This window comes from Campylobacter concisus, from assembly GCF_003049085.1.
In the GTDB taxonomy this organism is placed as follows: domain Bacteria; phylum Campylobacterota; class Campylobacteria; order Campylobacterales; family Campylobacteraceae; genus Campylobacter_A; species Campylobacter_A concisus_H.
In genome coordinates this window covers 109,334-167,004 of record NZ_PIQX01000004.1, presented here as the reverse complement: position 1 = coordinate 167,004, position 57,671 = coordinate 109,334, and the positions used below count along the sequence as shown (strand labels likewise).

At 38.0% G+C, this 57,671-nt stretch carries 51 protein-coding genes, 1 other RNA gene and 1 pseudogene (2 of these 53 running past the window's edge); 38 read left to right on the top strand and 15 right to left on the bottom strand.

The annotated features are described in order from the left end of the window. A protein-coding gene (locus CVT13_RS06310) for a flagellar hook protein FlgE (RefSeq protein ID WP_107812026.1) crosses the window boundary here: on the top strand, nucleotides 1–36 show its 3' portion. It extends 1,563 nt beyond the left edge of the window; the window shows 36 of its 1,599 coding nt (coding positions 1,564–1,599); the start codon falls outside the window, past its left edge; the stop codon is at nucleotides 34–36. Between the two features lie 45 nt (nucleotides 37–81). Here CVT13_RS06310 and CVT13_RS06305 read toward each other — a convergent pair whose 3' ends face one another. Next, on the bottom strand, nucleotides 82–507 hold the full coding sequence (locus CVT13_RS06305) for a hypothetical protein (protein WP_072595304.1): 426 nt from the start codon (nucleotides 505–507) through the stop codon (nucleotides 82–84). Between the two features lie 112 nt (nucleotides 508–619). Here CVT13_RS06305 and ffs point away from each other — a divergent pair. Beyond that, an RNA gene (gene ffs / locus CVT13_RS06300) (signal recognition particle sRNA small type) lies at nucleotides 620–717 on the top strand. On the opposite strand, the gene CVT13_RS06295 is transcribed toward ffs, so the two are convergent. From CVT13_RS06295 to dnaA, 5 genes are all read right to left on the bottom strand, one after another. After that, entirely contained in the window at nucleotides 704–1,939 is a 1,236-nt protein-coding gene (locus CVT13_RS06295; protein WP_103580290.1) for an HD domain-containing protein, read from the bottom strand. The genes ffs and CVT13_RS06295 overlap by 14 nt on opposite strands. After that, nucleotides 1,939–2,556 carry a preQ(1) synthase gene (gene queF, locus CVT13_RS06290; RefSeq protein WP_234411984.1) on the bottom strand — a complete coding sequence of 206 codons (618 nt, stop codon included), beginning with the start codon at nucleotides 2,554–2,556 and terminating at the stop codon, nucleotides 1,939–1,941. Before queF ends, CVT13_RS06295 begins: the two co-directional genes overlap by 1 nt. An 18-nt stretch (nucleotides 2,557–2,574) precedes the next feature. Continuing rightward, the gene (gene gyrB, locus CVT13_RS06285; protein ID WP_107811973.1) at nucleotides 2,575–4,884 is read right to left on the bottom strand and encodes a DNA topoisomerase (ATP-hydrolyzing) subunit B; all 2,310 of its coding nucleotides are present in this window, start codon (nucleotides 4,882–4,884) and stop codon (nucleotides 2,575–2,577) included. 14 nt (nucleotides 4,885–4,898) lie between these two features. Beyond that, a complete protein-coding gene (gene dnaN, locus CVT13_RS06280) occupies nucleotides 4,899–5,972 on the bottom strand; it encodes a DNA polymerase III subunit beta (RefSeq protein WP_107788727.1) in 1,074 nt (357 codons plus the stop codon). 154 nt (nucleotides 5,973–6,126) lie between these two features. After that, the gene (gene dnaA, locus CVT13_RS06275) at nucleotides 6,127–7,437 is read right to left on the bottom strand and encodes a chromosomal replication initiator protein DnaA (RefSeq protein WP_054195855.1); all 1,311 of its coding nucleotides are present in this window, start codon (nucleotides 7,435–7,437) and stop codon (nucleotides 6,127–6,129) included. Between the two features lie 122 nt (nucleotides 7,438–7,559). Here dnaA and ruvC point away from each other — a divergent pair, with 122 nt between their 5' ends. From ruvC to CVT13_RS06255, 4 genes are all read left to right on the top strand, one after another. Then, complete coding sequence (gene ruvC / locus CVT13_RS06270) at nucleotides 7,560–8,039, top strand: crossover junction endodeoxyribonuclease RuvC (protein ID WP_180378673.1); 480 nt, start codon at nucleotides 7,560–7,562, stop codon at nucleotides 8,037–8,039. Nucleotides 8,040–8,056: 17 nt separating this feature from the next. Then, nucleotides 8,057–8,746, top strand: a complete 690-nt coding sequence (locus CVT13_RS06265) for an MOSC domain-containing protein (protein WP_107811972.1) — start codon at nucleotides 8,057–8,059, stop codon at nucleotides 8,744–8,746. A gap of 134 nt (nucleotides 8,747–8,880) precedes the next feature. After that, entirely contained in the window at nucleotides 8,881–9,396 is a 516-nt protein-coding gene (gene luxS, locus CVT13_RS06260) for an S-ribosylhomocysteine lyase (protein WP_107775668.1), read from the top strand. A 1-nt stretch (nucleotide 9,397) separates the two neighbouring features. Continuing rightward, nucleotides 9,398–10,504 carry a DNA adenine methylase gene (locus CVT13_RS06255; protein WP_107811971.1) on the top strand — a complete coding sequence of 369 codons (1,107 nt, stop codon included), beginning with the start codon at nucleotides 9,398–9,400 and terminating at the stop codon, nucleotides 10,502–10,504. 52 nt (nucleotides 10,505–10,556) lie between these two features. Here CVT13_RS06255 and thyX read toward each other — a convergent pair whose 3' ends face one another. The 3 genes from thyX to CVT13_RS06240 all read right to left on the bottom strand — a co-directional run bounded on the left by thyX (nucleotide 10,557) and on the right by CVT13_RS06240 (nucleotide 15,253). Then, on the bottom strand, nucleotides 10,557–11,186 hold the full coding sequence (gene thyX, locus CVT13_RS06250) for an FAD-dependent thymidylate synthase (protein WP_107811970.1): 630 nt from the start codon (nucleotides 11,184–11,186) through the stop codon (nucleotides 10,557–10,559). A 118-nt stretch (nucleotides 11,187–11,304) separates the two neighbouring features. Continuing rightward, nucleotides 11,305–13,764 carry a flagellar hook protein FlgE gene (gene flgE, locus CVT13_RS06245; RefSeq protein WP_107811969.1) on the bottom strand — a complete coding sequence of 820 codons (2,460 nt, stop codon included), beginning with the start codon at nucleotides 13,762–13,764 and terminating at the stop codon, nucleotides 11,305–11,307. Between the two features lie 121 nt (nucleotides 13,765–13,885). Beyond that, on the bottom strand, nucleotides 13,886–15,253 hold the full coding sequence (locus CVT13_RS06240) for a Na+/H+ antiporter NhaC family protein (RefSeq protein WP_107811968.1): 1,368 nt from the start codon (nucleotides 15,251–15,253) through the stop codon (nucleotides 13,886–13,888). 119 nt (nucleotides 15,254–15,372) lie between these two features. On the opposite strand from CVT13_RS06240, the gene pyrE reads away from it, so the two are divergent. The 15 genes from pyrE to CVT13_RS06165 all read left to right on the top strand — a co-directional run bounded on the left by pyrE (nucleotide 15,373) and on the right by CVT13_RS06165 (nucleotide 31,019). After that, nucleotides 15,373–15,981: an orotate phosphoribosyltransferase gene (gene pyrE, locus CVT13_RS06235; protein WP_107811967.1), complete on the top strand. Its 609-nt coding sequence runs from the start codon at nucleotides 15,373–15,375 to the stop codon at nucleotides 15,979–15,981. Between the two features lie 243 nt (nucleotides 15,982–16,224). Then, a complete protein-coding gene (locus CVT13_RS06230; RefSeq protein ID WP_054197345.1) occupies nucleotides 16,225–16,914 on the top strand; it encodes a response regulator transcription factor in 690 nt (229 codons plus the stop codon). Next, nucleotides 16,904–18,331 carry a DUF3365 domain-containing protein gene (locus CVT13_RS06225; protein WP_107811966.1) on the top strand — a complete coding sequence of 476 codons (1,428 nt, stop codon included), beginning with the start codon at nucleotides 16,904–16,906 and terminating at the stop codon, nucleotides 18,329–18,331. Before CVT13_RS06230 ends, CVT13_RS06225 begins: the two co-directional genes overlap by 11 nt. Nucleotides 18,332–18,426: 95 nt before the next feature. Then, a complete protein-coding gene (locus CVT13_RS06220; protein WP_107811965.1) occupies nucleotides 18,427–20,493 on the top strand; it encodes a cytochrome C in 2,067 nt (688 codons plus the stop codon). Between the two features lie 44 nt (nucleotides 20,494–20,537). Next, entirely contained in the window at nucleotides 20,538–21,296 is a 759-nt protein-coding gene (locus tag CVT13_RS06215; RefSeq protein ID WP_107811964.1) for an FKBP-type peptidyl-prolyl cis-trans isomerase, read from the top strand. Between the two features lie 20 nt (nucleotides 21,297–21,316). Continuing rightward, entirely contained in the window at nucleotides 21,317–21,988 is a 672-nt protein-coding gene (locus tag CVT13_RS06210; RefSeq protein WP_199907280.1) for a 4Fe-4S dicluster domain-containing protein, read from the top strand. A gap of 1 nt (nucleotide 21,989) precedes the next feature. Then, nucleotides 21,990–22,955 carry an NrfD/PsrC family molybdoenzyme membrane anchor subunit gene (gene nrfD, locus CVT13_RS06205; RefSeq protein WP_084109952.1) on the top strand — a complete coding sequence of 322 codons (966 nt, stop codon included), beginning with the start codon at nucleotides 21,990–21,992 and terminating at the stop codon, nucleotides 22,953–22,955. Nucleotides 22,956–22,969: 14 nt separating this feature from the next. Further along, nucleotides 22,970–25,585 carry a cytochrome c biogenesis protein gene (gene ccsA / locus CVT13_RS06200; RefSeq protein WP_107811962.1) on the top strand — a complete coding sequence of 872 codons (2,616 nt, stop codon included), beginning with the start codon at nucleotides 22,970–22,972 and terminating at the stop codon, nucleotides 25,583–25,585. An 8-nt stretch (nucleotides 25,586–25,593) separates the two neighbouring features. Further along, nucleotides 25,594–26,418: an SEL1-like repeat protein gene (locus tag CVT13_RS06195; RefSeq protein WP_107811961.1), complete on the top strand. Its 825-nt coding sequence runs from the start codon at nucleotides 25,594–25,596 to the stop codon at nucleotides 26,416–26,418. A 72-nt stretch (nucleotides 26,419–26,490) separates the two neighbouring features. After that, nucleotides 26,491–27,612, top strand: coding sequence for a nitrous oxide reductase accessory protein NosL (locus CVT13_RS06190; protein ID WP_107812024.1), 1,122 nt, complete (start codon nucleotides 26,491–26,493; stop codon nucleotides 27,610–27,612). Between the two features lies 1 nt (nucleotide 27,613). Continuing rightward, nucleotides 27,614–27,799 (top strand): hypothetical protein, encoded by a 186-nt coding sequence (locus CVT13_RS06185; protein WP_054197437.1) that lies wholly within the window; start codon nucleotides 27,614–27,616, stop codon nucleotides 27,797–27,799. Next, a complete protein-coding gene (locus CVT13_RS06180; protein WP_107811960.1) occupies nucleotides 27,789–28,898 on the top strand; it encodes an ABC transporter permease in 1,110 nt (369 codons plus the stop codon). The genes CVT13_RS06185 and CVT13_RS06180 overlap by 11 nt, the downstream gene beginning before the upstream one ends. Next, nucleotides 28,895–29,563 (top strand): ABC transporter ATP-binding protein, encoded by a 669-nt coding sequence (locus tag CVT13_RS06175; RefSeq protein ID WP_107811959.1) that lies wholly within the window; start codon nucleotides 28,895–28,897, stop codon nucleotides 29,561–29,563. Before CVT13_RS06180 ends, CVT13_RS06175 begins: the two co-directional genes overlap by 4 nt. After that, nucleotides 29,560–30,513, top strand: a complete 954-nt coding sequence (locus tag CVT13_RS06170) for a hypothetical protein (protein ID WP_107811958.1) — start codon at nucleotides 29,560–29,562, stop codon at nucleotides 30,511–30,513. The genes CVT13_RS06175 and CVT13_RS06170 overlap by 4 nt, the downstream gene beginning before the upstream one ends. Continuing rightward, entirely contained in the window at nucleotides 30,510–31,019 is a 510-nt protein-coding gene (locus CVT13_RS06165) for a hypothetical protein (protein WP_021090284.1), read from the top strand. The genes CVT13_RS06170 and CVT13_RS06165 overlap by 4 nt, the downstream gene beginning before the upstream one ends. A gap of 421 nt (nucleotides 31,020–31,440) precedes the next feature. On the opposite strand, the gene CVT13_RS06155 is transcribed toward CVT13_RS06165, so the two are convergent. Genes CVT13_RS06155 through rsmA form a run of 4 tightly spaced genes read right to left on the bottom strand, consistent with a single transcriptional unit; the run spans nucleotide 31,441 to nucleotide 36,117 of the window. Continuing rightward, the gene (locus tag CVT13_RS06155) at nucleotides 31,441–32,214 is read right to left on the bottom strand and encodes a pseudouridine synthase (RefSeq protein ID WP_107811957.1); all 774 of its coding nucleotides are present in this window, start codon (nucleotides 32,212–32,214) and stop codon (nucleotides 31,441–31,443) included. 2 nt (nucleotides 32,215–32,216) lie between these two features. Then, on the bottom strand, nucleotides 32,217–33,170 hold the full coding sequence (locus CVT13_RS06150; RefSeq protein WP_107811956.1) for a KpsF/GutQ family sugar-phosphate isomerase: 954 nt from the start codon (nucleotides 33,168–33,170) through the stop codon (nucleotides 32,217–32,219). A 9-nt stretch (nucleotides 33,171–33,179) separates the two neighbouring features. Beyond that, on the bottom strand, nucleotides 33,180–35,309 hold the full coding sequence (locus tag CVT13_RS06145) for a ribonuclease J (RefSeq protein ID WP_199907279.1): 2,130 nt from the start codon (nucleotides 35,307–35,309) through the stop codon (nucleotides 33,180–33,182). Then, the gene (gene rsmA, locus CVT13_RS06140) at nucleotides 35,275–36,117 is read right to left on the bottom strand and encodes a 16S rRNA (adenine(1518)-N(6)/adenine(1519)-N(6))-dimethyltransferase RsmA (protein WP_107812023.1); all 843 of its coding nucleotides are present in this window, start codon (nucleotides 36,115–36,117) and stop codon (nucleotides 35,275–35,277) included. The genes CVT13_RS06145 and rsmA overlap by 35 nt, the downstream gene beginning before the upstream one ends. A 106-nt stretch (nucleotides 36,118–36,223) precedes the next feature. On the opposite strand from rsmA, the gene CVT13_RS06135 reads away from it, so the two are divergent. The 4 genes from CVT13_RS06135 to rlmN are packed head-to-tail and all read left to right on the top strand — an operon-like array spanning nucleotide 36,224 to nucleotide 42,073. After that, nucleotides 36,224–39,508 (top strand): AAA domain-containing protein, encoded by a 3,285-nt coding sequence (locus tag CVT13_RS06135; protein WP_107811955.1) that lies wholly within the window; start codon nucleotides 36,224–36,226, stop codon nucleotides 39,506–39,508. Next, entirely contained in the window at nucleotides 39,505–40,260 is a 756-nt protein-coding gene (hisF, locus tag CVT13_RS06130) for an imidazole glycerol phosphate synthase subunit HisF (RefSeq protein WP_107811954.1), read from the top strand. Before CVT13_RS06135 ends, hisF begins: the two co-directional genes overlap by 4 nt. Continuing rightward, nucleotides 40,260–40,940, top strand: a complete 681-nt coding sequence (locus tag CVT13_RS06125) for a purine-nucleoside phosphorylase (protein WP_107811953.1) — start codon at nucleotides 40,260–40,262, stop codon at nucleotides 40,938–40,940. Before hisF ends, CVT13_RS06125 begins: the two co-directional genes overlap by 1 nt. Beyond that, nucleotides 40,937–42,073: a 23S rRNA (adenine(2503)-C(2))-methyltransferase RlmN gene (gene rlmN, locus CVT13_RS06120; protein ID WP_107811952.1), complete on the top strand. Its 1,137-nt coding sequence runs from the start codon at nucleotides 40,937–40,939 to the stop codon at nucleotides 42,071–42,073. Before CVT13_RS06125 ends, rlmN begins: the two co-directional genes overlap by 4 nt. Nucleotides 42,074–42,344: 271 nt before the next feature. Here the strand turns inward: rlmN and CVT13_RS06110 are convergent, their stop codons facing one another. Next, on the bottom strand, nucleotides 42,345–43,259 hold the full coding sequence (locus tag CVT13_RS06110) for a pseudouridine synthase family protein (protein WP_107811951.1): 915 nt from the start codon (nucleotides 43,257–43,259) through the stop codon (nucleotides 42,345–42,347). A gap of 187 nt (nucleotides 43,260–43,446) precedes the next feature. Here CVT13_RS06110 and purB point away from each other — a divergent pair, with 187 nt between their 5' ends. Together purB and CVT13_RS06100 are read left to right on the top strand one after the other, a co-directional pair. Continuing rightward, nucleotides 43,447–44,778, top strand: coding sequence for an adenylosuccinate lyase (gene purB, locus CVT13_RS06105; protein WP_107811950.1), 1,332 nt, complete (start codon nucleotides 43,447–43,449; stop codon nucleotides 44,776–44,778). Between the two features lie 424 nt (nucleotides 44,779–45,202). Further along, on the top strand, nucleotides 45,203–47,578 hold the full coding sequence (locus CVT13_RS06100; RefSeq protein WP_107811949.1) for a ribonucleoside-diphosphate reductase subunit alpha: 2,376 nt from the start codon (nucleotides 45,203–45,205) through the stop codon (nucleotides 47,576–47,578). A 68-nt stretch (nucleotides 47,579–47,646) separates the two neighbouring features. On the opposite strand, the gene CVT13_RS06095 is transcribed toward CVT13_RS06100, so the two are convergent. After that, a complete protein-coding gene (locus CVT13_RS06095) occupies nucleotides 47,647–48,006 on the bottom strand; it encodes a hypothetical protein (protein ID WP_107811948.1) in 360 nt (119 codons plus the stop codon). 382 nt (nucleotides 48,007–48,388) lie between these two features. Here CVT13_RS06095 and CVT13_RS06090 point away from each other — a divergent pair. The 11 genes and pseudogenes from CVT13_RS06090 to CVT13_RS06035 all read left to right on the top strand — a co-directional run. Then, nucleotides 48,389–50,671: pseudogene (locus CVT13_RS06090) on the top strand (ribonucleoside triphosphate reductase). Between the two features lie 84 nt (nucleotides 50,672–50,755). Then, complete coding sequence (locus CVT13_RS06080; RefSeq protein WP_107811947.1) at nucleotides 50,756–51,430, top strand: anaerobic ribonucleoside-triphosphate reductase activating protein; 675 nt, start codon at nucleotides 50,756–50,758, stop codon at nucleotides 51,428–51,430. A 74-nt stretch (nucleotides 51,431–51,504) separates the two neighbouring features. Beyond that, nucleotides 51,505–52,650 carry an iron-containing alcohol dehydrogenase gene (locus CVT13_RS06075; RefSeq protein WP_087578062.1) on the top strand — a complete coding sequence of 382 codons (1,146 nt, stop codon included), beginning with the start codon at nucleotides 51,505–51,507 and terminating at the stop codon, nucleotides 52,648–52,650. Nucleotides 52,651–52,679: 29 nt separating this feature from the next. Beyond that, a complete protein-coding gene (locus tag CVT13_RS06070; RefSeq protein WP_107811946.1) occupies nucleotides 52,680–53,321 on the top strand; it encodes an NAD(P)H-binding protein in 642 nt (213 codons plus the stop codon). Further along, nucleotides 53,318–54,088 carry an SDR family NAD(P)-dependent oxidoreductase gene (locus tag CVT13_RS06065; protein ID WP_107811945.1) on the top strand — a complete coding sequence of 257 codons (771 nt, stop codon included), beginning with the start codon at nucleotides 53,318–53,320 and terminating at the stop codon, nucleotides 54,086–54,088. Before CVT13_RS06070 ends, CVT13_RS06065 begins: the two co-directional genes overlap by 4 nt. A gap of 70 nt (nucleotides 54,089–54,158) precedes the next feature. Next, nucleotides 54,159–55,595: a subtype B tannase gene (locus tag CVT13_RS06060; protein WP_107811944.1), complete on the top strand. Its 1,437-nt coding sequence runs from the start codon at nucleotides 54,159–54,161 to the stop codon at nucleotides 55,593–55,595. Nucleotides 55,596–55,610: 15 nt separating this feature from the next. After that, nucleotides 55,611–56,291, top strand: coding sequence for a putative quinol monooxygenase (locus tag CVT13_RS06055; RefSeq protein ID WP_107775642.1), 681 nt, complete (start codon nucleotides 55,611–55,613; stop codon nucleotides 56,289–56,291). An 8-nt stretch (nucleotides 56,292–56,299) separates the two neighbouring features. Continuing rightward, nucleotides 56,300–56,572 carry a hypothetical protein gene (locus CVT13_RS10280; RefSeq protein ID WP_199907284.1) on the top strand — a complete coding sequence of 91 codons (273 nt, stop codon included), beginning with the start codon at nucleotides 56,300–56,302 and terminating at the stop codon, nucleotides 56,570–56,572. Between the two features lie 15 nt (nucleotides 56,573–56,587). Beyond that, complete coding sequence (locus CVT13_RS06045; RefSeq protein ID WP_107811943.1) at nucleotides 56,588–57,148, top strand: NAD(P)H-dependent oxidoreductase; 561 nt, start codon at nucleotides 56,588–56,590, stop codon at nucleotides 57,146–57,148. Next, the gene (locus CVT13_RS06040; protein WP_103577173.1) at nucleotides 57,145–57,369 is read left to right on the top strand and encodes a DUF2798 domain-containing protein; all 225 of its coding nucleotides are present in this window, start codon (nucleotides 57,145–57,147) and stop codon (nucleotides 57,367–57,369) included. The genes CVT13_RS06045 and CVT13_RS06040 overlap by 4 nt, the downstream gene beginning before the upstream one ends. Before the next feature lie 93 nt (nucleotides 57,370–57,462). Then, a protein-coding gene (locus CVT13_RS06035; RefSeq protein ID WP_021091887.1) for a ferritin family protein crosses the window boundary here: on the top strand, nucleotides 57,463–57,671 show its start. 436 nt of this gene lie beyond the right edge of the window; 209 of the gene's 645 nt are visible here — the first part of the coding sequence; it begins with the start codon at nucleotides 57,463–57,465; its stop codon lies off the right edge, out of view.

Genomic DNA, 57,671 nt, shown 5'->3' with positions numbered 1-57,671 from the left:
GAGATGATCCAAACTGCTATTCAGATGAAGAAATAATTTTTATGCTAGTTGATGATTAAAAATTTAAAATGAATGATAATTTTAAGAATAGAGTTTGACTTCGTTTATTAAAAACTCATAAACTCTTTGCTGAACTAAAATCTCTTCCTCACAGCCACTCATCAAGCGACGAAGGTGAGAAAAATCTATCTTTTTGGCGTATCTTTTGTGATCTTTTAGGTCTTTATCAATGCTTAAAAGTAGTGCATCAAGTGTGATTCTATCGTTTCTTTTAACTCTTGCTACATACTCTTTAACAGTTTGGATCAAAAAGTCTTTTCTGGTTTGGTCATTTTCATAAATTTCATTTGTAATGTCATTTAAAACAAAAAAATCATCTTCGTCTGGGTCAAATTTAGCAGAGATCATAGCGGCAAAAATTTTGGCACGAAATTCTAAAGATTTGTGATGATAGATAAAAAAATCTCTAAAAGCTGATAAAAAACGAAGTTTAAACTTTCCAGACATTACTCTACTTTTTGTGAAATTTTGGCTGATTATATACTTTTAAAGCTAAATTTTTAAAAATGTAACTATAAAACTAAATTTAAGTATAGTTTTTGTATGATTGCGAAGCTCCTTCTTAGACCTGTGCAATGCTTTTTATGAGCACCGCTTCAGGGTGGGAACACAGCAGAGCACTTGTATTAAGTGTGTGCCGCAGTTATCTGAGAGGGGGTCTTTCTAAACCAAAATGCTCATTAAAATCATCACAAATTTCTAAAAAATCCACTCCATCAATCTTAGGTTTTTCACTAAAAAATTTATACATATTATTAAAGCCATCAGTTAGCTCTTTTGACTTGACGCCGTAGCTTATAGAAATTCCAGCTTCGATGTAGGCTGAGAGTTTGTCACAGTATTTTAGCGCTTTGCCATCGATTGGGTTAAATTTATCCTCATTTACGTTTTCCATCGTCCCTTCGTGGCAGATGATTTTACGCTCGTAAGTTCTATTTTCAAACTCATCTTTTATAAATTTTTCACCATCTTTTCTGATGCCAAGGATGTAGCTAAACTCATCTTTGATCTTTTCCGGTACAAATGGCAAAATCCTCTCATCAATAAGCCTCATCTCATACTCACTAATGATCTCATTTAGCCCCTTTACACCGTATTTTACAGGGCTTATGATGTCCCTTGTAAGACTCTCTGGTAGGTCGTGAAATAGCGCGCAAAAGAAGTTATTTTCTAGGCGTTTTTTGCAAGCTTTTGCTTTTAGTGAATAAAAATAGCTAAGTATCGCAACTACTAGCATATGTCCTAAGACCGCAGTTTCAGGGATACGAGGAGTTTGCGCCCAGCGTTTTTGAAACCTTAGCCTGCCACTTAGATCAACAAGGCGGGCTAATTTTTGATTCATAGCAATCTTTCTAACGCCAATTAGCTCGTAATAATCCTCCATCTCCTCCTCAACCTTCGCCTTAAGCTCGTCGATATCGCTTAAAAACTGGCTCGTTTGATAGACGATAGAAAATTCCCACCTAGTGGCAAGATAGCTAGCTGCTTTTAGGATAAGGCGTTCTTTTTCATGCTTTTTATCACTTTTAAAATAACTTTTAAATCTCTCTAAAAACTCCCCATCTTCAATATCTGAAATAAGGCTATCAAGATTACTTAAAACCCAGCTATTTATCTGCTCTTTTTTTGTCTTTTGTATATGATGAAAGACATCTGGTCGTATGTCTGTGACTACGACCCTACTTAAAAACTCAAAAATTCCAGCCTCAATGATATAGTTCATATCGGCGTCTTGTTCTTGTTTTGCTATGAAATAAGCGATGATAAATTTATGAGCTTGCTTATCAAGCTCGACTAAATTTGTCATCTTTGGATAGTCGTTCCAACGTGATATAGATGCTGCTTTAAAGATATGTTCTATAAGCTTAGCACTTATCATTATTTATCCTTTTTGACTACTTTTGGCTTCTTATCATCGGCATAGCTTATCTTTCTAAAGCCCTCTTTGTTTGAGCTTCTTCTTGGCTTGTCATCTTTTTTAAATTTATCATCTCTGCTGCCCCTGCTGCTGCCACGATCACTTGTACTTCGTCTCTCACGTGGCTTATCGCTAAAACTTCTCTCCCTACTTTTTGGAGCAAATTCTTTCTCTTCAGCTGGCTTTTTTACAACTAGATCAGAGCTTATTTCAATAACCGTATGAACATTTCCACGTGGGTTAAAGTCACCAACTATCTTCATAAATTTAGGCTCAAGTTTTTTTTCTAAAACAGAGTAAATTTCATTTATACTATCTTCGTGGCTGATATTGCGATTCATAAAGCTATTTATATAAAGCTTTATCGCTTTTAGCTCGACAACTAGCTTATTTGGGATGTATTCAAGATATATCGTCGCAAAGTCAGGATAACCAGAGCGAGGGCAAAGGCAGCAAAACTCAGGCAGAGTGATCTTTATGACATAGTCTCTTGTTTGCTTATTTTCCCAGACCTCAAGGTCACTCTCTACGTCAAATTCTTTCAAAATTTTCTCACCATACTTCATCTCTTCGCTCATCTTTTATCCTTTTTTCTTTTAAATATCCAAGTGTTTAACGTCTTTTGCGTGGTCTTGGATGTAGTTTCTTCTTGGCTCGACCTCATCGCCCATGAAGAGATTAAACGTATCAGAAGCGCTTATAGCGTCGTTTATATCGATCTTTAAAAGTCTTCTGTTCTCAGGGTTCATCGTAGTCTCCCAAAGCTGTTCAGGGTTCATCTCACCAAGACCTTTGTAGCGCTGGATATATGCACCTTTTTTCGCATTTTTCTCTACTTCATCAAGCACGTCTATAACATCACTATGCAAGTCTAGGCCGCGCTCTTTTATCTTTTGGCTAATATAAAGCGCCTCTTCATAAAGTGGATTTGTGAATAAATTTTCATTTACCACAAGCTCTTCTAAGCCGCTTTCAGTTTGCACATAAATTCTAACCTCATCTTCGCTAACGTAGTGGTTTAGGATGTTATGACCTTCAGCTTTTAAGAAGTCTCTTAAAATTTCAAAAATTTCATTGTAGCTTTTTGAGACGATGTCTGGATTTTCTATCATATAGCGGATCGCTGAAAGGACGTTAAAGCGTTTTTCAAGCTCTTTTAAGACGCTTCTATAAGCTGCAACGATCTTTAAAAAATCAATCAAATCAGCACTACCGATACCCTCTATATCAACACCTTCGATACCAGTTTCGATAAGAAATTCATTTAATGCCTTTTCATCTTTTAGATAAATTTCTTTCTTACCTTTTTTATAGCGGTAAAGTGGCGGCTGAGCTAGGTAGATGTGACCATTTTCTACAACTTTATTTAAAAATCTAAAGAAGAAGGTTAAAAGTAGTGTCTGGATGTGGCTACCATCGACGTCAGCATCGGTCATGATGATGATCTTATGATATCTAAGCTTCTCAGCGTCAAATTCATCTCCGATGCCACATCCTAGCGCTGTTATCATATTTTTTATCTCGTCAGACTTTAAAATTTTATCCAGTCTTGCCTTTTCAACGTTTAGAATTTTACCCTTAAGCGGCAATATCGCTTGAAAAACCCTATCACGCCCCTGCTTTGCTGAACCGCCCGCAGAGTCGCCCTCCACTAGGTATAGCTCGCTTATGACTGGATCTTTACTCTGACAATCAGCTAGTTTGCCAGGGAGCGTGCCTACGCTCATGCTCTCTTTTTTGCGAGTTAGATCCCTAGCTTTTTTAGCGGCCTCGCGACCACGAGCTGCCATTAGAGCTTTATCCATTATCGCTCTTGCTTCGATAGGATTTTCTTCAAAATACTTTGTAAGCACGTCAAAAACCATCTTTTGAACGATAGGTTTTACGTAGCTTGAGCCTAGTTTGCCCTTTGTTTGTCCCTCAAACTGCGGCTCTGGCACCTTTACGCTCACAACTGCGATAAGCCCCTCGCGGATATCTTCGCCAGTTATCTTTGTATCTTTTTCACGTGCAGCAGCATTTGCTTGAACGTAGTTTGTGATAACTCTTGTAAGGCCTGCTCTAAATCCAGCCTCGTGTGTACCACCATCTGGAGTTTTGATGTTATTTACAAAGCTTAATAAATTTTCACTATAAGTGTCGTTGTAAAGTAGTGCAAAATCAACAAGCACGTCATCTTCGCCGCCACTAAATGATACTGCTTTACTGACAGCATTTGCCTTGTTCATATCAGTTACAAAGCTCTCAAGTCCACCCTCAAAATGAAAGCTCTCGCTTCTGCCATTTCTTTGATCTTTAAAATTTATAGTTATCTTTGGGTTTAGATAGGCTAGCTCGCGAAATCTTTTTACTAAAATTTCATCATCAAATTCAGTCACTTCAAATATGCTATCATCTGGCCAAAACTCGACTTGTGTGCCTGTGCGATTTGTAGTTTTTATCACTTCAAGATCGCTTTGTGGGATACCTTTTGCAAATTCTTGTCTATGAAGCTTGCCGTCACGTTTAATATTTACGACTAGTTTTTTAGAAAGGGCATTTACGACAGATACACCAACGCCGTGAAGACCGCCAGAGACTTTATAAGTGTCCTTGTCAAATTTACCACCAGCGTGAAGCACTGTCAAAACAACAGTCGCAGCTGAAATTTTTTCAGTTGGGTGCATATCCACTGGGATACCACGGCCATTATCGCTGATGATCGCTGAGCCCTCACGTGTAAGCTCAACATCTATCGTATCGCAGTATCCGGCCATCGCTTCGTCAATAGAGTTATCAACGACTTCGTAGATCATATGGTGAAGACCGCTTATATTAGTATCACCTATATACATGCCTGGGCGTTTCCTGACCGCCTCAAGCCCTTTTAGTACTTTGATATTTTCTGCGCCGTAATTATTTTCCATAATCTTGCCTTATCTTATAAATTTATCGGCATTATTACTGTTGTTAATTCTTTTGAATTTACAACAAATGCTAGTGAGCTTTCATTAAATCCAAGCTCAAAATTTTCATCCTCTATGCTACTTAAAAAGTCAAGTAGATATCTATTTTTTATACCTATGAAAAATTCATCTCCAAGCTCTAAACCAGTTTGATAATCTATCGTAGTTTTTGCTTCAGAGTTATCTTCTATAACACTTTCAAATGTTATATTGTCTTTTGCAAAAGATATTTTCATTGTATCACTTAGCATTGAGATAGTTTTTATACCCTCTATCATCTTATCTCTACTTAGCTGAAGCCTTTTTCTTACCTCTTTTGGTATTACACGCTCGTAATCTGGAAATTTGCCATTTATAAGTTTTGTGAAAAATTCAAAATTTTGACTTTGAGCGATTAGGATATTTTCATCATAGTAAATTTCTATCTTGTCAAAAAATAGTTTTTGTATTTCATTGATAGCTTTTTTAGGGATTATTAGTGAAAATTCTTTTTCTGTTGGTGTTTGAAATCTAAATACACTAAGTCTTCTTGTATCAGTACCAACGATATTTATAAAGTCTTGTTTAATATCAAGGAAAGCACCATTTAGTTCAAATTTTGGGTTATTACTATCAATACTTGGTAAAATTTTCTTTAAACTTCTTCCTAACATAACAGCGTCAACGTCAAATTTTGATTTACCTTCAATCGTTGGAAATTCAGGAAAATCTTCAAATTTATACATTGGAAGTTTATATTTTGAGTTTTTTTGTTTTATGTAAAGATAGTTATTTACAGTTTCTAACATTACTTCTTCATCTTTTAGACTTTTTATAATGTCAAGTAGTTTTTTGCCATTTGCAGTTGCGTAACCTTCATCAACGATTTTTACATTACTTAGCTTGTATGCTAAACCTATTTCATGATCAGTTGCTTTTATGTTTAAAACACCATCTTTTGCTGAGATATAAATGTGAGAAGTTATAGCACTAAGATCTCTTTTTTCAAGATATGGATTTGTATTTGTTACTATGCTTTCAAGCATATTTTTGTTTATTAAAACCTTCATTAAAAACTTCCTTCTATTTTTAAATTTAATTTTTTTGTTTTAGTAGGTGATGTTAAAAAGTGAAAAGTACTTTTAAACATCGAAATACAGCTATTTGAAATGTGAAAAATTATATTTTCTTTTTCACATTTATTCACAAATTTCATATTGTATTTTATCCTTTTGTCAAAATTTTGTTTTTTAATTCAGTAACTTTTAGACTAAAAATTTCATTAGTTTGTATTAGCTCATTTATCTTTTTAATATTATGACTAACGGCACTATGATCTTTCATACCAAAATAGTTTGCAATTTGTGGCATTGAGTTTGTTGTAAGCATCTTTGCAAGATATATGATGATTCGTCTTGCTTCTACGATATTTGTAACTCTTGATTTGCTTTTTATATCACTTTGTTTAATATTTAGTTCTTTACTAACTATTTCAACGATAGTATCGAAATTTATATTTTCACGTTTTTCTTTGATCAGATCTTTTAATATACTTTTTGCAAGATCAAGTGTGATCTCTTCTTTCATAAGAGTTTTAAATACGTTTAAATTTATTATAGCTCCCTCGATCTCACGGATATTATCCCCCATGTTTGTAGCTATGTAGTTTATGACCTCTTTATTTAGATCGATTTTATCAAATTCACATTTTTTGATGATGATGGCTATTTTTGTATCAAGTTCAGGTGGCGTAATATCAGCCATAAAAGCCTTATCAAATCTTGAAATCATCCTATCTTCAAAGCCTTTTAGTGTCTTTGGAGGTCGATCTGAAGTCATAACTATTTGACCATTTTTTGCTAAAAGTTCATTATATGTGTTGAAAAATTCCTCTTGGATTTTATCAGTTTTACCAAGAAACTGCACATCGTCTATTAGTAAAACATCGCAGTTTCTATATTTTTCACGAAATTTTGGCATTGAGTGGTTATTTATGTGACTGGTAAAATCTATCATAAATTGTTCACTAGTTACGCAAATAACGGTTTTTCCTTTATTTAGGCAATGATTTCCGACTGACTGGAGTAAGTGAGTCTTGCCAAGTCCCGTCGTGCCATATATAAAAAGTGGATTATAAAGTACACCAGGTTTTTCAGCGGCTGCTTTTGCGCTTAAAAATGCGTATTGATTTGACGCTCCACAGACAAAATTTTCAAATGTGTAGCTTGGATTTAAAATACTACTTTGTGTTTTTATCTGCTTAACATTTATTTGATTTTGTTTTGATACTTTGCTACTTTTAGTAGATGAAATTTCTATATTTGGTTTTATGCCTGTTCTAACTTCATATAGATGAGCGATTTTATCAGCATATCTTGTATTTATAAATTTAGCCATCAATTCATTTGGTGCAGTAAATACGATAATATGATCGTCTGAAGCCTTTTCGTTAAATTTTAATTGCTTGATATAACTTTGGTATTCTTCAGGTGAAATTTGTGTTGAAAGATTTTCTAAAATTTCGTCTGCTATCAAATTTTTATGCCTTAAATTTCGAGAATTTTTATAGTGATACTATCTTAATTTTAATAAAACCTTTGTTAAACTCCGACAAACTTTTTCACATCGTGAAAAAGTCGTGAAAAAGTATTGAAAAGATAGTGATGAAAATTTTAGGAATTGACCCAGGTACGAAGAATTGCGGTTATGCAATACTTGAAAAAAATAAATTGAAAACTACTCTTCTTGAAGCAGGACTCATAAAAATAAAACCAAACACACTTCAATATCAGATTACCGAGCTTTGCGAGGGGCTTGATCTCATCTTTAAAAACCATAAATTTGACGAGGTCGCGATCGAAGATATATTTTTTGCTTACAACCCAAAAACGGTTTTAAAGCTTGCTCAGTTTCGCGGAGCACTTAGCCTTAAAATTTTACAGCTTCATGGTGATTTTGCTGAATACACACCACTTCAGGTAAAAAAAACTGTCACTGGCAAGGCCAAAGCTGATAAAGAGCAAGTGGCATTTATGGTGAAGAAAATTTTAGGTATAAACAAAGAGATAAAACCACTTGATATCACCGATGCGATCGCGATCGCACTAACTCACGCAAATAATTTAAGAATAAGCTAAATTTTGATAGGAAAAAGATGGCAACATTAAAAGCTTTACTAATCGGTGAGGTAAAAAACTATGGCTCGCAAAGTGCTACTAATAAGCTAAATACACCATGGAGTTCAGCTATATTTAAAGTAGCTCAAAATGGTGAAATTTTTGCAAATGAACTTGGCTTTGTGGGCGATAGCGTCGCTGATACAAAGCACCATGGAGGTCCAGAAAAAGCTATATTTGCAAATTCGTTTTCAAACTATGCCCAGTGGGAGAGTTTTTTAGGATTAAAAAATATGGCTTATGGAGCTATGGGTGAGAATTTATGCATTGATGGACTCGATGAGAGTAGTGTCTGTATAGGTGATATACATAAAATCGGCTCACTAATCCTTCAAGTCTCACAGCCTAGAAAGCCATGCTTTAAGCTCTCAAAAAGATGGGGCAATGAAAATATGGCTACTCACATCTTTGAAACCGGCTTAACTGGCTGGTACTACCGCGTCATCACTCCAGGATCATGCAAAGCAGGTGACACCATAGAGATCATCAAAAAGGATGAAGTTGGCATGAGCATTTTGGAGATAAATAGGCTCTTTTTCGCACCAAATAAAAATTTAAATTTACTAGAGAAATTTAACTCTCTTACTACTCTTCCAAAAAGTTGGTATAGTGACATGGAAAGACGTATTCAAGCTATTTATAGCACAGAATATATGAGAAATTTATAATAGTAAGTAAAATTTTTATTATTTTAATACCCACAAACATTCAGATATTACAAGGCTTATGTGAAATTTTGCATGAGCCTTTAAATTTTAAACATTTTTTACGCTAGAATTACCAAAAATTTAAAGGAGAAGATATGCCATTACTTGATAGTTTTTGTGTAGATCATGTGAAGATGAAAGCCCCAGGAGTAAGACTAGCAAAAAGTATGAAAACGCCAAAGGGTGATGATATAAGTGTTTTTGACTTGAGATTTTGCAAGCCAAATGAAGAAATTTTACCAGAGAAAGGTACTCACACTTTAGAACATTTATTTGCTGGCTTTATGAGAAACCATCTAAATGGCAACGGCGTAGAGATCATCGACATCTCGCCGATGGGCTGTAGAACTGGCTTTTATATGAGTGTGATCGGCACACCTAGCGAAGAAGCTGTAAAAAAGGCATGGTTAGCCTCTATGAAAGATATTTTAGAAGTCAAAGATCAAGATAAAATCCCAGAGCTAAATAAATTTCAATGCGGTACTTACAAGATGCACTCACTTGATGAAGCACACGCCATAGCAAAGAAAATTCTTGATCTTGGCTTAGTCATCATAAATAACGATGAGATCAAGCTTGACGTTGATGCTATGGGACTAAAAAAGCACTGATTTGAAGCCAGCTAAACAAGAAAATCAAGCCTATCTAAAAGAGCAAATTTTAACCTATCTTGGCAATAAACGCTCTCTTTTAGGCTTTATAGATCTAGGCGTAAAATACGCAAAAGACGAGCTTAAAAAAGAAAAGCTTAGCTGCTGCGACCTCTTTAGTGGAAGTGGTGTGGTGGCTAGGTTTTTAAAGCAAAATAGCGAATTTCTAGTCGCAAACGACTTAGAGCTTTACAGCTTCATCACAAACTCATGCTACCTGCAAAACGCCACAAATGAACTAAAAAATGAGATAAATTTCTGGCAAAAAAGACTTGAAAAAGAGATAGAAGATAATCTTTCTGAAGGCTTTATAACAAAACTTTACGCTCCAAAAGATGATGAAAATATCGCTTTTGGCGAGCGGGTCTTTTACACAAGAAAAAATGCCATATTCATTGACACTGCAAGAAGGCTCATAGATGAGCTAGTGCCGGCTGAGATGAGAAAATTTTTCATAGCTCCACTACTTTATAGTGCAAGTGTGCATGCAAATACAAGTGGAATTTTTAAAGGTTTTCATAAAAATAAAGATGGTATCGGTCAGTTTGGTGGCAGGGGACAAAATGCCATATCAAGGATCACTTCTGATATAAATTTGACTAAGCCAATTTTCTCAAATTTTAACGTGCCATTTGAGGTCTATCAAAAGGACGCAAATTTACTGGCAAAAGAGCTTGATGGGCTTGATCTAGTCTATCTTGACCCGCCTTATAACCAGCATCCATACGGCTCAAACTACTTCATGCTAAATCTCATCGCAAGCTATGAAGAGCCAAGTAAAATTTCAAAAGTTTCAGGCATAGCAAAGGACTGGAATAGATCAGTTTTTAATAAAAAATCATCAGCAAGCGAGGCATTTTTCGAGCTCATAGCAAATTTAAAGGCGAAATTTGTGCTTATCTCGTTTAACTCAGAGGGCTTTATCAATCAAGATGAATTTGATAAAAATTTAAAGCAGATGGGCAAGGTTCATCTGCTTCGTCAAAAATACAATGCCTACCGCGGTAGCAGAAATTTAAAAGCCAGAAACATCCACGTAGACGAGCTTCTTTACGTTTTACAAAAGTAAATTTAGCGCTCATTTCATCACTTCTAAATCACAAATCACACTAACATAAATGTTAGTTTTGCTCATCCTCTGGCAAGCACTTTTCAAAGATAAATTTATGCTCTTCAGGCAAGGCATCGTAGATAGCATTTGCTAAATTTCTTATCTCCCAAAGGGCTGATTTTGAGCTTCTTAGTGAGATGAAATTTTGCAAGCTTCTAGCATTTATGCTCCATGTAAGCTCAGTTTTATAGCACTCTGGCAAGCAGTATTTGATGATGTCAAGGCTTTTTGTGGTTGAGGCTAAAATTTCACGCAAATTTTCAAGCGCTTTTATGCTTGCGTTATCGACTAGTTCGTCATTTGTTAGTACGATAAATTTAGCCGCGCGCTCAAACTGTCCTACTTCAAATTTCTCCTCTTTTTTTAGCTCTTTTAGTGTGTAGCGAGTTGATTTGACGCTTAGACTTGCCAAGCGGTGGCGGGCTAGCTCTTGAAGTAGTGCGCGAGAGATGCCTTGGATGTAGAAGTTATAGTATAGGTGCTCTAGCGTTGAAGCGTGTTTAAATTTATTGCCTACTCTATCTATTAGCTCAACATCTTTTTCGCCGCCGTTGTCGCCTTTTTCAAAGCTTTGCCAGCATGTGCGGATCGCGTGTGAGCAGATATTTAGTGGAGTGTGATTTAGTAGTGTTACTTGCATTTTTTCTCTTTTGTAAAATTTTTTAACATTTTACAAAAAGAAGGCTGATTTTATTTGTAAATTTAAAGCATAAATTTCAAAGGGAGACAAACGCTCCCTTTTGTAAAAGTCTTAGTTATTATTGTTTTAATTGAAGAAGTGTGTTTAGCATCTCATCACTTGTTGTGATCGTTTTTGAGTTTGCTTGGAAACCTCTTTGGATAACAATAAGATCTGTTAGCGCACGGCTTAGATCGACGTTACTAGCTTCAAGTTTTGAAGCTGCGATCGTTCCCTTATCGCCTGTACCAGCTGCACCGATGACTGCTTCACCTGAGTTTGCGGTTTGTGAAAAGACATTTCCGCCCTCGCTTTGAAGACCTTCGTTGTTTGTAAAGGTAGCAAGTGCTACTTTAGCCAGGCCAAAGCTTTGACCATTTGAAAATGAGCCTATTATCGTTCCAGTCTCATCTATTTTTATGCCATTTAGAGTGCCACCTGTGTAGCCATCTTGTGAGATAGAGTCAGTTGATGAGTCTTTATCAAAGCTTGTTAGTCCGTTAAAATCAGTTCCCAAACCAAAATTTAGATTGACACTTTGTCCGCCTTGTGAGCCGTTGTTAGCTGAAAAAGTTATCGTTGATGGGTGAAAACTTGCAAGTGAGCCATTTGCGTTAAATCTAGCTGTTCCAGTTATAACGTTATCTGGGCCCTCGCCTGAATAGTTTATCTTAGCAGGCTCTGGTACTTGGATCACCATGTTCCACTCAGTTCCACCATCTTTTGTAGTGCCTGTCTTTGCCCATTTGATACTAACTGTGTGTTTTGAGCCAAGTGAGTCAAAGATTTCAGCTGTTGAGCCGTGGCTAGACATCATCATCTTGCCGCTCGCTCTTAGTGCTTGACCTGGGCTTAGTGCGCCATCAAGTGCTTTTATCATAGTTGTAAGTCTAACATTTTCATTTACGGCAGCAGTACTAGCATCTTTTGCTGGCTCTGTTAGTCCAGTAACTGTCATATAAAGAGCTTGGTCGGCTACGTCATCTGCTGGATTTTCTAGTTGAAATTGACCAGATTTATTTACTGTTATCTTAACTCCATCATTTAGGTTTCCAGCTGCTGCTTTAAGGCCAGCTTTTATTTTATCGTCTTCACTTGCAGTAGGGTTTTGAGCTACTAGAGCTGCTACAGCTGCGTCATATTTGGCTTTATAAGGTGGGTTGATCTCACCAGAAACAGCAGCACTTGTACGTAATCCAAGTGCTTTTACCCTTTTTATTTCGACTGGAGCACCAGTATCGGCTGGTATTGTTCCATTGCCATCTCCATTATAATCAACATATTCTCTAGCATCTTTTTGCATAGCAGCACGAAGATCTTCTGTGGTGGTTACTTGTCTTGGCATCGCATCAGTATTTTGGTGAATAGCTGTTGTTTGTGAGCTTGTATAGACATATTGGTAAGCTGTGATAATGGTTGTATTTGCTAAACCACCACCTGGAGCTGCTGCCAGTGTGTCGCCAGCTTCTACTGTTAAGTGTATGTTTTTTGTCTCTTTTGTAGTACCAGAGTTATTTCTATTTATAAGTGTTAGTTTGTTGCCCTCTGAAATTTCAGCACTAACGCCAGTTTTGTTATACTGGGCATTTATAGCAGCTGCAATATCACTGATACTTTTTACAGTTTTTGGACCTATTTTTTCGCCGTTTAAAGTTATGTTCAAGGTTTGATCCCCACGAAGTGAACCAACATCGTGTGGATCACCGCTACCAATAATAAATTTATGTGTTTTAGCATTTGCATAGCTTACCCATATGCCTTGTTTGTCTCTTAGAGCAAGACCATTTCCAAGCTCGTCAAATGTAACACCAAGATCGACACCACGCTCTGTTAAAATTTGCTCGTTTCTTGAGTTTGTATAAAATTTATTGTTATTTACATCGTTTTCATTATGCGCTTCATTTGGACCCACTCTGCCATCATTGTCATAGTCTATGCCGCCAGCTACTGAGTCCAGTGAATATATAGGCGTACTTCTTTGACCGATAGTGTTGCCTGAGTCAAGGTTGCCTTTTATCTTTACTTCTGTTGTCGCTCTTGCTGGAGTAGTAAGGCCCTCTTTGATCACAATATTTTTTATCGGTCCAGTTGAGTCAATAGTGCCAGTCTCTTCATCTCTTGTCCAGCCTTGAACGATATAGCCACTATTGTTTACAAAATTTCCAGCTTTATCACGGACAAAGTCACCATTTCTTGTATAGTATCTTGTTGTTCCGCCATCTGGAGATACGACGAAGAAACCATTTCCTTGAAGTGCAAGGTCTGTTTGCTTATCAGTAGATGTTAGTGTGCCTTGAGAGAAAATTCTTGTAGTTGAGTTTATAGTCGTTCCTAGACCTATTTGCATAGCGTTTTGACCGCCTAGCTGACCTTGTGGAGCAGTAGCAACTCTTGGAGTTTGGCTTAGTATATCAGCAAAGTTTGCACGGTTGTATTTATAACCATAAGTATTGACGTTTGCGATGTTGTTGCCCTCTACGTCCATGGCTATCTGGTGGGCTTGTAGGCCTGAAACACCAGACCAAAGTGATCTCATCATTGACTTATCCTTTTTGCATTTTAAATTTTTATATTTTTCAAAAGCAAAAGATGTTCCAAAAATTTATATTGATAAAAAGCAGAAGAAATAAAAAGAAATTTGGCGTAATTAACGCCAAATTTTATCCAAGTATCATTGCACCTACGATGCCACCGATGATAAGTGGGATATTGAAAAATACAAATGTAGGCACACAAGTATCATATATGTGATTGTGCTCATTATCGGCATTTAGACCGCTTGTCGGCCCAAGTGTGCTATCGCTTGCAGGACTTCCAGCATCCCCTAGAGCTGCAGCTATGCCAACTAACAAAATGATGGCTGGTACGCCAAAACCAAGACTAACGCATAGTGGCACATAGATAGAAGCTAAGATAGGTATCGTACCAAAGCTAGTGCCTATGCCCATCGTGACTAAAAGACCGATAAGTAGCATCAAAAATGCTCCGCCTATCTTGCCGCCAGATACCAAGCTAGCATATTTTACAAGCTCGTCTATGCCACCGCTCTCTCTTAAGATAGTGCCATAACCTGCAGCAACTAGCATGATAAAAGCGATAAATCCCATCATAGCAAGGCCGTTATCCATGATCTTATCTACTTTTTTGTATTCGATGCCGCCAAAAACAACCATGACTAAAAGTCCAAGTAGTGCGCCAAGTGGCAAGAGTGATGTGTAAATTTGTACGACAAAAGCCACTACCGCACCAGCTAGAACCGCCCACTCCTTTTTAGTCATCTCAAGGCTTTTTGCACGCTCGATCTCATCAAGCTCTTCTTTTTCAAATTTTGAAGTTTTATAAACTCTTTTTTTACCATAAAAAAGTATGGCAAGGATAAGTCCGATAAGCATAGAAGCGCCACCTATCCACATAACAGAAGAGATATCGGAAATAGATGTGGTTATGCCGTTATTTGCTAGCTCTTTTTTTAAGATATTGTGAAAAAGCAGACCAAAGCCAACGCTAAGGCTTACATAAGGTGCTTGAAGACCAAATGTCAAAGCACAAGCCACGGCACGTCTATCTATTCCCATTTTGTTCATAATAGCAAGAAGTGGCGGGATTAAAATAGGTATAAAAGCTATGTGAACTGGGATTAAATTTTGAGATAAGCACGCTATAAATGCAATAGTTAGTATAAAAATCACTTTATTTGAGCTAAGGAATTTACTCAAAGCATTTATCAAGATAGCAGTTAAATTTGTATTTGCGATGGCGGCTGCTAAAGCACCAAGCAAAATATAACTAAGCGATGTTTCAAGATTGCCTTGCATACCGCTTATGAGGCTTTGTGTAGTCTCTTTTAGGGCTGTAAAGAGGCTATCTATCCCACCTGCAATGCCACTTTCAAATCCACTAAATCCATGCTTATACATTACTCCCGCAACAAGAGCAGAGATAAGGATAGAAAGCAAAATGTTAAAACGCAATAGACAAAGTATCGTCATTACCAAAATGCTAAAAACAACAGGGTTAAATATAAGCATGAGCGTCCTTTTTGTGAGTGTTGAGAGATTATACAAATGTGTGGCTTATTAAATTTTAAAAAGAGTGGCTTAAGTGGGCTTGTGTTAAGATTTTGAGTAAATTTTAAAAGGAAAAAACGATGGATTTAGAGAAAATTTATAAAGAGGCTGGGGCGTATTTAGAGGGGCATTTTTTACTAAGCAGTGGCAATCACTCGCAGTTTTATCTCCAAAGTGCAAAGGTGCTTGAAGATCCAGCTTTGGCTGGAAAGCTAGCTGATGAGCTTGCCCGTGTGATAGAGAAATTTGGCATTAAATTTGATAGCGTTTGCTCGCCTGCACTTGGAGGAATTTTAGCTGGGTATGAGCTAGCTCGCGCAGCAAAGAAGCGATTTATATTTACAGAGCGAGTTGAAAAGATAATGAGTCTTAGACGTGGTTTTGAGGTGAAAAAAGGCGAGAAATTTATCGTTTGTGAGGACATTATCACGACTGGCGGCTCGGCACTTGAAGCAGCACACGTGATAGAGAGCCTTGGCGGCGAGGTAGTTGGCTTTGCAGCACTTGCGAATCGTGGCTTTTGTAAGGTTACAAATTTAGACAATGAAGCTAAGCCAAATGCAAAACTGCCAAGCGATAAGCCGTTTTTTGCTTTAGGAAATTTTGAGTTTGAAATTTATGAGCCTGAGAATTGCCCACTTTGTAAAAATGGAAGCAAAGCGATCAAACCTGGAAGCAGAGGCAACTAAAATTTAATACCATAAATATAGCTATCTTTCTTTTTTAAATTGATCGATAGCTAAAATTTTTAGAAAATCCAAAATAGTACTCATAGAAAAATTTTAATCAAGACTTCAAATCACTTCAACAAAAATTTATAGTTTAGTTTTTAAAAGTAATCTGTCTTTTATATTGGTATGAATTATTTTTTAGATAATCTTATTTTTTAAGCTACCAAGTGATAATATCTGCTCAAAAAGCGAGATGAAGCTATGCAAGAATATGATATTTTAGACGTTTTATCAAACAAAAAGGTCCTTTGCCTTGAAGATGAAGAGGCGATTTTAAAAAATATTTGTGCTTCTTTGGAGCTATTTTTTGCCGAAGTAAATGGCGTAACAGATGGCTATGATGCACTTGAGCTAGCGATGAGCGATGCTTATGATGTTTTGGTGCTTGATATAAGCGTGCCAAATATCGATGGTCTAGAGATCGCTAAAAAAGTAAGAACTATAAATCAAAAAATTCCTATCGTGATCTTATCAAGCCACATCGAGCAAGAGTATTTGTGGAGAGCAGTTGAGCTAAAGATCACAAGATATCTTGCAAAGCCATATGATAAAAAATCATTTATAAAAGCCCTAGAAGACGTTGCTTTAGAGCTTGTTGGACGTAAGCCGACTCTTAGGCTAAATGATGAATTAGAATACGATTTTGGCAAAAAAGTACTTTATATAAATGGTGAAATTTCTCATCTAAGTAAGAGTGAAAGTAGGCTTTTAGAGTATTTTTTAAACAACAAAAATCAAACTATAACTTATGAACAAATTTTTGATTATATTTGGGAGTATGAGCAGCCAAGCAAAGAGGCGATAAAGACGATCGTAAAAGAGCTTAGAAGGAAGCTTGGCAAAGATGTGATTAAAAATTTATACGGTGTAGGTTATCTTTGTGAAATATAAATTTCAGCTAATCGTTAGTGTTTTTATCTTTGTTTATCTCTTAATATCCGCACTTGTTTTAAATTTTTATAATAATCTTGCAATGAAAGATGCCAAAAAAGAGGCGTATTATGTGCTTGAGAGTATAAATTCTGTAAGAGAATACATAGCAGGCGTTCAGCGTCCGCTAATAGAGCAGCTAAAGCATGATGGCATTATAAAAGAGGATTTTTTTGACGAGAGATTGCTCTCATCTTCATATATAAGCCGTGAAATTTATAATATCCAAAAGAAAAAATACAATCTTGACTTTGACTATAAACTAGTCGCCATGGCGCCTTTAAATAAAGCTCATGAGCCAAATGAATTTGAAGCGCAGGTGTTAAGAGGCTTCAAAGAGAATAAATTTAGTGAGTTTTCAAAGATTATAAAAGATGAAAATGGCTCACAATTTTTTGTAGGGCTTCCTATAAGAAGTCAAAATACATCTTGCTTAGCCTGTCACAATAGTGAAAGTGCTCCAAAACAGATGTTGGATCGTTATGAAATTTCAAATGGAAAAATTTCTGAAGCAAGTGAGATGATGGCAATGCTATCTTTTAAAATCCCACTACGTGCCATTTTTTCTTACCATTTAAAAGAGGTTGTCATCATAATGAGCGCGATAGCCTTTGTATTTGGGATATTTTTACTACTTGTTTATAAGATGCATAGGCGCGGAGAAGAGAGTAAAAGACAGACTGAGCAGCTAATGATACATCAAAGCCGCCTAGCCTCAATGGGCGAGATGATAGGCAATATCTCACATCAGTGGAAGCAGCCTTTAGCTCAAATTAGCTCAGCTTTAATAAATTTAGAACTCTATCAGGAGCGAAAAAAGCTTGATGAAGCAAAAATTTATGAGTTTATAGAAGAGACTAGCAAGCAGATAAATTTTATGTCTGAAACGGTTGATGATTTTAAAAACTTTTTTAAACCAAATACTTTAAAAAGGGAGTTTAGCGTAGAGGAAGTGGTAAATCAGACTATAAAAATTCTAAACGCCTCACTTAAGAAATATCAAATCGAAATAGAGATCGATATAAGAGAAAATTTTACGATTTTTGCGAATTTTAATGAAATAATCCAAATTTTAATAAATATTATAAATAATGCAAAAGATGCATTTAAACAAAGCTATGTAAAGCCAAGAGTAATAAAAATTTATACTTTTATAAAAGATAATCGTAAAAATTTATGCGTTCAAAATAATGCAGGAGCGATAAAGGCTTCGTTTTTAAAGGTTATCTTTGAGCCACACTTTAGCACAAAAGAGTCTGGCAGCGGGCTTGGCCTATATATGAGTCGGCTAATCGCTAGCAAAAATAACGCCCTAATCTTTGCTAGAAACGTAGATGAAAATAGTATTACATTTACAATTAGTTTCGAAAATTTATAATTTATTAAAATTCCCCCTTTTCTACCCTTTTTTGGTGTTAGTATTATCAGTATGAAATCATTTTGATTTTAGGATAAAAATTTAAAGGAGGGCACATGAGAAATCTACAAAAAGCCTTAGCTGGTTTGCTCATGGGTGTTAGCATCTTCGCTTCACAAGCCTGTTGCGAAGAGCATAATATGCAGATGTCCGATAAAGCACGTGATGTTATCGCAAATCCTAAAGGCACACTGCAAAGTAGAGGTGTTATCTCCTTGCAAGACTACGTTGTAGAAGAGCAAGAGATGTATAACTGGTTATTTAAAAACCACCCTATTTTTACAAAGTATGGTGGTAAAACCGTCGGTAAAATGGTCGTTCACGACCGTGGCTTAGAGTGGCTTGCCGAGGGACATGGCTTTGATATGTCAAAGCTTAGTAAAAGAGATGGCGGTAAGGGCTATAGTTCTATGATGTATAGAATTCCAGCCACTTCATCACTTCAGTTTCCTAATAAATTTGTAGGACCAGAAAAGTGCGGTGAGTGTCACCCGGCTCAGTATGAAGTGTGGAGCAGATCTCGCCACGCAACTACTATGCGTTTCCCTGGCGAGCACCCAGAGGTTAACAACAACCTAACTGAGCCAGTATTTGACAAAGATACAGCTTCTATCCTTCCAAAAGGTATCACTCCGGATGTTATCTACGCAACTGTTGGTCACTTAAGAACAAAAATGGGCTACGTAGATGCATGGTTACTTCGTGGTACTTACTACGTTGAGGGTGGTTTACTAAGAGATGGTACAGGCCAGATCGTAGCTGGTGGTAACCAATGGCAAAGAACATGGGCGTTAAATTTAGACGACGCAACTGTTAAAAAGATAAAAGAGCTTGTCCCAGAATTTCCTGGCACTCTTGAAGAGTATGGCGATAATGGCGGATATGTTAGAGGTCTAGCTTCATACGCTGCAAAACATAAAAAATCAATGTTTTTCCAAGCGAACTCATCATATTGTGAAGTTTGTCACCCAGTTAAATTCGACTTTAAATCAAAAGCAGAATTTTATGCAGCACTTGGTAATGCTAAAGAGCTTCAAAAACACACTATCTCAAAAGGTGTAAGCTGTGAGGAGTGCCACGGAGCTGGCGGTCACCTTGATGGAGCTACAAATTTTAGAACATCAAACTGCGAACGCTGCCACCAAAGATTTAATTTTAGTCCAGACTTAATGCGTGCCAATCCTCTAAACAACGGCAAGCTTGATCTATCATTAAGCTCTAAATTTAAATCAATGGGACCAGGATGCGGTTCTGAAGGTTCACAATCATACTTTACAGCTCACTACGACAAAGGTATGAGATGTGTAACTTGCCACGATCCACACGACAATACAGGCCTAGTTGTAGGCGATAAAAACGTAAAAGGCATGAACTATAACTCAGAACAAGGTTATTTAAGTGCATTCTACACTAAACCAAAACTCAAAAAAGAGTGTAAAGATTGCCACGAGACTCAAGCATATATCGCATCTAAAGCAGATACACACAAAGATAACACTTGTGCATCTTGCCACATGCCATTTATGATGAGTTGTGAGAATTTCTACGCTGTTCAGTTCCAAGACAACGCTGGCTTTGATACTCAAAGAAGATCTCACATCTGGAAGATCATGGTTGATCCAAAAGAGAAATCTCTAGTACCAGGCGATGCTGCCAAAGGTCCAAGAGATGCTAAAGATTGGCACTTTGAGAGAGATAAAAATGGCCATAACTACGTTGACTTGATGTGGGCTTGCGCTAGAACATCTTGGGCTGATAAAGATATGAAAGATACCAAAGGCTGCCATAGCCCAGTATTATCTGAGCTAAAACCAACACTTCACTTCAAAAACCAAAAACAAGTTTATGATGAAGTTATGGGATGGCAAACTCCAGTTAAGAATGAATTCTCTGAAGTTAAGATTGGTATTGAAGGACTTTACTCACTACTTGAGACCAAAAAACTTGACGCAAGTGATAAAGTAAGAGTTTATGAGCTTATCCAAAATGCTCAAGAGATCATCGATATGGTTGAAAAAGATGGTTCGTGGGGTATGCACGGATTTAAATTTACTAAACAAAAACTCGATGCATCAAAAGAGTATATAAAAGAAGCTCAAAGAATTTTGAATAAAAATTTATAGCATTTAGGGGCTAGTTTTAGCCCCTTTAATCTTAAGGGTTTGATATGAAAAATAAGGTTTTAAAATTTACACTACTTCTTAGCTTAAGTGCTTCTGGTTTGCTTGCAAATGTAGATTCAAATGAGTCTTATGCTATGGGAGCAACAAGTGGTGGATATGTTTTAAAAGGGTTACTTGAACAAAAACAAATAGGCATTAGCTACGATGCTGATGCAGTGATAAAAGGCTTTAGCGACGCGCTAAAGAGCGAGCTAAAACTAAGTGATGATGAGATAGCAAAGCTACTAAACAAAAGGGCTGAAAGCTTAGATAAGATAGTAAAAGAAAAAGAGGCTGCCAAGCTAAAAGAGAATTTAGCCCAAGGCAAAGCCTATATGGAAAAAAATGCAAAAAATAAAAATGTAAAAACAACAAAATCAAAATTGCAATATGAAATTTTAAAATCAAGCAAAAAGGGAGCGACTCCAAAACAAGAGAGTATCATCATAGCAAACTACAAAGCTAGCTTTATCGATGGTAAGGTCTTTGATGAGACAAAAGAGGCTCCAGCCCATCTTTCTATGCTAAATTTGATCCCAGGTCTTGAAGAGGGCTTAATGCTCATGAAAGAGGGCGATAAGTTTAAATTTGTTATCCCGCCAGAACTTGCGTACGGCGATAGCGGCATGGAGGGCATACCTGGAGGCGAGACTATCGTTTTTGAGATAGAGCTTGTTAAGGTCTTAAAGCCAGGTGAGTTAGCCGAGGCTGCAAAGAAAATTCACGAAAAAGAACTAAATGAGGGCATCAAAAAGCCTCATTAAGATATAAAATGGAGTTAAAAATGCAAAATCAAAAAAATAGAAGAGCCTTTTTAAAAAGCATGGTAGTTGTGGCTGCTGGTGCTGGTGCGGCAAGTAGTGGTTTTGCTTTTAAGAGTGAAGAAAGTGTAAAAAAACCACACTTTGGTATGATATTTGACCAAAATAAATGCGTTGGTTGCACGGATTGCGAGATAGCCTGCAGAGAAGTAAATATAGTCCCAAAAGGACAGATGAGACTTTTTATAGAAGATAAGACTAATCCTAAAAATTTACTCGATAAAAGATTTGTAAGAGTATCTTGTCAGCAGTGTGTCGATGCGCCTTGTGTAGCTGTTTGCCCAACAAACGCCTGTCACAAGGATCCAAAAACAGGCATACAGACTACAAATATAGATGACTGCATCGCCTGTAAATACTGCATCGTAGCCTGTCCATATGATGTGAGATATATCGATAAGGTTACGCACTCAGCTCAAAGCTGTAACTTTTGCGTAGATACAAATTTAAAGGACGAAAAAGAGCCAGCTTGTGTAGAAGCTTGTAGATACGAGGCGATCGTCTTTGGTGATCTTAACGATGAAGATTCGCACATCAGTAAGCTACTAGCCGTAAAAGATAGCATAAGGCTAAGAGCAGAGCTTGGCACAAAACCAAGCCTTAGATATATTCCTAAAGTAAAAATGGGGGTGTAAGATGGATGGTGCATTAAATTTTACTGCAACATTTTCGCATGGAGTAGAGTGGGGCTGGCCGATCGCTGTTTATCTTTTGCTAGCTGGTATGAGTGGTGGAGCGCTAATCGCTGCTATACTTTTAAAACACTATAAAAAGCAAGAGAGCTTTAGCCCATTTTTTAAGGCTGCTTCGCTTTTAGCATTTGTTAGCATCATGCTTGGTATGGTTTGCTTGATAGCTGATCTTGAAAAGCCACTTTTGTTTTGGAAAATTTTGATTAATTATAATTTCACATCAGTTATGTCTATCGGTGTTGCTGGACTTTGTGTATTTATACCGCTTAGCTTTTTGATGTGCCTTTATGCATTTAATGATGAGATTTCAAATTTCTTAGCCAAAAGTTTAAAATCCTTTAGCGCTCTTTTTGCACTAATAATGAAAATTTTAATACCGCTTTATCCATTTTTAAGTCGTATTTGTCTTATTTTTGCTGTAATAATTTGTGCTTATACTGGATTTTTGATCTCAGTTTTGATTAGATTCCCGCTCTTAAACACAGCTGTGCTTCCAGCTTTATTTATAGCTTCAGGACTAAGTGCTGGCATAAGTGGTAGTAGCTTGGTTGCAGCAGCTTTATTTAAAGAAGATCCACATTCAAGCGACCTTCATTCGCTTCATAGCGTAGAATTTAGCGTTTTGGGAGCTGAAATTTTACTCATTTTAATGCTTTTTGTATCGCTTTTACTTGGTTCAAGTTATCAGCAAAATGCAGCTGTTGCTTTTTATAGTGGCGTTTGGGCAAATTTCTTTTGGCTTGGCGTTGTGCTAGTTGGCTTCATTGTGCCTTTTGTTTTAAATTTTGCATTTGGCAAAAAAGTAGCTAGTCTAAAATTTAGCTTTTATATCAGTTCATTAGCGGCTGTTATTGGTGTTTTACTGCTTAGGGTGTTTATACTTTATGCGGGACAAACTTATAGCATTTAAGGTAGAGGCGAGCGATGAGAATTTTAAATATCTACCGCTTGTCTTTGATATTATTATTTATTCTTGCTTTTGGTGCAGGGCTTGCGACTTTTTTAGAAAATTTTTATGACACACAAACGGCCAGAGTACTTGTCTATGAAGCGCTTTGGTACGAGTGTGTTATGTTTGCTTGCACTATTTGTTTAGCCATTAGTATCGTAAAAATCAAGATGTATAAAAAATTTGGCGCATTTTTGATACATCTTGCTTTTATTGTTATCTTCATCGGGGCTGCGCTTACAAGGTATTTTGGCGAAGAGGGTGTTATGCATCTTAGAGCTCTGCAAAGCTCAAATGTAATGCAAAGCGTTAAGCCTTATCTTAGAGTCGAAATGCTTGGAGAAAATTTTAGTTATCCATTAAAATTAAGCTTATTTGGTAAAAACGACTTTGAGTTTAAAAATTTTATAGACGGCAAGGAATTTATAATTAACTTGCTTGGATATAAAAAAGATGAGAAAAACGCTCCTGCTACGCTTAGTTTAGAGATAAGCTTTAACGGCGAAAAAAAGAGCGTTAAGCTAAAAGGCGGAGCTGGATATGAGCTGGAGCCTAGTGTGCTAAGTTTTGGTGGGCAAGAGGTGAAATTTTACTTTAGCTCAAAGGCTTTAAATTTACCATTTTCATTAAAGCTTGATGAGTTTATTTTAGAGCGATATGCGGGGCTAAATAGTCCATCATCTTATACAAGTAAAGTAAGTATCGCTTGCAGTAAGTACGACATCTCGCTAAATAATCCACTAACGATTGATGGCTATAAAATTTTTCAGTCTTCATACGATCCTGATGAGCTTGGAAGCGCTTTTGAGATCAGCCGTGATCCTGGCAAAATCCCAACTTACATAGGATATTTTTTGCTTTGTCTTGGCTTTGTGGCAAATTTATTTAGTAAAAAGAGCCGTTTTTTTAGGCTACTAAATTTTATAAAAGGTTCGCAAATCGTATTTTTGGCTATTTTGCTTTTAAATGCTACTCCAAATTTTGCTAATGAAAATAATAAAAATTTAGACGCTCATGCAAGCAAATTTGCCAAAATTTTGACTCAAGCTGACAGCAGAATCTCTCCTGCTGGCTCTTACTCAAGAGCTGTGATAAGTAAAATTTCAACCAAAACCACGCTATTTGGTCTTAGTAGCGAGGAGCTAATGCTCTCTTTTGCCATCTCGCCAAAAGAGTGGATGGACAAAAGGATAGTAAAGATCACAAGCGAGCGTGTGGGCGAGCTTTTGGGAGTTAATGAGAAATTTGCTAGTTTTAACGACGTCTTTAACGAAAATGGTGAGTATAAGCTGGCTAAATTTGTAGAAGCTGCAAATGAAAAATCCGCCTCAAAAAGAGATAAATTTGATAATGACGTGATCAAATTTGATGAGAGACTAAATGTCTTATATCTTGCACTAAAGGGAGAAATTTTAAAATTTATCCCAGCTAAAAATGGCGATAAATTAACGTGGCTAGGCGTAAATGAAGCCTTTGGCTCAAGTGAAATTTCAAGCGAGCTTAAAAGCGTCTTAGGCGCTTATATAGAAAATTTAAGCCTTTGCGTAAAAAGTGGCGAGTGCAAAGAGGCTGATAGGAGCTTGGAGAAAATTTCAAGCTATCAAAGAAGCACTCTAGGCTCTCTTGCACCAAGCGAGGCAAAGGTGGAGCTTGAAGTGCTTTATAACCAAATGGAAATTTTTAAATTTCTTATATATTTTTACATGATTCTTGGGCTAGTTTCGCTTGCTCTTGGCTTTTATAGGCTATTTTCTGGAAAGAAATTTAGATTTGAGGGTGCATTAAGCCTTGCGTTTTATTTTGGCTTTGCGGTGCATTTGTTAAATTTAGCTCTTCGTGCTTATATCTCAGGGCATGCACCTTGGAGCGATGCTTATGAGAGCTTAGTCTATATCTCGCTTGCAAGTGTATTAGCTGGAGTTTTATTTTTTAAACATCAAAGCTTTGCTCTTGGAGCTGCTTCACTTTTTGCAAGTGTGAGCTTGCTTGTCGCTCATCTAAATTTTATAAATCCACAAATAACAAATCTAGTCCCAGTTTTAAAGTCATTTTGGCTTAGTGTGCATGTAAGTGTCATCACGGCAAGCTACGGCTTTTTGGGCTTTAGTTTTGTGCTTGGGCTTCTTGGGCTTCTTTTAATGGCTATAAAAAACAAAAAAAACGAGCAAAAGCTCAGCGAGCAGATAAGATACCTTGCCGCTACTGATGAGCTAAGCCTCATCATAGGACTTAGCTTGCTAACTATTGGAAATTTTCTTGGTGGCGTCTGGGCAAACGAGAGCTGGGGCAGATACTGGGGCTGGGACAGCAAAGAGAGCTGGTCGTACATAACGATAATTATTTATGCTATTGCACTTCATTTAAGATTTATCCCAAGATTAAAAAATATTTTTACCTTTTTAGTAGCTAGTGTGCTCTCTTTTGGTTCAGTTATTTTTACCTATTTTGGTGTAAATTTCTATCTAAGTGGACTTCACTCATATGCAAATGGCGATGGATTTAGCGTTTCAAATTTACTTTATTTGATTTTAATGCTCTTGGCTTTACTAATCGCCTTTGCTTATAGAGGTAAGGATATAAAAGAGATTTAGGAGATATGATGAAAAAGAGTTTGGTTTTATTGTTTGCTTGTTTGGGACTATTAAACGCTGGCTATATCAAAGAGGCTTTAAGCGCAAAAGATGATCACAACAAGCTAGCAAAAATTTATGAAGATGCTTGCGATAAAGAGAAAAAGGCATCAGGCTGCTACAATCTAGCTGTACTTTACAGCAGAGGTGATGGTAATGTCAAAAAGGACGAAGCAAAGGCGGCGATGCTTTATGAAAAGGCTTGTGATCAAAACTTCTCTATGGCTTGCAGTAATCTTGGCTACGCCTATGAAAAAGGTAAAGGCGTGGAGAAAGACCTAGAAAAAGCAGTGAAATTTTATGAAAAAGCCTGCAAAGACAACGAGGGTTGCACAGAGCTTGGCTTGCTTTATGCGAATGGCACCGGCGTGACAAAGGATCTTAAAAAGGCAAAAGAGCTTTACGAAAAGGCTTGCAAGGCAGGGGATGGCATAGGATGTAGTAATCTTGGCTATTTGTACGCGCAAGGTGAAGGTGTCGAGAAAGACTATGCAAAAGCCAAAGTAAACTACGAAATGGCTTGCGCAAACGAAGCTGGCATAGGGTGTGACAACCTTGGCTTTTTATATGTATATGCACAAGGCGTTGATCAAAACCTCACAAAAGCTACAAAACTTTACGAGCAAGCGTGCATATATGGATATGAAAAGGGCTGCAACAACTACGCTATCATGCTAGCAGAGGGCAAAGGTGTGAAAGAAGATTTAGAAAAAGCATGTGAAATTTTTACCAGAAGCTGCAAAAATGGCTTAAAAGAAGCGTGTGAGAATTTAGAAATTTTAGGAAAGTATTGATGCTTGATAAAGTTAGCTCAGTGGCATTTAAAGCTTATAAATATAAAAATAAAAAATACTAAAGGAGATAATATGATTTTACGTTCTATCTTGGGTTCAGCACTGCTAGCGACCCTACTTTTTAGTGCCTCGGCAAATGAACAAGCCGTCAAAATGAAACCGATGTTTCAAAGCGTGGATCCTAGCAAGGCTACGCTAGTAGGAAGCGGCGAGGGCAAGGAGTATTGTGCTGTTTGTGGAATGAATTTGGTTAAATTTTATAAGACCAATCACGTATATAACGGCAAGCAAGTAGCATCACTTCACTGCTTATACGAGCTAACAGAAGGCAAGATCCCAAGCGAGGCACAAGTCGTTGATACTAAAAATTTAAATTTGATCGATGTAAATAAAGCCTTTTATGTCGTTGGCAGTAGTGTTAAAGGCACAATGACTAGAAATAGCAAATACGCTTTCTCAACCGAGGCTGATGCAAAAGAATTTCAAGCAGAAAATGGCGGTGAGATAATGAATTTTGCTAAAGCTTACGAGATCGCTGGACAGGATTTCGAGGGTGATAATAAAATGATAAAAGCTAAGCGCGAGGACGGCGTTTATGCACATGGTAAAGAATTTTATGAAGCAAACTGCGACAAAACTGATCCAAAAAGCTTTAAAGCTATCTCTGAGCTAAAAGCTCATCTTAAACAAGTATGCGACGCAAAAGAGGCTAACAAAGCTCCAGAGTACGACAAGCACTTGCAAGCCGCTGCTCTTTATCTATGGGATGCTCCGGCAAATTTAGGTACTAGCAACCAAGCCTCAAAAGCTAAACAAGAAATAAAAAAATCTGAGAGAATAGTCGTACCAAAAGGTGCAAGATGTGCGGTATGTGGCATGCTTGTCAAAAATTCTCCATGGGCGACACTCATCAAAGCAGATGGCAAAGATTATTATTTTGATGGTGTAAAGGATATGGCACAATTTTACTTTGCGGATGGCAAAATGAAAGATGCTTATGTGAGTGACTATTACACGCTAGAAAAGCTTGATGCAAAAGATGCGTTTTACGTTCATGGCTCAAACGTTTACGGACCAATGGGTGATGAGTTTATCCCATTTAAAGACGAAGCAAAGGCAGAGAGCTTTTTAAAAGATCATGCCGGCAAAGGTGTCATAAGATTTGACGAGATAAAGAATTTTATCGGTAAATAATGTGAAATTTCTAGTTTTTTTGGCGTTATTTTTTGGACTTTCTTATACGCTTTTAGCGGCACACTATCTTAGCTTTGATCATAAAGCAAAGCAAGATGAGCTAAGAGAAATTTCTAAGATAACAAGAGCAAATGCTGCTTTTAGTTTTAACCAAAAGGGGCAAAAAGGCTTTGTATATGATAGGTAAAAATTTTATAAACTATGCTGTGGTTCTGCTTTTTAAAGATAGGAAGGATCACCTTTTTAGCTTTTGCCTCTTTGCACTCATTATCTTTGTGCTAAGCTCGGTACTTTTCATCTCTGGATCGATCCAACATGATCTTATAAATTTAGTAAAAGATAGATCAAGTATCGTAGTGAGCGCATTTCGTGCTGGCAAAGGCGATCTCATGCACCCTGGCTATATCTATGATATCTCGAAGATCGATGGCGTAAGTGATGTAAGGGGCGTAGTTGATGGAGAGTACTACTTCGTTCAAAAGCGTATTTGGTTCCATCTATATGAAGATGATAGCTTAAGAGAGGATGAGATGATCGTCGGAGAAGGTGTAAAGGCAGCGATGAATGAGCTTTACTACGATGAGAGCTTTAATTTTCTAACTGAAGAGCGCATGATACCAGTAAAGATATTAAAGACCATGCCGGCACAAAGTGGCTTAATCTCAAATAACGCTATATTTTTGCATCCAAATACGCTAAGGGCTATCTTAAATTTAAAAGATGAAGAGTATACAAAGCTCTACGTTGAGGTACCAAACACAGATGAGATCAGTGAAGTAGCTTTAAAGATAGAGAATTTATATCCAAATTCTTTCGCTCTTAGTATAGAAGATGAGGTGGCTAAGGTTAGGCACCTTTACTATTATAAGGGTGGAATTTTTATGAGCATTTACGTTAGCGTTATGCTTATATTCTTTGTCTTGCTTAAAAACCAAATTTCACTTGCCTATGGTAGTAAAAAGCGTGAAATAGCTATTTTAAGAAGCATTGGTTTTTGTATAAAAGATATTATATTTTTAAAATTTATACAAAATTTCATCGTGAGTGTTAGTGCTTTTTTACTCGGTGTTATGCTGGCTTATCTCTTTGTTTTTGTATTAAACGCTCCACTTTTAAAAGGGATATTTTTAGGTGATGAGCTTTTAAATTTTACAAATTTCACGCCTATTTTAGAGTTTGATAAGCTCTTTTTGATCTTTGTCTTTGGCGTCATACCATTTTTGGCGTTTGTACTTATACCTTCATGGAGAGTAGCAAGTAGTGACATAAATGAGGGACTAAAATGATAAATATAAGAGGTGTTAGCCTAGTTTATAACCAAAACAAACAAAATGAGTTTTGCGCTTTAAAAAATATAAATTTAGATATTAATAACGGCGAGCTAGTGATACTAAAAGGCATTAGTGGAAGCGGCAAAAGCACCTTGCTTTCGCTTATCGCCCTACTTCAAAAGCCAACTAGTGGAGAAATTTTAATAGATGGCACTAACATTGCAAAGCTGCCTGATGCCTTTTGCTCTGAGCTTAGACATAAAAGGCTTGGATTAGTTTTTCAAAATTTTAACCTCATCGAGGGACTAAGTGTCTATGAAAATTTACTAGCTCCATTTGCTCTAACAAATTTCAAGGCAAATGTGCGAGATGAGATGATAAAAAAGGCTCTAAGTCTCGCAAATATCGCTCATAAAAAAGATGAGAACGTATCAAATTTAAGTGGTGGCGAGCGTCAAAGATGTGCGGTAGCTAGGGCTTTATCAATGGATGCTAACATCATCTTGGCTGATGAGCCAACGGCAAATTTAGACAGACAAAATGCACGTGCATTTTTGGGCTTACTAGAGTCTTTTAAAGCTCTAAAAAAGAGTGTCATTGTCGCTACTCACGATAGCATTTTTGATGAGTTAAGTGCAACAGATAGGATTGTTAGCTTGCAAAACGGAGAGATAGTATGAGTGTTTTTTTATCAAACGCCGTTATTGCCTTTTTATTAGCGGAGTTTGTACTGTTAGTTTTGATGAGTATTTCGCTCTTTTATGTCGTTAGGATCGTAAGGTCGTGGGACTACAACGCACTAACATCGCTTCAATACTCTCTTGAAAAACAAAACTATCTTGTAAATACGATCTTACTTTTTTGCATCTGTATCAAGATCGTATTGTTTATATTTTTTGCACTTTGCCTAAATGAACTCTCTGATATTGTGCCTGGTGCCATGTGCTCAGCTGGCGTGATTGGCTCAAATAAATTTGGTGGTATATTGATGCTCACTAAAATTTTGCTGATCTTTGGGCTTGGCATTTGGCTGGTTATAAATAAGCTTGACTTGCAGGCTCTAAATTTCCCTTATCTAAAGAAAAAATACGCCATTTTTATCTGCCTTTTTGTGATGATATTGCTCGAGCTTGGTATAGAAATTTCGTTTTTTTACAATATCCCACTAAAGGTGCCAGTCTTTTGCTGTTCTGTTACTTTTCAAGCTCCAAAGCTACCATTTGGCTATACAAATTTTGGTTTAGTGAGCGTATTTTTCGTGCTATTTTTTGTCATTTTGGTGCTAAATTTTTTAAAGCAAAGTATGGCGAGCTTTGTGGCAAATTTGTTATTTTTAGTGCTTAGCTACTACGCCATCACCTACTTTTTTGGCCTTTATGTTTACGAGCAGCCAAACCACAAATGCCCATACTGCATGCTAAAAGGTGATTATTTTTATGTTGGCTACCTCATCTGGGGCAGTTTGTTTCTCGGTGTATTTTACGGCCTTATGCCATATCTTGTTGAGATGATCACAAAGACAAACTACTCACACAAGCTCAAATTTTCATCGATCTGGCTAGGTGTTTGCGTGCTGATATGCTCGCTTTATGTCCTAAAATATTATTTGCTAAGAGGATTTTTATTTTGATAAAGCAAATTTTTTCTTTGTGTTTGTTAGCTCTAGTTCTAGCTGTACTTGCCTATAATGCTGATATAAGCGACGATAAAATTTTAGTTTTAAATAATGGCAAATCTGAGCCGATCGAGCAACTTACGCCAAATAAATTTATATGTTATGAGAGTAGGACGCTTATCGCTGATAACAACGACACAGCCCAAGCCATCATGCCAAATGGCGACATCTACTTCTTTAACGACATCACAAATTCTTTCATCTGGTATATGGCGCAAAAGAGCAAAGATAAGATCAAGTTATATGTCTATTCAAGAGATACAAACCGCTACATCCTAGCGCAAGATGCCTGGTACTCGAGGGTCGATATCACGCCGATGGGATATGGCATAGGGGCGTATGAGTTTCACACTTACGGCATAAATGACAACTACTTTAAAGAGGTCTTGCTTTACGCAGCACGCGGCGAAACGTTGCTAAATCCATACATAAACATCCTACTTTCAGAAAATAAGATATAAATTTATGTAGCTCTAAATTTGCTAGAACCCTGTTGGATTATTTTTAGTATTAAAGGCCTTTTTTTGTTTAACTTTTTATAAACGTCACACCATGGTTGAAGCCCTAATTCGCAAGCCTTACCAAAATATTCTTTTTCGGTACGATATTTTGTCTTAATCCTTGTTTATTTTCATATATAACTCCTAAATTAAAGCAACAATCAATATTTCAACTATCATAAGCATTTTGCTATTGCTTAGTTGCTTTATCATAAGTCACCTTTATTGTGCTTCAAGTCTAAGCTCAAAAAGATCCTCGCAAAAGCCAGTGGTTAGCAATATCACAGATAAAAGAACAGCCTTTTTCTTTTTTCTCCATTTTTGTAAATTTATTGTTGTTTTGGTTTAGCTTGTCTTCTTTTATTATAGGAACAAGCCAAATTTAGTATCTAATGTTATTAACCTTTAAAAAATCTCTTAGGTCTTCGTATTCGCTGTTTTCAAAGTAGCGCCATTTGCCAGGCTTTAGCATATCAAGGCTAACACGCCCAAAACTAACACGTTTTAGATCCATCACTTCAAGGTCAAAGTAGCCAAAGAAGCGGCGAAGCTCTCTGTTTTGTCCCTCATTGATAATGACCTTTAGTTTTGTGTAGCCACCACTTGAGCCAAAGACTTTATAGGCTAGAAATGGCTTAAATTCCATTGATTTTATAGTGGTTTTTGCGTGAGCACCTTTGGTAGCGTCCTTGGCAAAAAAGCCATTTGTCATGGCCTCAACAACCTCTTTCGTTACTTCGCCTTTTACTTTTAGATAGTACTCTCTTTCTATATCGCTATTCATGAGCGCTGTGGCGATCGCAGGCGCATCAGTTAGTAAAAGTAGCCCCTCGCTTGCGTAGTCTAGGCGCCCTACGCTAACAAATTTGGCAAATTTCTTGTCTAGCGTGTCATAGATCGTTTTTCGTCCGCGATCATCTTTCTTGCTAACTAGCTCGCCCTTTTGTTTGTGATAAACGATAACGGTAAATTCTTTTTTTAGCTTTATCAAACGGCCATTTATACGAACTTTATCATCTTCATCCACGCTTGTGGCAAGGTCGCTAACCACACGCCCCGCTATACTAACCTTGCCAGCTTTTATCAGCTCATCTGCCTCACGGCGTGAGTAGTTTGTGTTATGTGAGATAAATTTATTAAGTCTTGTTTTTTCCATTTTTATAGTCCTAAATTTGCAAGGTCGTGGATATGTAAAACACCCACAGGCACACCATTTTCTACGACAGCTAGAAGCTGAATTTTATACTTTTCTATCAAAGCTAACGCATCTACGGCTAACATCTCTTTGTTATCTATCTCTTTTGGATGCAGTGTTGCAAATTTCATCGCTGGCTCGTCTAGGTCAAAGTCTTCCCTCATAAGCGCACGCCTAAGATCGCCATCGCTCAAAATAGCGTCCAAAATACCATTTTTATCAACTATGAGAACCGTGCCAAGTTTGCCATGCGTCATCGTATCGATTGCGCTTTTTAGGGTTGCATTCCAGCGAACTATCGGTAAATTTTCGCTTCTCATCACATCTTTGACCTTTAAAAATAGCCTCTTGCCAAGGCTACCACCTGGATGAAAATTTGCAAAGTCCTCTTTTTTAAAGCCTCGTTTTTGCATCAAACAAACAGCTAACACATCGCCAAGAGCTAACGTTAGCGTAGTTGATGCTGTTGGAGCAGCGTTTAATGGGCAGGCCTCTTTCTCTACGTCAATGCTAATAAATGCGTCGCTAAATTTACCAAGCGAGCTTGTTTTACTCCTTGCCATGGCGACGATTTTCACACCAAAACGCTTTACATGAGGCAAAATTTTGATAAGCTCATCGCTCTCGCCACTAAAACTAATGGCTAACAAAACATCGTCCTTTTCTATCATGCCAAGGTCGCCGTGCATAGCCTCTGTTGGATGTAAGAAAAAGCTTGGGGTGCCAGTGCTCGCAAGTGTAGCAGCGATCTTTGCGCCCACATGACCGCTCTTGCCTACGCCCGTGACTATGACCTTGCCCTTTGTGTTATATATCAAATTTACAGCATTTTCTATGGCTAAATTTTTAGCATGCCTTAAAAGCTCGTTTGCTTCTATCTCTAAAACTTCTGCTGCGATTTGGTTCATTGTCTGCATAAATTTCCCTTACATTAGATAGATGATAGGCACGATAGTCGGGTATTTTTTGACTTTTCTAAAGATGTGCTTTCTGATCACTTGACGCACTTGTGACTCGAGCAGTCTGCCATCTTTTAAAAGTTCCTCTTTGACGTTGCTTAAAAACTGTGTCAAAATTTCTTGCATCTCTTTGCTAAACTCCGCATCTTGTTTATTGCCCACAAGGCCGTAGCTAATGACGCGAGGCTTGTTTATAAGCTTTGCGCCATGACGTGAAATTTGAGCGATTATCATGACGACACCTGCTTCAGCAAGGTTTTGTCTATCGATGACGACATCGTCTGAGATTTGTTTATTTATTTGATTGTCTATGAAGACTTTGCCGGTTTTTACCGTTTTTACACGTTTTAAGTATTTTTGACAGATCTCCATTTGATCGCCATCGCTCATTAGATAGATGTTTCTCTCGTCTACGCCGCAGCTTATAGCTGTCTCTTTGTGTTTTGCGATGTGATTATACTCGCCATGCACCGGTAAGAAAAATTTTGGTTTTATAAGACGTAGCATCAGCTTTTGCTCTTCTTGTGCCGCGTGACCGCTGACGTGGATCTCGCTAAAGTCTTGATAAGCGACGCTTGCACCTGATTTTATTAGGAAATTTAATACAGTCGAGATACTGCTTTCATTGCCTGGGATCGCTTTTGAGCTGATGATGATCTGATCGGTTGGCTTTATTTTGATGTATTTGTGCTCGTCGGTAGCCATTCGGTAGAGCGCGCTCATAGTCTCACCCTGAGAGCCTGTGGTAACGATCAGCACTTCGTTATCTTTAAATTTGCCAACCTCGTTTGCGTCGATAAAAATTTTCTTATCAAGCTTGATATAGCCAAGCTCCATTGCAGTATACAAATTTCTCTCCATTGATCTACCGATGACACAGACTTTGCGGTTGTATTTTAGCCCCCACTCGATCGCTTGATAGACGCGGTGTATGTTTGAACTAAATGTGCTCATAATGACGCGGCCTTTGGCCTTTGAGAATATCGCATCAAAGGTTTTGCCCACGCTGCTTTCGCTTTTAGTAAAGCCTTCTCTGTAGCTGTTCGTGCTATCGCTCATTAGACATAATACACCTCTTTCGCCGTAGTATGCGAGTCTGCCAAGGTCAGTTGGATAGCCGTCGATCGGCGTATGGTCGATCTTAAAGTCACCCGTATGGATGATGGTGCCCGCCTTTGTCGTGATAGCAAGTGCTGAAGCATCGATGATAGAGTGAGTTATGTGTATCCACTCAACCTCAAAGTCGCCTATTAGATATGGCTTTCTTTTTTCGACAGAGCGGAAAAGTGAGCGCTCTTGCTTTAAGCCGTGCTCTTCAAATTTATTGTTTATCATACCAAGTGGCAAAGGTGTAGCGTAAATCGGGAATTTAAACTCTTTGTAAAAGTAGGGCACTGCGCCGATGTGATCCTCATGTGCGTGAGTGATGATGACGCCTTTTATCTTATCTTTTATTTTTCTAACATAGTCAAAGTCAGGGATTAGTATATCCACGCCGTGCATACTCTCGCTAGGAAAGCTCATACCGATATCAACGATGATAGCGCTGGTTTCAGTTTCAAAGACGGTCATGTTGCCGCCGATCTCACCAAGACCGCCAAGTGGAGTTATGCGAATTTTATGCTCGCTTGAGTTTAGATACTTCATCGGCTCCAGACGAAGCTCGTGAACAGCCTTATTTGCCACCATTGCACTTGCGATATCTTGCTGCCACTGCTCATTACCGTTTAGTTTTGCAGGTAAATTTTTCTTTGGCTTTTTAGCTTTTTTAGGCTTTTCTTTTTGTTCTTGCGTTTTGGTTTTTGTTTCTTGTGGTTCTTGTTTTTGCTCTTTTGGCTTATTATTTTCACCGTTTTTGTTTTGATTTTTATTATTTCTTGGCTTTTTTGGGCGAGAATTTTGGCTCTTTGGCTCGGCGTGCGTTTCATTCTCAGCTTGCTCTGCTGCAAAGAAGTTATCTATCACACTTTTGTTTGCTAGTGAAGTTTGCTCGGTAGTTTCGCCCTCTTGTTTTGGCTTATTTTTTGGTCTAAATCTTCGTCTTTTGTTGTTTTTGCTTTGGTTAGTTACAACTTTCTCTTCGTTTTTGTCGTTCATTATCTTCCTTTAATCTTTCAAATACTTTTAGATAAGAATCGACATCTAGCTCGTGTGGACGTAAATTTTGAGCTAAGCCTAGGCTTTCAAAAATTTCTTCTAACGCATTTTTCTCGAAATTTGTAGATAAATTTTTCAAAAGCATCTTTCTTGGCGAAGCAAACGCAGCTCTTAAAAATACTTTAAAAGCCTCGTATTGTTTTGCATCTTTGAAAATCCCGTCTTTGCCAAAAATCTTTTTTATTTTTTGTAGTTTGATGACTGAAGATGTGACCTTTGGAGGCGGGTTAAAAAGCTTTGCATCCACGTCAAACAAGAGTTCACACCTGCCTTGAAGTGAAGCGAGGATCGATAAAGAGCTAAATTCTTTATCCTTGCTCTTTGCACTAAATTTAAGAGCAACCTCTTTTTGTATCATCACGATAAGCCCAAGGCATTTTTCGTCATCTATCGCATTTAGTATCATTTTCGTAGCAACGTAATAGGGTAAATTTGCGACTAAAAAGTAGTTCTCACTACTTAGTCCGCCCTCTTGCTGCCACTGTTCTAATGCATCTTTACAAAAAAGTTTTAATTGTCCATTTTGGATCTCATTTGCAAATTTGACTTTTAAAATTTGAAACAGCTCACAATCTATCTCAAAACAGGTTGTCTTATAAATTTGCAAAAGTCTAAATGTCAAATCACCTAAGCCAGGCCCAATCTCAACGACGTTTTCTACGTCATTGGGTATCGCTTGGGTGATCTTATCTAGTGTCGCTTTGTCTTGTAAAAAATTCTGTCCAAAGTGCTTTTTTGCCTTTATCATAGCCGCGATATTAGCCAAAAATTACTTATACAATGATTACAAGTTTAGTTTAATCATATATAAAATGGATTATAATCACTAAATAATAACGAAATAGGGCATAAATTTGAGTAAAGCAAATACCTTAAAATACTTTTTATTATCACAATATTTAGAGCCAAAAACCTTAGACGAGCCAAAAAAGACAAATACCAAATTTAAAAAATCAATAGATCTTGACATCGCAAATTTCGATGAGAAATTTCTACAAATTTTAAGAGCATTTGATAGCTCACTTTTAAAAAATGGTATAGAAATTTTAATTTATGGCGGCATTTTTGAGACTGACTTGCTTGCCATTTATATCTCAAAGCTAGCAAATTCAAAATTTGAAAAAGAGCAAATTTTAGATGAGCTACGATCTGAGCAAACGAGCTTTGATAAGGCGTTTTGCTATAAGCTTAAGCTTGTCGGTGATTTGGTATTTTGTAAAGATGATCAAAATTTTGCTTTAAAAGATATAAATTTAGATGATGATTTAACTCCGTTTTTTATACCAAACTCGTCTGATGATCTTTTTATCTCAACAGCTCCTTGGGCAATGGCTCGCCTAGATCATCTAAAAGAGATAAGCCAAAGCGACTTTAACAAAGAGTGCGAGCGTATAAAAGACAAGCTATCTATCTATAAAGAAAAAATGGAATTTGGCAAATATATAAAGCTTATAAACGATGAGCTAAAAAGTGCACTTAAAACACCATTTTGTAATGATTTCTTAAGGCTTGAAATAAAGATCATAAATCCAAATTTTAAAGAAAATGATAGCCTTTTAAATAGCTTTTTTATAGATGATATAAATTTGCTTATCAAATTTTACGAGTCAGGCAGGACGCACGAGCTAACGGATCAATTTCTAGACGAGGGCAGCGAGAATAAATTTGAAAGACTTGATGTAAGAGATGAGCAAAATAAAAGGCTTGTTAGAGATTTTCTTAAAGCAGAAGAATATCCAAGATCGGCCTTTGCTAGTGACTTCGCTCTAAATTTTTCACAGCAAATTGCCGTTAATAACATCATTAAAAAATTTAAAGCAAAAAATGGTGGAATTTATAGTGTAAATGGCGCTCCAGGCACTGGTAAAACAACGCTTTTAAAAGACGTAATGGCTGAAGTTGTTACGCTTAGAGCGATGAAACTCGTGCAAATGAGTAGACATGATATCTTTGCTCCAGTTCGAGATAGTAGCGATAAGGTGCTTTATTTCACTCTAAATAAAGAACTTCAGGGCTATGAGATGGTTGTTAGCTCTTGTAATAACGGTGCGGTTGAAATTTTAAGTAAAGAGCTTAGCCAGTTAAAAAGTATTGGTAGTTATGCAGGCGAGATTGATTATTTTAAATTTATAGCTACAAGGCTTCTCTCGGCTGATGAAAAGACAAATTTTGGCGAAAAATCTTTTATTTCAAAACCTGCATGGGGGCTTTTTTGCATACCTCTTGGCTCAAAGCAAAATAAGTCAAATTTTGTTTTTAACGCAATTAATGGCGTAAAGATCGAAAAAACACATAGTCAGTTTGAAGATATTTCAAAAGAATTTAAGGAATTTATAGAACAAGATGGCTTTTTGATGGGGCTTGGCAAATACTTGGCTACTGGCGAAGGAATTGATGATTTTGACGAGGCGAAGGAGAAATTTAATCAAGCCCTACACGAAGTAAATCTATTTTTTAGTGAGATCAGGATCAAAGAGGAGGAGCTAAAAAGTATAAATAGTGAGCTTATAAATATCGATAAAAGACTTGATAACTATAATTCAACAAAGCAAATAGATGAGCTCTTAAGGCCACTAATAGATGAACTGGATTTGAGCAAAAATGAGCTAGAGCAAAAGGTGGCTGAAGCTAACGAGCTAACAAAGCTTATTGGACAAAATGAAATTTTACAAGAGTATCTGAGTGCGCCTATAAAGCCATCATTTTTTATTTTCCAGCAAATTTTAAAGACACAAGCTTTTGAAAAATATAACAATGAAGCGCAAAAAGTTAGTGAGATAAATCGCCAAATAGCTGAGCAAAATTTGAAAGCAAGCAAGCAAAATAGTGAAAATAAAGAGAAGAATGAAGCGAAATTAAATGAACTAAAAGCTCAAATAACTCAGCTTGAAGATAAAATTTTAGAACTTAACGCTAAAATAGATCATCTTAATAAGCTTAATGATGACTTTGTTAGACGTCAAAAATTAATTGGTAGAAGTGAAGAACTTGATGGCTTTTTAAATGGTAGTTTTAATCAGAGCAATGAAGAAATACAAAAGAGCATGCCATTTATGATGGAGCTTGGCCTTGATGAGAAATTTCATAAGACAAAGCTTTTTAACGCAAGAATCAAGCTTTTTAAAGAAGCGCTTAATCTGCATAAAGCCACTATTTTTGCTTGCAAAGAAGCTGTTAGAACAAATTTACGAGCTCTTAGCGTTTTATTTAATGATGAAAAAATGGCTGAGAAAAACGGACTTGAAGCTAAAGATAGACGTGAAATAATAAAAGGATTATTTTTACTAACGCCAGTTGTTAGTTCTACTTTCGCATCTTTTAATAATACCTTTAAAGAGCTACTAAATGGCGATATAGGCTTGCTTTTAATAGATGAAGCAGGGCAGGCAAATTTAACTAACGCATTAGGCGCACTGCTTCGTTCAAACATGGCTATTGTAGTTGGTGATCCACTTCAACTTGAGCCTGTTGTAACATTACCACCAGCTTTAAATAATGCTATTTTACGCTACTGCGATGCAAAGGATGAGTTTAATCTACTAAAATCATCGGTTCAACTTCGAGCCGATAAAGTACAAAATATTGGTACATATATAAAAGGAGAGGGTAAGTCCATTTGGGTTGGTTCGCCACTTATCGTTCATAGAAGGTGTGCCAACCCTATGTTTAAAATTTCAAACGAAACAACATATGATGATATGATGATACTTAGTAGAAGTAGTGAAAGTAAACTTAGTGATCCTAATATCAAAACAGAATGGATTGATGTTAGTAGTGATGAATGGATAGGTAACTATAATAAAGCTGAAGGCATGATCGTTAAAGAGCTTTTAGATGGTAAGCTAGCCAAGCTAAAAGATAGCGTTAAAATAATAACACCTTTTAAAGATGTTTGTAAAAATTTAAAAGGGGCTGGTACCATTCACACCATGCAAGGCAAAGAAGCTGATGTTGTTATCTTTGTTCTTGGCGGTGCCACAAAAGGCGCTAGAGCATGGGCTGCTAGTACGCCAAATTTACTAAATGTAGCACTAACAAGAGCAAAAGAGGTTATTTATATAGTTGGTAACCGAGAAAATTGGTCTAATTTGCCATATTTTGAGGTAGCAGCTAGAAAAATAGATAAAGGACAGATTTGAATCATTTTGCAAAACGTATAATCCCATGCCTTGATGTAAAAGATGGCAGAGTCGTAAAAGGTGTAAATTTCGTAGGGCTTGTCGATGCTGGAGATCCTGTTGAGATAGCTAAAAGATACAATGATGAGGGTGCTGATGAGCTTTGCTTTTTGGATATCACTGCCTCTCATCTTGGGCGTGATACGATAGTTGATGTCGTAAAAAAGGTCGCAAGTAAGCTTTTTATCCCACTAACAGTTGGCGGAGGTATACGCACGATCGATGATATCTCTCGCCTTTTAAATGCTGGCTGCGATAAAGTAAGCTTAAATTCATCAGCCATACAAGATCCAAATTTGATTGATGAGGCAGCTAAGAAATTTGGCTCGCAATGTGTTGTCGTAGCAATTGATGCTAAAAAGATCGAGAATGGTTATAGCGTTTTTATAAATGGTGGCAGGATCGATACCAAAAAAGATGCCTTTACCTGGGCAAAAGAGGTCGAGTCGCGAGGAGCAGGTGAGATATTGCTAACCTCTATGGACAACGACGGAGTCAAAAAGGGCTTTAATCTTGAGCTAACAAAGGTATTTAGCACGCTTTCTATACCAACTATCGCAAGTGGTGGAGCTGGTGAGATGGAGCACTTTAAAGAGGCTTTTGAAGCCGGGGCTGATGCGTGTTTAGCTGCTTCGATATTTCACTTTGGCGAAATCGAGATAAAAAAGCTAAAAGAGTATCTCAAGGCAAATGGCGTTGAGGTTAGGCTCTGATGTTGATTGTCTCTGCTGGAAAAAACGAAATTTTTGACTTTGCTTTGCCAATGGGTGTGGGGCTAGTTGATATGGCAATAAGTTTGACAAAATTTTTGCAGAAACGAGCATGTATTGGAGCGGATGAAAAGGGTATAAATTTAAAAAATATCGATCCGCACTATCTTGCAAAGATTGAAGCTAAATTTGCAAACTCATCAAATCCAGAGCTACAAAATCTAAGCCAAAATTTGTCAAAAAATCCTGAACGAAATTTGTATCAGATGCCAGAAAAAATAGTTTTCGTTGGCTCGGCAGGTCTTTATAAAGATGGTGAAATTTTACAAATTTATGAAAGCTCGGTTGGGGCAAATATTGAAATTTCTAGCGTAGAAAATAGATCTTATTCACCAATTGAGTGTGAAATTTCTTCTATCGTTTCACGTGGAACTATCAAAATAAATTCGTCAAATTTCATAACGACAGATAAAAATTTGGCTCATAAGATATTTGAAAAAGGCTATTTTTTAGAAAATATGGAGTTTTATTCCGTTCTAAAAGTAGCTCAAATTTTTAAAATTCCAGCTTATGGAATTTTCGTAGCGACAAATTTTTGTAATAAAGATGCACATGCTGATTTTATAAAAAATCACGCAGAGGCCAAGAAAATTCTAACAAAATATATAAAGGAAAATATGTGATAAATTTGCTTGATCTTAGTATTGATGAGCTAAAAGAGTTAGTTTCTCCACCATTTAGAGCAACACAAATCTACGAGTGGATATATAAAAAAAATGCAACCGATTTTAGCCAAATGCTAAATTTACCTAAAGATATGCGTCAAGATCTGGCTGAAAAATTTTATATCGATCCTTTAAAATGTGTAAAATTTGAGCAAAGTAGTGATGGTTCGATCAAGTATCTTTTTGAGCTAAAAGATGGGCTAAAGATAGAGAGTGTCTTACTCCCGATGAAAGAGGAGATTAGTGATGAGAATGGAAAGGTCAGTTGCCATGCTCGTTATACAGTTTGTGTTAGCTCACAGGTTGGCTGTAAAATGGGATGTGCTTTTTGTCTAACAGCAAAGGGCGGGCTTGTTAGAAATTTGACTGCAGGCGAGATTGTGGGGCAAATTTTATGGATAAAAAGAGAGAATAAGATACCTTATGAAAGACGCATAAATGTCGTTTATATGGGTATGGGTGAGCCACTTGATAATCTTGCTAACGTTAGTAAAGCGATCAAAATTTTAGCACTTAACGAGGGTCTAGCCATATCGCCGCGTCGTCAAACCGTTTCAACTAGCGGACTTGGCAGTCAGATAAAAAAGCTTGGTGAGATGGATCTTGGCGTGTTATTGGCCATATCGCTTCATGCTGTTACTAATGAGCTTAGAAGCCGCCTAATGCCGATAAATAAGGCATATAACATCGAGGCTGTTATGGATGCTGTTAGGGGATTTCCTATCGATATACGAAAGCGTGTAATGTTTGAATACCTTGTTATAAAGGATTTAAACGATAGCGTGAGTGATGCTAAAAAGTTGGTAAAACTACTTCATGGTATAAAAGCGAAGGTAAATCTTATATATTTTAACCCACATGAGGGCAGTGAATTTGGACGGCCTGAGCTTACCAGCATGCTAAAATTTCAAGAATATCTAAGAGATCACGGCGTTACTTGTACGATCAGACAGAGCAAAGGGCTTGATATAAGTGCAGCTTGTGGGCAATTAAAACAACGCAATGAAAGTGCAAAATTTAAAGCTATTTCCAGCGATAAAAATTTAAAAACACATTCACTTGAAGATAATAGTAAAGCCAGTGTGAGTTAGAATGAGTGCACTTGATATAGCCGAAATAGTTTTTATTGCTGTTGTGGTTTTACTTGGATTAGGGCTTATTTTAAAAGTTTTAAAAGATGAAAAAGATAGGCATAAATTCTAAGCCTTAACATCAAGATAAAGCCTAGCTCTCATAAAGAAATAAAATGGAGTGTTAATTACATAAACTACAAAATTATCATTATGGTATCTAAATGCGATAAACTTTGGCAAAAGCAGGTAAAGGTTTATGAGAAATAGAAATTTATTAAAAAATTTTAGACTAAAGTAAACCTTCTTTTGCAAATCTATAAAACTCGCTTTCAGCGTCAAATTTACTTTTTATGGTGTAAAAAATTTCATCAAATTTAAAAGAAATTTTATCTGAGTGAAGCAAGAGCCTTTTTGCTCCAGTTAAATTTATCCGTTCACGCTCGCTCATCTCTTTGTCTAAAATTTTCTCGATCTGCGGACGAGACAAACCATAAAGTGGTTCGCCAAGGATCTTGTGTTTCACATGAAACAAATGCAACCGAATTTGATGCTGCCTGCCAGTGAGTGGGATAGCACGAACCAAAGTCGTATCGATGTCGTCAAAATATTTGATCGGCAAAATTTTAGTCACCGCACTCTTGCCATTTTCACAAATTTGCATTCGCATTTTCACATCGTCGTAGTTGTTCGCTAGATCCATCTTAGCATCGATAGTAAATTCTCGCTCGATCTTGCCTTGTACCATCGCGACGTAGCTTTTAGAAACCTCTCTATTTTCAAAAATTTTCTTTAGTTTAATCATAGAATTTCTATCTTTGCCCACGACTATCACGCCACTCGTCTCAAAGTCTAGCCTATGTGCCACGCTCGCACCTCGTCCAAAAAGCGTATAAATTTCATCATTTAGTGAGTACTCACAGTGTCTGCCATTTGGGTGGCTCAGCACACCACTTGGCTTATCAAATACGGCAAAGCTCTCACACTCAAAGATTGGTTTTAGTCCCTTTGGCTCCGCCTCATAGTCGATCAAAAAAATATCGCCACACAAAATAGCATTTTTCTCGCTCACGACACTGCCGTCACAGATCAGCCTGCCTTTATCGATGAGGCGCTGGGTTTGGCTCATGTTAAAGCCATTTTGCAGTAAAATTTCATAAGCTTTTTGATGATCTGCATTAATGATAAATTTATTTACGTAGGGCAAAAATAATCCTTTTGAAAAACGAGCGAGCTATCTTAAGCCCAAATTTATAAGCGTATAACCGACATTTCAGCCCGGATTTTATATAATCCAAACTTAAATTTTATAAAATTATACGATGTGATTTTTGGCTTTCAAGGCTAAAATTTACTTTTATGATAAAGAAAAACTAATACAAAAAGGTTCAACAATGGTCGAAAGATACTCACGCAAAGAGATGGCTGAAAAGTGGAGCATACAAGCAAAATACGACGCTTGGCTCAAGGTAGAAAAAGCTGCCGTTAAAGCTTGGAATAAACTTGGCTTCATAAGCGACAGCGATTGCGAGAAAATTTGCAAAAACGCTAAATTTGAAGTGGCTCGCATCGACGAGATAGAAAAGACGACAAAGCACGACGTCATCGCATTTTTAACAAGCGTCAGCGAGAGCCTTGGCGATGAGAGCAGGTTCGTGCACTACGGCATGACCTCAAGCGACTGTATCGACACAGCCGTCGCGCTTCAGATGAAAGAGAGCCTAGAGCTCATCATCAGCGACGTAGAGGAGTTTATGCAGGCGATCAAAAACAGAGCAAACGAGCACAAGCACACGCTCATGGTCGGCAGAAGCCACGGCATCCACGGCGAGCCGATAACTTTTGGCCTTGTGCTTGCCATCTGGTACGACGAGATCGCAAGGGCACTAAAGCTCATCAAAGACGCAAAAGATACGATCAGCTATGGCAAACTCTCAGGCGCTATGGGAAATTTAGCCCACGCTCCGATGGAATTTGAAGAGCTAACATGCGAGGAGCTAGGTCTTAAGGCTGCTCCAGCGTCAAATCAAGTGATCCAGCGCGACCGCTATGCCCACGTGGTGAGCGCTATGGCTATCTTGACTTCTACTTGCGAGAAGATCGCAGTTGCCATTAGGCACTATCAAAGGACCGAAGTTTACGAGGCGGAGGAGTACTTTAGCCCAGGACAAAAGGGCTCAAGCGCGATGCCGCATAAGCGCAATCCAGTCCTTAGCGAAAACATCACCGGTCTTTGCAGGGTGCTACGCTCATACGTCACGCCTTCTCTTGAAAACGTCGCCCTTTGGCACGAGCGCGATATCAGCCACAGCTCGGTTGAGAGATTTATCCTGCCAGATATGTTTATCACGGCTGATTTTATGCTAGTTCGTATCAAAAATTTGATAGCAAATTTAGTCGTCTATCCAGAAAATATGATGAAAAATTTAAATTTAACAGGCGGCCTAGTCTTTTCACAGCGCGTGCTTTTACAGCTACCGCAACGTGGAATTTCTAGAGAGGACGCCTACAAGATCGTTCAGCGTAACGCCATGAAGGTCTGGGCGGACTTGCAAGAGGGCAAAAAAGCGATCGACGAGCAAGGCCACAGCCTGTTTTTACAAAATTTGCTAAACGACGAGGACCTAACTAAGAGCCTTAGCAAAGATGAGATCAAAGAGTGCTTTGATTACAACTACTACACTAAAAATGTAGATAGAATTTTTGCCAGAGTCTTTGGCAAATAAATTTAAACACAAGGGGTAAACTTAACACCCCTTGTAGTTACTCTGACCACAAAAATAAACTAGGACACCATACTAATCTTAAGCACACTATTTTTTAGTTTATTGCTTTTAAATATTTTTGTATGGCCATGTCAAATTTTACGTAATATACGTACTAATAGCAAATACATACAAACCGTAGGCTTTATTGGCAACGGATTATGCTTAATCTTTAATAATCAAAGATTATCCATGAGTTTATCACGCTTATTTTTTTGCAATCTTTACTTTTTAAAATAAGACATTCGGAGTAGATTACCTAATTGCTTTTATTTTTTGCTTTAGTGATTTGTTTTTATATTTAATAAGTAGCCTTTTAACAAAGAGAGTTTTTATCTCCTTTTGGATAAAATCCCAAATTAAAATTTAACATGGAGAGATATTTTTGAAAGTTATAAAACGTAATGGTAGAACCGAAGAGCTTGATATAAGTAAGATCAAAAAATATACAAACGAAGCGGTCCTAGGCCTTAGTAACGTAAGTCTTAGTGAGCTTGAGGTAGACGCGAAAATTCAGTTTAGAGATATGATAACGACTGAGGAAATTCAGCAAACCCTTATAAAAACAGCAGTTGATAAGATCGATATCGACCGCCCAAACTGGACATTTGTCGCTGCGAGGCTATTTTTATACGACCTTTATCACAAAGTATCTGGATTTAACGGCTACAACCACCTAAAAGACTACCTAGTAAAAGGTGAAAAAGTAGGCCGCATCATCCCTGGGCTAAAAGAGAAGTACGATCTTGAGGATCTAAACGCTTATATCAAGCCTGAGCGTGACCTTCAGTTTGCATACCTTGGTATCAAGACGCTTTATGACCGCTATCTCATCAAAGACAAAAATGGTATGCCGATCGAGCTACCGCAGCACATGTTTATGGCAATTGCGATGTTTCTTGCGCAAAACGAGCTAGATAGTCAAGGCTGGGCTAAGAAATTTTATGACCTCATCTCTAAATTTGAAGTGATGCTAGCCACCCCAACGCTTTCAAACGCAAGGACTACACGCCACCAGCTAAGTAGCTGTTATGTAGGCAGTACGCCTGATAATATCGAGGGAATTTTTGATAGTTACAAAGAGATGGCACTACTTTCAAAATTTGGTGGCGGTATCGGCTGGGACTGGAGCAAGGTGCGTGCGATGGGCGGCAGTATCGACGGACACAAAAACGCAGCTGGCGGTATCATTCCATTTTTAAAAGTGACAAACGACATCGCAGTAGCGGTCGATCAACTAGGCACTAGAAAGGGTGCGATCGCTGTTTATATCGAGCCTTGGCATATGGATGTAAGTGATTTTCTCGATCTTCGTAAAAACTCAGGCGAAGAGAGACGCCGCGCACACGAGCTTTTCCCTGCACTTTGGATAAACGACCTATTTATGAAGCGTGTCAAAGAAAATGGCCGCTGGAGCCTCTTTGACCCAGCTCAAGTAAGCGATCTTTGCGACCTTTACGGCGAGGCGTTTGAAAAGAGATACTTGGAGTATGAAAACGACGAAAATATCCAGAAAAACACTATCCTTGCAAAAGAGCTTTGGAAGAAAATTTTAACTAGCTATTTTGAAACTGGCATGCCATTTTTATGCTTTAAAGACAATGCCAACAAAACAAATCCAAACGACCACGAGGGCATTATCAGAAGCTCAAATTTATGTACCGAAATTTTCCAAAACACAGCACCAAACTACTATAAGATCAAGATCACTTATGAAGACGGCGGCGAGGAGCTATTTGACGAAGAAGAAGACGTCACGGTCGATAGTGGCATAACTAAAAAAGCCAAAAAGCTTAGCGCGCTTGATAGCCTAAAAGGCAAGCAAATTTTTATCGTAGAAAAAGAGAGCATCGAGGGCAAAACGGCAGTTTGCAACCTTGCAAGTATAAATTTAAGCAAGATAAACAGTAAAGAGGATATCGAGCGTGTCGTGCCGATAGCTATCAGAATGCTTGACAATGTTATAGACCTAAATTTCTACCCACACAAAAAGGTAAAGCACACAAACCTAGCTTCTCGCTCGATCGGCCTTGGTGTCATGGGTGAGGCGCAAATGCTAGCCGAGAAAAACGTAAAATGGGGCAGCTATGAGCATTTGGCGCTCATTGATAGCATAATGGAAAACATAAGCTACAACGCGATCTATGCTAGCTCAAATTTAGCCGTAGAAAAGGGCATATATCCAAAATTTGAGGGCTCAAAATGGAGCAAAGGCATCATGCCGATAGACACCGCAAACGAGAATGCAAAAGCACTTTTAAATGATAAAGGCGGACTATTTGACGAAAATGTCTGCGACTGGGACAAGCTAAGAGAGAAAGTCAAACGTGACGGCATGAGAAACGGCTACCTAATGGCGATCGCTCCAACTAGCTCGATCTCGATCCTTGTTGGCACCACTCAGACCATCGAGCCAGTCTATAAACGCAAGTGGTTTGAGCACAACCTAAGCGGTATGATCCCAAATGTTGTGCCAAATTTAAGCCCTGATACTTGGCAGTTTTACACACCAGCTTATGAGCTTGATCAAAGAATTCTTATAAAAGCAGGCGCGATCCGCCAAAAGTGGATCGACCAAGGTCAAAGTCTAAATATTTTCATGAGCTTAGACAAAGCAAGCGGTGGATATCTAAGTGAAATTTACACGCTTGCATGGGAGCTCGGACTAAAATCAACCTACTATCTACGCTCTGAAAGCCCAGACAGCGAAAAACTAAACGACGTGGCTGACCGCTCGATCGAATGTGAAGGATGTCAGTAGTTAAAATTTAAGAGAGAAATTTCTCTCTTAAATTTTTAAATCGTCTATTAAATTTATAATTTATAAATTTACGGAAGTATCACAAATCTTAATTTTATACCAAGTTCATCTGCTAGCTTGCCTAGTTTCTCGCTCTTTTCTAGTCCTGCTGATATGCAAAACTGCATGCCATTTACATTATGCTCTTTTAGCCTTGTAAAGATATTTGCCATAAGTGACTCCGTTTTAATGCCGCTTTCGCCGTAGGTCACAAAGGCATTTAAACTCTTTTGCATTTCAGTTGTTATATTGTTATAAAAGCCTCCGCCATTGTTTGAAACGCTAGTTGTTGCGCTAGCTATCGCGTCAGCAGGAAAGCCACTACTTGGCATCAGCATAATGACTGTGCTATCCGATTTTAAGGTGCACTTCGAAAAGTTTTTTATCATGCCATCTTTGGGTTATTTTGCGCCGTTTGATGCTATACAGCCACCCAAAAGTAGGCCTAGTATGAGTGTTGTGAGTTTTTTCATTAAAACTCCTTTATTGAAAACCGGTGAGTATTGACATAAATTAAAATAAAGATCTATATAAAAAAACTAAATACACTATTTTAAAAACTAAAATTAAACTATTTATTTAAGTAAAATAATCAAAATTTAGTTTGAAATACCTAAAATAACGTCAATCTATCATTTAAGAAAACTTTCCAAAATTTTATATTTTTTGATAAATATTATTAAACAAGATAAAATAGTTATCTATTGTTTAAGCTTTCTTGTCCTATACTTTTAAACTTTATATTGAAAAATTTAGAAGAAAGAGCGAGTAATGCGTGAGATTTTGAAGAGAGATGGCACAAGACAAGAATTTGTAGCATATAAGATAGTAGATGCGATAAAAAAAGCATTTGCTAGCGAAAATCTAGCTTATGATGAGAAAGTTTTTACAAATGTTGTCCAAGATATCTTTCAAAAATCAAGCGCGATAACAGTCGAAGACATCCAAGATGCGATCGAAAAAGAGCTATTTAATAGCGGATATTTCGACGTTTTAAAGAGCTTTATGCTCTACCGCCACACACACAAGCTTCAACGTGAGCAAATTTTAGGCCTAAATGACGATACGACTTACATAAATTCAACTCAAACGATAAATGAGTATATAAATGGTACCGACTGGAGAATTTCTGCAAACTCAAATACAAGCTACTCAAACGCAGGACTCATCAATAATACCGCTGGTAAAGTCATCGCAAACTACTGGCTAGACGCTGTTTATAGCAAAGAAGAGGGACTTGCTCACAGAAATGGCGACTACCATATCCACGACCTTGACTGCCTTACAGGGTATTGTGCTGGCTGGAGCTTGCGAGCTTTGTTAAACGAGGGCTTTAACGGCGTTCGTGGTAGGGTCGAGAGCAAAGCGCCAAAGCACTTTAGAGAGGCGCTTTATCAGATGGCAAATTTCTTAGGAATTTTGCAAAGCGAGTGGGCGGGTGCTCAGGCGTTTTCTAGCTTTGACACTTACCTTGCGCCTTATGTTTTCAAAGACGATCTAAGTGACGCTGAGATCAAAAAGGCGATCACTAGCTTTATTTTTAACTTAAATGTGCCTGCGCGCTGGGGACAAAGTCCATTTACAAACGTAACCATCGACATCACTTGCCCAAGCGACCTAAGAGATCAGATCCCAACGAGTGATGATATACACCTTTTTTCAAATGTAAAAGATGAGAAAATTTTGAAAAAAGCAAACGAGCGTGGCAGAGAAAAACTAATCGATATGACTTATAAGGATTTCGAGCCTGAAATGGCACGCATAGATAAGGCATTTTACGAGGTTTTAACAGCTGGCGATAAATGCTCGCAGCCTTTTACATTTCCGATACCAACGGTAAATATTACAGAGGATTTTGATTGGGATAGCGAAGTGGCGGATGTACTCTTTGAAAACACCGCCAAAATGGGCTCAAGCTACTTTCAAAATTTTATCGGCTCACAATACACTTATGACGAAAATGGCAATAAGATAGAAAACGAAAAAGCCTACAAACCAGGACATGTTCGCTCTATGTGCTGCCGCTTGCAGCTTGATTTAAGAGAGCTTTTAAAACGAGGTGGTGGTCTTTTTGGTAGTGCCGAGATGACTGGCTCGATCGGCGTTGTCACTATAAATTTAGCTCGCCTAGGCTACAACTTCAAAGGCGATAAAGTCGCACTTTATAATAGGCTTAGCTATCTTTTGGAGCTTGCTAAATCGACACTTGAAAAAAAGCGTAAATTTATACAAGAGATGTATGACAGAGGGCTTTATCCTTATACGGCTAGATATCTAAAGCACTTTAATAACCACTTTAGCACTATTGGCATAAATGGCATGAACGAGCTTCTTAGAAATTTCACAAATGATAAAGAGAATATCTCAACAAAATTTGGACGTGATTTTGCTATTGAGATGGTTGAGTTTTTGCGTGACAAGATAAGGACATTTCAAGAAGAGACTGGAAATTTATACAACCTTGAGGCGACTCCAGCTGAAGGCACAACGTACCGCTTCGCCAAAGAGGATAAAAAGCGCTATCCAGACATCATCCAAGCAGGTGGCGGGGAGAATATTTACTACACAAACTCAACTCAGCTTCCAGCAAATTTTACAGATGATGCTTACGAGGCACTTGATTTGCAAGATGATCTTCAGACTTCATACACTGGTGGTACAGTATTTCACCTTTATATGAAAGAAAGGATCAGCTCACCTAAAGCCTGCAAGGAGCTTGTAAAGAGCATAATCTCAAATTATAAGCTTCCATATATCACGATAACGCCTGTGTTTAGCGTTTGTTCAAAACATGGCTACATTGCTGGAGAGCATGAATTTTGTCCACTTTGTGATGCAGAATTAATAGAAAAAGAGAAAAACAATTCCAAATAAGGAGAGGAAATGACAGAAAAAGAAATTTTGGAAAAAGTACAAGACAAACGCACAAAATGCGTAGTCTATACTCGTGTTATGGGTTATCATCGCCCAGTTGAGAGCTTTAACCTTGGTAAAAAAGGTGAGCACAAAGAGCGTATTAAATTTGATGAATACGCAAGTTGCTGCAAAAGATAATCACCGCAGCTAATAAAAACATAAAAACTCAAATAAAAAAGGCACAATCTTCTGTGCCTTTTAAATCTCAAAAGGTCCATAAATTTGCATAAAGTCTTTAGTATAACGCCATTTACTACGCTTGATTATCCAGACAAAGTGGCTGCAGTAGTTTGGTTTGCAGGCTGTAATATGCGATGTGTGTATTGCTACAATATAGAAGTTGTAAATTCAAATGGCAATATAGAAATGGATGAGGTTTGTAACTTTTTAGACCGCCGTATAGGTAAGCTAAATGGCATCGTTTTTAGTGGTGGCGAATGCACGGCAAATCCTTTGTTTTTAAAGCTTGCAAGAGAGGTTAAGTCAAGAAATTTTTGCCTAAAGGTCGATACAAATGGCTCTCATATTGAGATTTTAAAAGAGGCGATAGGTGAAGGGCTGATTGACTATATCGCGCTTGATTTTAAAGCGTCAAAAGAGAAATTTGCAGGCGTAACTGGCTCAAATTTATATGAAAAATTTATTAGCACACTAAAATATCTGCTTGAGATAAATTTTGATTTTGAAGTAAGAACAACCGTGCATGCAGATTTTTTAGATGAAGCAGATATTTCTTTGATGTCTGAAATTCTTTATGACCTTGGATATAGAGGCAATTATTATTTGCAAAAATTCCTTAGCACAGGTGAAAATTTTGGAAATTTGGTTGATGCTAAAAATAGCTTTGATCCGAAAAAAATCATCTCGAAACTTCCTATCAAACTAAGAAACTTTTAAATTTCTACTCATTATTTTTAACAAAAATTTTTGCTTTGCAAAACTATAATCATTAAAACTAATAAGGAGAAACTATGCAAAATTTCAGCTTTTTAAACCCTACTAAAATAGAATTTGGCAAAGACAAAGAGCAAAACATCGGCAAATACATGAAAGAATTTGGCGCAAAAAAGACGCTCATCATCTATGGCAGCGACAGGATCATGAAAAACGGACTTTTTGACGTTGCTACAAAGAGCCTAAGCGCAAATGGCATCGAGTTTTGCAAGATAGGCGGCGTGAAGTCAAATCCAGTGCTAAGCAAGGTAAATGAGGCTATAAATTTGGCTAAAAAGCAAGGCATCGATAGCGTGCTAGCCATAGGCGGTGGCTCAGTGCTTGACACGGCAAAGGCTGTGGCCGCTGGAGTTAGATATAACGGCGACGTTTGGGACTTTTTTACCGGCAAAGATCCAAGCGAAGCGCTTATGATATTTGACATCATGACGCTTGCAGCAACTGGCTCAGAGATGAACGGTGGCTCGGTCGTCACAAACGAAGCCACAAAACAGAAATTTGCTATGCACGGAGCATGTCTTTACCCAAAAGTATCGGTAGTAAACCCACTTCTTCAAGCAAGCGTTAGCAAGGAGTACTTGGTCTATTCAGCTTCAGACATCATCGCTCACAGTATCGAGGGCTACTTTACGGCGAGCGTTCAGCCTGAGATCATAAATTTATACATCGAAGCAAACATCAAAACGGTCATGAAAACGACTGAAATTTTACTAAAAGAGCCAGACAATTACGATGCTAGAGGCGAGTTTGCCTGGGCTGCGACGATGGCATTAAATGGCTTAACTTACGTTGGCACAGCTGGTTACTCTTATCCAAACCACATGATCGAGCACGCCATAGGAGCGGTGGTTGATTGCGCGCATGGAGCTGGGCTAAGTGTGGTGATGCCAGCTTGGATGAAGTGGTATAAGAGTAGAAATTTAAAGGCATTTAAGCGCTTTGGCAAAGAAATTTTTGGCGTGGATGACGCAGACGCAGGCATAGAGAAATTAAAAGAGTGGTTTAGCAATATTGGCACACCTACAAGCCTTATTGAAATTGGCGTTGATGAGACAAATTTAGACGAGATCATAGCGCTAGTTTATGACTACGCAAAGGGCAGGGGCTTGGAGCAAATTTATACAAAAGAGGCCATAAGTGAAATTTTTGCCTTAGCGAGATAGAATTTATCTAAATTTTACAAAGGAAAGATATGAAAAAGATCGCCCTTATAGCTGGAGCTAGCGGTGCTGTGGGAAGTGAGATTTTAAAAAATTTATGTGCGAGCGAGCATTATAGTAAGGTTATCGCCCTTGCTAGGCATGAGCTAGAATTTACTCACGAAAAGCTTGAAGTAAAGATAGTAAATTTTGATGATTTTAAAGATGAGGTGCCGTTTATCGCTGATGACGTATTTTGCGCGCTTGGCACGACGATGAAAGCGGCAAAGCACAAAGAGCAGTTTTATAAAGTCGATGTGACCTATCCGATAAATTTCGCCAAATTTGGCTTGGAGTGCGGCGCAAAACGCTTTGTTTTACTCTCGGCTGCAGGTGCTAGCAGAAAGTCAGGCTCGTTTTACCTAAAGGCAAAAGGTCAAGCAGAAGCAAAGATAAAAGAGCTTGGATATAGTTCATTCCACGTCGTTAGGCTGCCACTTATTGAGGCTGAAAGGAAAGAATTTAGACTTGGCGAGTACCTGGCGATAAAGGCGTTTAAATTTATCCCAAAAGGCTTTTTTGACGAGTATCGTCCGATGAGGGCGACTGACATCGCTAAAGTGATCGTACAAGTAGCGCAAGATGACCACAGCGAAGGTGTCAAAATTTATAGCCCGATGGAGTATGTGAAGTGAAAAGATATATCGCCATCACTGGAGCAAGCTCAGGTATAGGAGCGGCGGTGACAAAAGCATTTGCAAGGCGTGGGGAGAATTTGATCCTTATTGCAAGGCGTGGCGAGCTTTTAGAAGAGCTAAAAAGCGAGATAGCTAAATTTGCAAATGTTGATGTGGTTATAGAGCTTTGCGACCTTTCAAAGCAAGAAAACGCCCTTTCTCTTTGGCAAAATTTAGAAAAATTTGAGTTAAAAGCGCTTATAAATAACGCTGGCTTTGGCGACTATAACAAGGTCGGCGAGCAAAATTTAGAAAAAATCACTCAGATGATAAATTTAAACATCATCTCACTTGTCACGCTCTCAACGCTATTTACGAAAAAGTATAAAGACAAAGAGACACAGCTTATCAACATATCCTCGATAGGCGGCTACAAGATCGTACCAAACGCCGTCACATACTGCGCTAGCAAATTTTTCGTAAGTGCCTTTAGTGAGGGACTTTACCACGAGCTAGCACAGGACAAGCAGGCAAAGATGCAAGCAAAAGTATTAGCTCCAGTTGCCACAAAAACAGAATTTGGCATGGTGGCAACTAGCAAAGAGAACTACGACTACGACAAGGCGTTTAAAAAGTACCACACGAGCGAGCAGATGGCGGAGTTTTTGCTTCGCCTTTATGATAGCCACTATTGCGTTGGCTCGGTCGATAGAGATAGCTTTGAGTTTTCACTGCACCAGCCTAAATTTGACTACGCTATCAAATACGAGCCAAAATATAACTAGGCGCTAAAGCCCTGGTAGCCTACGCCAAGGCTGGTAAAGCAAAAAGTAGGACAAAATAAAAAGGCAGATCATGAAAGGCTTTAGAGTTGCTATTTTAGGGGTTTGTTTAGTAGGTGCTTGCTTTGGAAGTGAGCTTAAATTTGACGAGAGCAAGTTTGAGCTAAAAAGCGTGCAAGTTGGCGATAGGATGCTTAAATTTAGAGCATATGAAGGCATAGTCTATGTGGCAAAGCCAGTTAGCGACTACGAGGTGCTAAATTTTTACGTGCCAGAGAGTAAACTTAGCGACCAAAAGGTGGCTATTTTTATGCCAAATGCGATTGGTGGCTACATGCCAGCAATGCCTTCAAAGCCAGAAATTCAAAATGAAAAGCCAAATGCCACTCTTGAAGCGCTTCTTAGAGGCTACGTCGTGGCAAGCGTTGGCGCTAGGGGCAGGACGCTAAAAGATGGCGAGAAATTTATCGGCAAGGCGCCAGCTGCGATAGTCGATCTAAAAGCGGCCGTTAGATATCTTAAATTTAACGACAAATTTATGCCAGGCGACGCAAATAAGATCATCTCAAACGGCACTAGCGCAGGCGGTGCGATGTCGGCACTTCTGGGCGTTAGCGCAAATGCAAAAGAGTATGAGCCATATCTTAAAGAGCTAGGCGCTGCGAAAGCGGACGATCAAATTTATGCCGTCTCAGCCTACTGCCCTGTGACAAATTTAGAGCATGAGGACGAGGCGTATGAGTGGATGTTTGGGGATTTGGATAAATTTGAAAGGATTGATTTTGCAAGTCTTGATGCGGCTAGCTTTAACGACAGAAGCAAAAAGCAAAAGACTATCACAGGCGAGCTAAACGCCACGCAAAAAGAGCTCTCACGCGAGCTAAAGAGTAAATTCCCAGCCTATCTAAACTCGCTAAATTTAAAAGACACCAAAGGTCACGCGCTAAGCCTTGATGAAAACGGCGAGGGCAGTTTCAAAGAGTATATAAACGCCCTCATCTCAAAGGCATTTACCGCTACAAAAAGCAGCGACAAAAGCACGCTCACACCTAAATTTATCACCCTTGACACGCAGGGATGCTCGCTTGGATATACATTTAAGCTAGAAGACTTCATCGCTTCGCTAAAACGCGCTAAAGCGGTGATTGCCTTTGACGGATTTGGGCTAGAAAATCCTGAAAACGACCTCTTTGGCGATAGCAAAACGCCTGCAAAGCACTTTACTAAATTTGCAAAAGAGCGAAGCGGCGGCGAGATGGCAGACGCTAGCGTCATAAAGATGATGAATGCGATGAACTACGCTAAAAATAATGAAGCGGCGAAATTTTACCGCATAAGACAGGGCACAAACGACACCGACTTAGCCCTTGCCGTACCTGCTATGCTCGCGCTTTCGCTTAAAAATGCTGGCAAAGAGGTTGATTTTGAAGCGGTCTGGGGACAAGGACATGGCGGCGACTACGATTTAGACGAGCTTTTTGCTTGGATTAAAAGAGTGGTTGAGAAATAAATTTAAGGAAATTTGATGATTAAAAAGCTATTTTTATTAGTATTTTCGGCAGCTTTTGCCTTTGGGGCGGAGGCGAAAGTGAGCTTATACGAGCTGCTTTCAACGCCAAATAACAAGAGCTTGCTAAAGCAGCTTGGCAGGGAAAATATCCTTAGCTCAAAGAGTGAGCCAGGCACGCAGGCGATCTTTTTTGCGAGTGCAAAGAGTAAGCCAGAGCTATTTTACGTGCTTGAGTTTTATGAGGATGAGGCGGCTTATAAAAAGCATCTAAGCTCGGCGCATTTTAAGAAATTTGCAAGCGCAAGCGCTGAAATTTTGGCTAGCAAAAAGGCTACAAGCGTGAAAAAGAGGGCTGCGTTTTCTAAAAATTTAACGTCAGAGCGCCTAAAAGATGCCTACTTTCACATCACAAATTTAAGCCTCTTAGCAAAAAGCGATACGAAATTTGAAAAGATCATCAAAAAATATATGCAAAAAAGCGTAGATGACGCTGCATTTGCACAGTTTGCCTTTAGTCAAAAGGACGCGCCAAACAAGTGGGTGCTGGTTGAAATTTACAAAGACGAAGCTAGCTTTGAGAGCTACCGCCACAGCGAAAACTACAAGGCTTACGCCAAAGAGCGAGCTGGGCTAATAGACGAATTTGACAGCTTTGGTCTCAAAAACGAGACCTCATTTAGCAAGGTAAAATTTTAGGAGATGTTATGAAGAAAATTTCATTTTTTTGCGCACTGGCACTCATTGGCAGCACGGCTTTTGCCCTTGATAGGGCTGGATGTGAGAGTTTAAAAGATGTGAAAATTTTAAACAACGAGATGATAGATGCGGCGTGGCACGAAAAGGGCGAAGCGCCAAAGAGTATGCTAGCTAAGAGCAAGACCTACGCTGGCAAGGAATTTCTAGTGTGTGCCTATCCAAAGGTGGCTACATATGTTGGCGGTGACGCGAGCAAGGCAAGTAGCTTTGTTTGCAAGTAAATTTAAGGAGAGAAAATGAGTGAAATTTTAGTTGTATCAGGTCACACTGACCTTGAAAATTCCTTTGCAAATAAGATTATATTGAGCGAGCTAAAAAAGCAGGTGCCAGAGGCTAAATTTGACATACTAAGTGAGCTTTATAAAAACTACGTGATAAACGTAAAGGCCGAGCAAGAAAAGCTAGTAAAGGCTGATGTGATCGTGCTTGTTTATCCATTTTTCTGGTACGGTGTGCCATCGCTTTTACAAAAGTGGTTTGAGGATGTGCTAGTTCATGGCTTCTCTCATGGCAGCAAGGGAGATAAGCTACGTGGCAAGAAGCTGGTGCTTTCATTTACTTCTGGCTCGCCTGAAGAGCTTTATAAAAAAGAAGCGCTTCAGCGCTATGACATAGAGGAATTTTTGCCGCCACTTAAGGCACTAGCAAATACTTGTGGGATGGAGTTTACAGGATATGTTTATAGCGGAGGGCTATCGTATCAGAGTAGACACGATGAGGCAAAGCTTGCTTTGATGAGGCAAAAGGCGCTCGATCACGCAAAAAGGTTAGGGGAGCTGATAGGCAAAATTTCATGATACCAGCAAAATTTTATAAATATGTTTTTGCGTTTATAATGTCAGCATTTATGGCGTTTTTTATGTCATTTGTGCTGACATATCTAAACCTTGGCTTTGTTGATGGCTTTGTAAAAATTTGGCTAACTGCTTACGTAAAAGCTTTTGTAGTAGCGTATCCTGTGCTTTTGCTAGTCTCTCCATTTGTAACGAAACTCACACAAATTTTATGCAAAAAATAAAATAATAATATACGTTATCAATAAAAATTATTATTTACATATTTTAATTATTTGGTTATAATCCGCTCAAATTTTATCAAAATAGGAGTCAAAATGAGACAGTACGAAACATACAAATGCGAAAAATGCGGCAACGAGATCGAAGTTCAAAAAGTTGGCGGCGGCACACTAACCTGTTGTGGCGAAGAGATGAAATGCGTCACTGAAAATTTAACAGCTGTAAATTTGATGAAGGCATTTGCTGGCGAGTCACAAGCTAGAAATAAGTATGAGCTTTATGGCGATCTAGCCAAAGAAGCAGG

Excerpts from the sequence above, each read along its gene's own strand:
- CVT13_RS06150 (WP_107811956.1), bottom strand. The coding sequence starts at position 33,170 with ATGCAGACAATGAACCAAATCGCAGCAGAAGTTTTAGAGATAGAAGCA.
- CVT13_RS06175 (WP_107811959.1), top strand. The coding sequence starts at position 28,895 with ATGATAAATATAAGAGGTGTTAGCCTAGTTTATAACCAAAACAAACAA.
- CVT13_RS06125 (WP_107811953.1), top strand. The coding sequence starts at position 40,260 with ATGTTGATTGTCTCTGCTGGAAAAAACGAAATTTTTGACTTTGCTTTG.
- CVT13_RS06095 (WP_107811948.1), bottom strand. The coding sequence starts at position 48,006 with ATGATAAAAAACTTTTCGAAGTGCACCTTAAAATCGGATAGCACAGTC.
- thyX (WP_107811970.1), bottom strand. The coding sequence starts at position 11,186 with ATGCAAGTAACACTACTAAATCACACTCCACTAAATATCTGCTCACAC.
- dnaN (WP_107788727.1), bottom strand. The coding sequence starts at position 5,972 with ATGAAGGTTTTAATAAACAAAAATATGCTTGAAAGCATAGTAACAAAT.
- CVT13_RS06170 (WP_107811958.1), top strand. The coding sequence starts at position 29,560 with ATGAGTGTTTTTTTATCAAACGCCGTTATTGCCTTTTTATTAGCGGAG.
- CVT13_RS06060 (WP_107811944.1), top strand. The coding sequence starts at position 54,159 with ATGAAAGGCTTTAGAGTTGCTATTTTAGGGGTTTGTTTAGTAGGTGCT.
- CVT13_RS06305 (WP_072595304.1), bottom strand. The coding sequence starts at position 507 with ATGTCTGGAAAGTTTAAACTTCGTTTTTTATCAGCTTTTAGAGATTTT.
- CVT13_RS06180 (WP_107811960.1), top strand. The coding sequence starts at position 27,789 with ATGATAGGTAAAAATTTTATAAACTATGCTGTGGTTCTGCTTTTTAAA.
- CVT13_RS06220 (WP_107811965.1), top strand. The coding sequence starts at position 18,427 with ATGAGAAATCTACAAAAAGCCTTAGCTGGTTTGCTCATGGGTGTTAGC.
- CVT13_RS06295 (WP_103580290.1), bottom strand. The coding sequence starts at position 1,939 with ATGATAAGTGCTAAGCTTATAGAACATATCTTTAAAGCAGCATCTATA.
- CVT13_RS06265 (WP_107811972.1), top strand. The coding sequence starts at position 8,057 with ATGGCAACATTAAAAGCTTTACTAATCGGTGAGGTAAAAAACTATGGC.
- CVT13_RS10280 (WP_199907284.1), top strand. The coding sequence starts at position 56,300 with ATGAAGAAAATTTCATTTTTTTGCGCACTGGCACTCATTGGCAGCACG.
- pyrE (WP_107811967.1), top strand. The coding sequence starts at position 15,373 with ATGGATTTAGAGAAAATTTATAAAGAGGCTGGGGCGTATTTAGAGGGG.
- CVT13_RS06075 (WP_087578062.1), top strand. The coding sequence starts at position 51,505 with ATGCAAAATTTCAGCTTTTTAAACCCTACTAAAATAGAATTTGGCAAA.
- CVT13_RS06240 (WP_107811968.1), bottom strand. The coding sequence starts at position 15,253 with ATGCTTATATTTAACCCTGTTGTTTTTAGCATTTTGGTAATGACGATA.
- luxS (WP_107775668.1), top strand. The coding sequence starts at position 8,881 with ATGCCATTACTTGATAGTTTTTGTGTAGATCATGTGAAGATGAAAGCC.
- CVT13_RS06210 (WP_199907280.1), top strand. The coding sequence starts at position 21,317 with ATGCAAAATCAAAAAAATAGAAGAGCCTTTTTAAAAAGCATGGTAGTT.
- CVT13_RS06070 (WP_107811946.1), top strand. The coding sequence starts at position 52,680 with ATGAAAAAGATCGCCCTTATAGCTGGAGCTAGCGGTGCTGTGGGAAGT.
- rsmA (WP_107812023.1), bottom strand. The coding sequence starts at position 36,117 with ATGATAAAGGCAAAAAAGCACTTTGGACAGAATTTTTTACAAGACAAA.
- CVT13_RS06195 (WP_107811961.1), top strand. The coding sequence starts at position 25,594 with ATGAAAAAGAGTTTGGTTTTATTGTTTGCTTGTTTGGGACTATTAAAC.
- queF (WP_234411984.1), bottom strand. The coding sequence starts at position 2,556 with ATGAGCGAAGAGATGAAGTATGGTGAGAAAATTTTGAAAGAATTTGAC.
- purB (WP_107811950.1), top strand. The coding sequence starts at position 43,447 with ATGGTCGAAAGATACTCACGCAAAGAGATGGCTGAAAAGTGGAGCATA.
- CVT13_RS06145 (WP_199907279.1), bottom strand. The coding sequence starts at position 35,309 with ATGAACGACAAAAACGAAGAGAAAGTTGTAACTAACCAAAGCAAAAAC.
- flgE (WP_107811969.1), bottom strand. The coding sequence starts at position 13,764 with ATGATGAGATCACTTTGGTCTGGTGTTTCAGGCCTACAAGCCCACCAG.
- CVT13_RS06055 (WP_107775642.1), top strand. The coding sequence starts at position 55,611 with ATGATTAAAAAGCTATTTTTATTAGTATTTTCGGCAGCTTTTGCCTTT.
- nrfD (WP_084109952.1), top strand. The coding sequence starts at position 21,990 with ATGGATGGTGCATTAAATTTTACTGCAACATTTTCGCATGGAGTAGAG.
- gyrB (WP_107811973.1), bottom strand. The coding sequence starts at position 4,884 with ATGGAAAATAATTACGGCGCAGAAAATATCAAAGTACTAAAAGGGCTT.
- CVT13_RS06045 (WP_107811943.1), top strand. The coding sequence starts at position 56,588 with ATGAGTGAAATTTTAGTTGTATCAGGTCACACTGACCTTGAAAATTCC.
- CVT13_RS06190 (WP_107812024.1), top strand. The coding sequence starts at position 26,491 with ATGATTTTACGTTCTATCTTGGGTTCAGCACTGCTAGCGACCCTACTT.
- CVT13_RS06230 (WP_054197345.1), top strand. The coding sequence starts at position 16,225 with ATGCAAGAATATGATATTTTAGACGTTTTATCAAACAAAAAGGTCCTT.
- CVT13_RS06215 (WP_107811964.1), top strand. The coding sequence starts at position 20,538 with ATGAAAAATAAGGTTTTAAAATTTACACTACTTCTTAGCTTAAGTGCT.
- CVT13_RS06040 (WP_103577173.1), top strand. The coding sequence starts at position 57,145 with ATGATACCAGCAAAATTTTATAAATATGTTTTTGCGTTTATAATGTCA.
- CVT13_RS06155 (WP_107811957.1), bottom strand. The coding sequence starts at position 32,214 with ATGGAAAAAACAAGACTTAATAAATTTATCTCACATAACACAAACTAC.
- ccsA (WP_107811962.1), top strand. The coding sequence starts at position 22,970 with ATGAGAATTTTAAATATCTACCGCTTGTCTTTGATATTATTATTTATT.